The sequence below is a fragment of the Enterobacter asburiae genome (genome assembly GCF_024599655.1).
GTDB lineage: Bacteria > Pseudomonadota > Gammaproteobacteria > Enterobacterales > Enterobacteriaceae > Enterobacter > Enterobacter asburiae_D.
On the sequence record NZ_CP102247.1, the window covers coordinates 2,005,645 to 2,063,084 of the forward strand.

Consider the following 57,440-nt stretch of genomic DNA (forward strand, 5'->3'; position numbering starts at 1 on the left):
GCGATCTTGACCGCTGGCGTAAAGCGCGTAAAGAGGCCGGTTTACCGAAGCCGCCCGCGCTGGGTTATGAAGACTTTATCCACCAGTGGTGGCAACCGGTTGAGCTTACGCAATCTCATGAAGATGGGGTGTGGTGGCTCGGACACGCGAGTGTGTTGCTGCAGCTGGACGGCAATATCATCCTTACCGATCCGGTGTTTTCACGGCGCGCTTCTCCGCTCCCTTTCCTGGGACCACAGCGTAAAACGCCTCCCGCGCTGTCAGTCGATCAACTGCTTCAGCTTGATGCGGTCGTCATCTCCCATAATCATTACGATCATCTTGATGACGCGACCATTCGCCGTATCCTCAAGCGCTTCCCCGACGTCAGTTTTTTTGTTCCGCTGGGCCTGGCCGACTGGTTTCGCCGCCGGGGGGCAAAACGCGTGGTTGAGCTCGACTGGTGGCAGAGTTTCACCTGGCAGGGGATGACGCTGACCGCCGTACCGGCACAGCACTGGAGTATGCGCACGCCATGGAACCGCAATCGCTCATTATGGTGCGGCTGGGTTATGGAAGGTCGACATCATCGTTTCTGGTTCAGCGGCGATACGGGGTATTCGCCCGAGCTGCTGTTGATACCTCAACGCCTGGGCCATATCGATGCTGCCGCGTTACCGATAGGTGCCTATGCCCCACGATGGTTCATGGCTGTCCATCATATGGATCCGCAATCCGCGGTGGCATTGTGGCAGCAGTTGGGTTGTCCGCTGGCGTTTCCCATTCACTGGGGCGTGTTTGAACTGGCAGATGAAGCCCTGGATGAACCTGTGCGGGAGTTAACTGACGCGCTAGATAATTTAGCACCAGTTAATCATTCTTTCAGGATACTGAAAATTGGCGAATATTTATCCTTATAAACGAAGCGATTAATTGTTGCATATATTCTTGATGTAAACGCACTCAGGAATGTTTTATTTTTATCGAAACGTTTTGCTTGCCTTCTTTTGATGCAGGTTCATAAAAATTTCATTATTTTGGTGCATAACACTGTTTATTAGCTGGTGCATTTTAATACAGTTGGGCGTGGGTTATTAACGTTGTTTTTTCTCTGAAACAATTTGGTCGCGTTACAATGATTTAAGCATAAGTTTTCACAAATTGTTCTAACTCAATCAAGACGTAAGATTTCTTTTCCCGGTTGCTGGACGCTTCGTTATGAATGAGCTATGTTAAAAACATCTTAGATTACAGCGGTTGTGAAAGCAACGCCGGGTCTTTGTTACGCAGCAGAGCTGTCTGTACGTGATGCGCATAATTGTGCAAAACCTGACAGGCACTGTTCGAATTTGTGCGGCGGATCGAGACATGTTTAAAAATGGCTTGCCATATTAAACATAGTGTGTGATAACACGTTTTGGGTCAAACGAGGTACAGTTCTGTTTATGTGTGGCATTTTCAGTAAAGAAGTCCTGAGTAAACACGTTGTCGTTGAATACCGCTTCTCTGCCGAACCTTATATTAGTGCCTCATGCAGTAATGTCTCAGTTTTATCTCAGTTAATGCCTGCGGGCTAAGAAAACACTCTAAGGAATTTTGCAAAATGGCAAAGATTAAAGGTCAAGTTAAGTGGTTCAACGAGTCTAAAGGTTTTGGTTTCATTACTCCTGCTGACGGCAGCAAAGACGTGTTCGTACACTTCTCTGCAATCCAGGGTAACGGCTTCAAAACTCTGGCTGAAGGCCAGAACGTTGAGTTCGAAATTCAGGACGGCCAGAAAGGCCCAGCTGCAGTTAACGTAACTGCTATCTGATCGAACCGCTGCTGACTGAAGCGCTTAGCACTTCAATCTCAGACATAAAGCCTCGCATAACGCGGGGCTTTTTTATGCCCCTTATCTTTCAAAATATTACTATTCGCGGTCTTGTTAGTAACTTGTTGCAAAGCTGCGAGGTTAGTAGCACTGTTTTGCCACCCTAAACCCATCTTTTCCCGTTAAATCAGGGCGTTGTTTTACAGTCCCGGGGTTCAGGTGAAGAAGAAATTGATAACGACCGCTGGCAATTTCACGCCGGCGCGTTTTGTGCTGCTCTGTTTAGCTATTTTTTGTAGTCTGGCTTTTTTGCTGGGCCGCGTTGCCTGGCTGCAAATCATCAAGCCTGACAATCTGGTGAAGCAGGAAGATATGCGCTCCCTTCGCCAGCTGGCGATTGACGCGCCGCGCGGCATGATAATGGATCGCGAAGGTCGCCCCCTGGCGGTGAGCGTGCCTGTCCGGGCCGTGTGGGCCGATCCTAAAACGGTGCTGGCAAAAGGGGGCGTTGGCGTTGACGAACGCTGGCAGGCGTTGGCAAACGCGCTGCATCTCTCCCTGGGCACACTTTCGGCGCGAATCAATGCCAACCCGCAGGGCCGTTTTATTTATCTTGCCCGTCAGGTCGATCCTGCACAGGCAAAGTGGATCGATAAGCTCAACCTGCCCGGCATCAATTTACGCGATGAATCCCGCCGTTTTTATCCTGCCGGTCATGTGGCAGCGAACCTGATTGGTTTCACCAATATTGACGGGCAGGGCATTGAAGGCGTGGAAAAAAGCTTCAACGCACAGCTGACCGGCAAGGCGGGTGTGCGACAGGTAAGGGAAGACCGCTACGGACGCGTGGTTGAAAACCTGACGGAAGTGGCACCCGCACCGGCGCATAACATCCAGTTAAGTATCGACGAGCGTCTGCAAACCATCACCGAAGATGCGCTCGATAATGCCGTGGCCTGGAACAAGGCCGAGTCTGGGGCATCGGTGCTAATTAATATCCCAACCGGGGAAATCCTCGCCATGGCGAGCTATCCGGATTTCAACCCCAATAACCGGGAAGGCGCGACGATAAACGATTTTCGCAACCGTGCGATCAGCGATACGTTTGAACCGGGTTCCACGGTCAAGCCGCTGGTGCTGATGACGGCCCTGCAGCAGGGGCTGGTCCAGCCGGACAGCGTGATTGACACGCACCCGTATACCCTTGACGGGCATCGTATCCGCGATGTGGGCTATTATCCTGAACTGACAATGACGGGGATCCTGCAAAAATCGAGCGATACCGGCGTGTCCCGACTGTCCCTGGCAATGCCTGTCCAGCATCTTATTGATACCTATCGAAACTTTGGTTTTGGCACGAATACGGGGCTTGGCTTAACGGGGGAGAGCGCGGGACTGCTGCCCCAGCGTAAATACTGGAGCCAGCTCGACCGCGCGACCTTTGCCTTCGGCTACGGGCTGATGGTGACGCCGCTCCAGCTGGCGCACGTCTACGCCACGATTGGCGGTTTCGGGCTTGAGAGACCTCTCTCGATTACGCGTATCGATCCACCCGTTATCGGGCACCGCGTTATGCCGGAAGAGATTGCGCATGAGGTGGAGCACATGATGGAGAGCGTTGCGCTGCCCGGCGGTGGCGGGGTTAAGGCCGCCGTTCGTGATTACCGGGTGGCGGTGAAAACCGGTACGGCGAAGAAAATTGACGACAGCGGGAAGTACGTCGATAAATACGTCGCCTATACGGCCGGCGTTGCGCCTGCCAGCGATCCACGCTTTGCCCTGGTGGTGGTCATTAACGATCCGCAAAATGGCGCCTACTACGGCGGTGCCGTTTCCGCGCCTGTCTTCAGCGAGATTATGGGCAACGTGCTGCGTCTGGAGAATGTGAAACCTGACGGGTTACCGGCGGGTTCAGATCACCTTATCGTTATGCGTTAACCGGACGTTTATAACCAGGGCGAATAGCGGTACACTTCGCCCTTTGATTATGCTCCGGAGTCACCATGTCCTTCAGCTGTCCCCTTTGCCACGCCCCCCTGACGCACTCAGATAAAAGTTATACCTGTCCGCAGGGGCATCAGTTTGATATGGCAAAAGAAGGCTACGTGAATCTTCTGCCGGTGCAGCATAAGCGCTCCCGCGATCCAGGAGACAGTGCAGAGATGATGCAGGCGCGTCGCGCGTTTCTGGATGCCGCGCACTATCTGCCGCTGCGTGAGACCGTCGCGCAGATGCTTAATGACATTCTGCCGGATTCTGCCACCGCCATGCTCGATATTGGCTGCGGGGAAGGGTACTACACCGCACGGTTTGCCGGGATTGCCCGTGAGAAGGGCGCGCTGACATTCGGTCTGGACGTGTCGAAAGTGGCCATTCGCGCGGCGGCAAAGCGTTACGCGGACGTGACGTTCTGCGTGGCATCCAGTCACCGGCTGCCGTTTGACGATGCCAGCATGGATGCTGTTATCCGCATTTATGCGCCCTGCAAGGTGGAAGAGCTGGCTCGCGTGGTGAAGCCGGGCGGATGGGTGGTCACCGTAACGCCGGGCCCGCGTCATCTGATGGAGCTGAAAGGCCTGATCTACGATGAAGTGCGTCTCCATGCCCCTCATTCTGAACAGCTGGCCGGTTTTAGCCTGAAGCAGGAGCAAAGCGTGGCGTATGAAATGACGTTGAAAGGGGAAGAGGCCACCGCGTTGCTGCAGATGACGCCGTTCGCGTGGCGGGCAAAACCGGAAGTATGGGAAGCGCTAGCTGCACACTCAACATTTCGCTGCCAGACGGATTTCAGTATCCACGTCTGGCAGTGCGAAGATTAACCGGCGAAGTGTGCCCAGAGGATCTGGGCGCCAATGCCAATCAACACAATTCCCCCCAGGATCTCGGCGCGTTTACCCAGCAGCGGGCCGATAAACCGTCCAACCATCATGCCCAGCGTGGACATAATCAGCGTTGCGCAGCCGATGGCCAGCGCGGTGGCGATAATATTGACCTGCAGGAATGCCAGACCGACACCGACGGCCATCGCATCAAGGCTTGTGGCAATCGCTGTGGTGACCAACAGCCAGAACCCGTGGCGGTGCTGCGGCTCCTCGTCTTCTTCATCACCACCGCGAAAACCTTCTATGACCATTCGACCACCGAGAAAGACCAGCAGGACGAACGCAATCCAGTGGTTCCATTCAAGCACGAACTGGCTGGCGAGCATGCCAAGACCCCAGCCGATAAGCGGCGTCAGCGTTTCGATAGCACCGAAAATGAGACCGGTACGCAGGGCTTCTGAGAATTTTGGTTTATGGAGCGTGGCGCCTTTTCCGATAGAAGCAGCAAATGCGTCCATGGACATGCCAAAAGCGAGGAGGATCGTAGCGGAGATATTCATAACAGCGTCCAGACCGGGGATATCCATATGACACATCACTGCCCCCAGTAAACAGCAGTTGATGTATCTATGGTCTCGCCTGATCGCGCCGCACATAAGATGTGCTGTCAGCGAACCGTACGCGCCACGTTTTTCAACGAGTATGTTGACACGTACATTTCCTGCGAGCAGGAAATCGGCTACTCCCCAACGACGGGCGCAACCTTAACATATTTTGAGAAAATAAAACAACAATGAAGAGGCATTATTTAAAATGCTTAGTGATAACGATTTTCATTTGTCTTTAAGCGTGAAGATATCGTTAACAAATAGAGATCAAATTAACGAAGGGGATATAGCTTTGGCTATATTTCTTGCGCACGATAAACGCATTATATAGCCATTGCTATATATCTAACTTATTGAGTTTTAACGAGTAACTTGTATATCTTTTCCAGGTCGTCAATATTCTTCACCCGAACAAGCAGGCGACGTTGTTCTAATTGCATCACCAGCACACCGTCTTCGGATAAATTCATCTCTTTAATACGGTTATATTCTATCCATACATTGGCGAAGAAAAACCCGCGGGATTTAAAAATGATTTTCGGCGTGCGGATCCAGAACAGATAAACAGCCATTAATGCCAGCGCACATAATAACCATGTGGTTAATATTGCACCATGGCCGGTGACGTTATTGTAAATAAGAATAGCGATGAGACCCGCGAAGATAAACGCATCCACGCGCCCGCGTCGCAGAAGGGGAAGGGAGAGCAGCGTCTCGCCGTGACGGCGGGGCATGATGAACTCGTCATAGATCGCGTAAGCCAGAAGGGCAGCAATAAATAAAACCAGTACGATGTCCGTGACAGTCATTCATCCTCCAGATAAAAAAACCGGGGGCAAGCCCCCGGCCTATAGCATTGAAACTTACAGACCCAGCAGGCCGACAGCGTAGCCCGCGATACCGATGACGAAGAAGCCAACGATAATCCACAGCGGGTTCACTTTCTTACGCAGCAGCCACATGCAGGCGAAGGTTAACAGCAGCGGTACCAGGCCAGGCATCAGCTGGTCCAGAATCGTCTGCACGGTGGTGACGCGCGTCTGACCATCCTGCCCGGTGATGGTCGAGACCACCAGCGGGATGTTCACGTGTGTCCACTTGTTAACCAGCGCCCCCATGACAAACAGGCCGAGGATTGACGCCCCCTCAGTCAGTTTCTGCAGGAAGCCGCCGCCCATGTCCTTAACGATATCCACCCCTTTACGGTAGCCGTAGGCCACACCGTAGTAGCGGGTCAGCAGTCGCACGGCGTTGAACAGGATGAAGAACAGCAGCGGGCCAAGCAGGCTGCCGCTCATCGCGATACCGGCACCCAGCGCCGCGAAGACCGGACGTACGGTCCCCCAGAAGATAGGGTCACCGACACCGGCCAGCGGACCCATCAGGCCGACTTTGATACCGTTGATAGCACCATCGTCAATCTCTGCGCCGTTCGCACGCTGTTCTTCCATCGCCAGCGTTACGCCCAGTACGGGGGCCGCAACGTAAGGATGGGTGTTAAAGAATTCCAGGTGACGCTTGATCGCCTGACGGCGCGCTTCGTTGTTTTCCGGGTACAGGCGTTTGATCGCCGGTACCATGGAGAAGCAGAAACCCAGCGCCTGCATACGTTCGAAGTTCCATGAACCCTGAAACAGGTTAGAACGGATGAACACGCCACGAATATCACCCGGAGTGAGTTTTTTCTCGGTGGTAGTTTTTGTCATATCAACCATTTCGCTCACCTGTTAGTCCAGTTCGTTATCGAGATCGTTGTTACCAGCAGCCTGCGCTGGGGCACCCGCGACGCGGTTGTATTTCGGGCTGAGCTGGATGTAGAGGATCGCCATCACCGCACCAATCACGCCCAGTGCAACCAGGTTGAAGTTGGTGAAGGCAGCGGTCACGAAGCCGAGGTAGAAGAACGGCATCAGGTAGCCTGCGCGCATCATGTTGATGACCATCGCATAACCGACGACCACGATCATACCGCCCGCGATGTTCAGACCGCCGGTGACCACTTCTGGAATGGCGTTCAGCATGCTCTGAACTTCACTGGTACCGACGGAGATCGCCACGATAACCGCCGGGATCGCGATGCGCATCGCCTGCAGGAACAGGGATGAAACGTGGATCCACGACAGGGCCGTGAGGTTGCCGTTTTCGGCCGCCTTATCCGCCGCGTGCTGGAAGGCAACGGTGATAGTACGAACGATGATGGTCAGAACCTGGCCTGCGGCTGCCAGCGGGATCGCCAGGGCGATACCGGCACCAATACTCTGGTGACCAGCAATAACCAGAACGGTCGAAATGATAGAGGCCAGCGCGGCATCGGGCGCAACCGCCGCGCCGATGTTCATCCAGCCCAGGGCGATCATTTCCAGGGTACCACCGATGATGATACCGGTTTTCATGTCACCCAGAACGGCCCCAATCAACGTACAGGCCACCAGAGGGCGGTGGAACTGAAATTCATCAAGTACGGATTCCATACCCGCAATACATGCGACGACGAACACCAGCACAATCTGAAGAGTGGTAATCTCCATTGCACTTCTCCTATTACATAAGCTTTATGTGAGAACCGGCGCGGGCTTATTTCCCAACTTTGCCGATCAAATCCATCATTTTCAGTTTTTGATCCGTAGAAACCTTACGGGCTTCCAGCTCAATACCGCGTGCATTCAGCTTGTTGAATGCCTCGATATCTTTCGCATCGACTGAAATGGCGTTGTTGACCTGCGTTTTGCCCTGACGGAATGCCATACCACCAATGTTCACGGAGGTGATTTTCACGCCGCCTTCAACAATGCGCTCAACGTCTGTCGGGTTAGTGAACAGGAGCATCACGCGTTCACCCGCGTATTTCGGGTTGTTGTACACGCGGATCATCTTGGCGACATCCACGACGTGCGCGGTAACGCCAGGAGGAGCAACCTGAGTCAGAAGGGTTTTACGTACGGTATCGGCGGCCACTTCGTCGCTGACCACGATAATGCGTCGAACGTTGGTCTCTTTGGTCCAGCGCGTGGCAACCTGGCCGTGGATTAAGCGGTCATCAATACGCGCAAGGCCGATAACCATGTAATCGTTCGGGCCCATCGGTTTTGCCGGTGCTGCCGCTTTTGGTGCCGCTGCAGGCGCAGGGGCGGGTTTTTCAACCGGCTGCGCTTTCAGGGCTTTTACCCCTTCGCGACCGGTTTCAACGGCCAGTGCCACCAGCTCATCAAACGCCGGATTGTCGTCGCGCGCCATGAAGGTTTCCACCAGCATGGGAATATTCACCCCGGCGACAACTTCATAGTGCTCTTTATCGACGACAATGCGGCTGGCGGCATTGAACGGGCTGCCGCCCCATGTATCAACGAGAAACAGCACGCCTTTGCTGGTATCCAGCTTCGCGAGTTGAGCGTTGTACTTCTCTATCAGCGTCTCGGCGTTTTCACCGGGAACGAAATCGATCCAGCCGACGTTTTCCTGCTCGCCCAACAGCATCTCTGCCGTTTTGAGTAGCTGCTCAGCAGCCCAACCATGTGTGCCTATGACAATAGCAATGGTCACTTGCTACCTCCTTTTATTATCATTAATACGCCTGCCAGGCAGTCGTACTGAGAATCGTATTGGCGAACCGAATCGATTCAGATAAGGGTTAGAGTTCAAAAAAACTAAGACTTCCGCGAATTATTTTAGATAGTGAAAAAATAATTTATGTGATGAAGATCCGTAATTTAGCCACGCGTTACAGATTTATCTGTAGCGTAAAGCCGCTGTGTTACAGAACTTTGCAAAGGAACGTAAATCTTTGCTAAAAACACATTGTCTCTGATATGTTTAGCCTCCGTTTAATAGTTCAGGAGTATAGGGCTACAGCCCACTATATGGACCGTCACCGACGTCAGTCATCTACCAGGCCATTTCGCGCCTTATTCATCGGCGATCCTCGCCACGTATCGACTCTGTTTACCTCTGTTTTGCCCACGTTGAGTGGGGCACCGTTTCGTCATTCCTTTAGCAGGAGCTTGTCATGGAATTCTTAATGGACCCGTCAATCTGGGTGGGATTGCTCACGCTGGTGGTGCTGGAGATTGTTCTCGGCATTGATAACCTGGTGTTTATCGCCATCCTTGCGGACAAACTGCCGCCAAAACAGCGGGATAAAGCGCGCCTGATTGGTCTTTCGCTGGCGCTGGTCATGCGACTGGGGCTGCTCTCCGTCATCTCCTGGATGGTCACGCTGACCAAACCGCTGTTCTCCGTCATGGATTACACCTTCTCCGGGCGCGATTTAATCATGCTGATCGGGGGGATATTCCTGCTTTTCAAAGCGACGACAGAGCTACATGAGCGGCTGGAAAACCGCCAGCACGATGACGGGCACGGTAAAGGCTATGCCAGCTTCTGGGTGGTAGTGCTGCAGATCGTGGTGCTTGATGCGGTCTTCTCGCTGGATGCGGTGATCACGGCGGTCGGCATGGTGAATCATCTGCCGGTAATGATGGCGGCTGTCGTTATTGCGATGGCGGTAATGCTGCTGGCCTCGAAGCCGCTTACGCGCTTCGTCAACCAGCATCCGACGGTGGTCGTGCTGTGTCTGAGCTTCCTGCTGATGATTGGCCTGAGCCTGGTGGCGGAAGGTTTTGGCTTCCATATTCCGAAAGGCTACCTGTACGCCGCGATTGGCTTCTCGATCCTGATTGAGCTGTTCAACCAGATTGCGCGCCGTAACTTTATTAAGCAGCAGTCGAATCAGCCGCTGCGCGCCCGTACCGCAGATGCCATTCTGCGCCTGATGGGCGGTCGTCGTCAGGTGAACGTCCAGTCTGATTCCGAAAACCATAACCCGGTTCCGGTCCCTGAAGGGGCGTTTGTGGAACAAGAGCGCTACATGATCAACGGCGTGCTCTCCCTGGCCTCCCGTTCGCTGCGCGGCATCATGACGCCGCGCGGGGAAATCAGCTGGGTCGATGCTAACCTGAGCGTGGATGAAATTCGCCAGCAGCTGCTCTCTTCACCGCACAGCCTGTTCCCGGTGTGTCGCGGTGAGCTGGATGAGATCATCGGCGTCGTGCGGGCGAAAGAGATGCTGGTGGCCCTGGAAGAGGGCGTCAACGTGGAAGCCGTTGCTGCCGCGTCGCCTGCGATTGTCGTGCCGGAAACGCTGGATCCTATCAACCTGCTCGGGGTGCTGCGTCGCGCTCGCGGTAGCTTTGTTATCGTCACCAACGAGTTTGGCGTGGTGCAGGGGTTGGTTACGCCGCTGGACGTGCTGGAAGCGATTGCCGGTGAATTCCCGGATGCCGACGAAACGCCAGAGATCGTAGCCGACGGTGAAGGCTGGCTGGTTAAAGGTACTACCGACCTGCACGCGCTCTCTCACACGCTGGGGTTGGAAAACGTGATCAACGATGAAGAAGACATCGCGACCGTTGCCGGTCTGGTGATCGCCGTTAACGGGCAAATCCCGCGCGTAGGCGATGTGATAGAGCTTGCGCCGCTGCACATTACGATCGTTGAAGCCAACGACTATCGCGTTGATATGGTTCGTATTGTTAAAGAACAATCAGCCCACGACGAAGACGAGTAAGCCGGCTTAGCGCAGCGGCATTAAGGGCACGATGTGCCCGTTATGATGCGCTGGCGGGGGCGCGCTTCCCGCCAGCCACTTCGGAAAATCCCGTAGCGGCATGGGCCGCGCATAGAAAAAGCCCTGCAGAACAGGTACGCCATGGCGGCGCAAATAGCGCGCCTGCTCCTCTGTCTCGACCCCCTCAGCAACCAGTTCAATATTCAGCCGCTGACCTAGCGCAATAATCATATCCGTCACCGTCGAGTTCACGGCGTCGGTACCGATGGCGGTGGTAAACGACTGGTCAATTTTCAGCACGTCCGGGTGGAGCTTTTCAAGCCAGGAGAGGGAGCTGTTCCCGGTTCCAAAATCGTCGATGGCCAGCTTCACCCCTTTGCGATGCAGCTCGCGTACGATGCGATAATCCGCATCCAGCAGCGCATCCCGTTCCGTGAGTTCAATCACCAGCTGCTGGCGCGGACTTGCGCTGAACCAGAGGCGGTTCAGGTCCTGTATCAACATCGCGTGACGGAAATGGCTGGCGGCAACGTTAATACCGATGTGAAAACCGGCGTTGGAAGGGAAGTAGCCTATCTGGCGCACCGTTTCGGCGATGACATAGCGGGTCAGGGGGACAATCTGGTTATGTTCTTCTGCCAGAGGGATAAACACCTCCGGGGTGATCCAACCCTGACGGGGGTTATTCCAGCGCAGCAGGATCTCCACGCCGGTGCACGCCTGGGTGCGGGCATTCACCAGCGGCTGGCAGAAAAGCTCAAATTCCCGCGCCGCGATGCCCATATCAATCTCCCACGTAAAGCTCATTCGGTTTGCCGTTGCCAGCCAGGCGAGATAGCCCAGCAGCAGGCTGAGCATGAGCCCCAGCGGCAGCTGGGCTGGCAGGCTTTTTAAGGCTAACTCTCCAGGGCCTGGCCCGCTGACCGTAATGGTGAAAGGATTTCGGGTTGATGACTGCCGGAAAAGAGAGCCCTCCTCATCAAAGGTCAGGCTGTCGCTGACGCGTTGTCCATAGCGCAGAAAGCGATCGCCCACGGTTAGCGCCACGTCATTAATAAGCGGGCGCTGGGGCTCAAGGATCATTTTGGCGATCAGATCGATATTGATGATTTCGATAACGCCTGCTTCACCGTCCTGAGAGACGGGATACCACTGGACCAATATCGGGCTATCTTTAAGCAGCCACTGATCGGTCGATAAAATCAGCTTCGCCGTGCTGGCGGGGAGTTCTTTCAGGAAGTCGCGAACGGGCACATTGCGGCTCCCGAAAATACTTGAGCAATACAGGATTCCGTCGTTAATCAGGGCGATGGAGCGTACCGTCTGCAAAATGGCGGCCTGCTTTCGCAGCGCCAGGTGCGCCTGCGGACAGGGCTGCCCCACCAGGGGCTGCAGCACGCTGCGGCGGTTCTCTAAGGAAAGCAGGACGTTATCAAGGGCGCGAACGGTGTGGCTTGTAAAATCGAGGATCCGCTGTTGGTTAACATTGCGCTGTGAAATAAAGCGAATGCCTAACGTCAGGATGAGCGTGAGGAGCGCAACCGTGACGCAGACGATAACGCGTTTTCGGCGATAGTTTTTAATGATCGTTTGTGCAGTTTGCATGAACGGTCGCCTGATAAGCCACCAGCCACAAAAGCCGGACGCAACAGTAAAAGTGTAGTGGGGAAAGCAGAAGGAGACGAGAAAGAAGAGGGAAATTCGCCCATCCGTTGCAGATGGGCGAAAGGCAGTATTAGTCGCACTGCACCTTAATGGCCAGGCCACCGCGGGACGTCTCGCGGTATTTCGCGTTCATGTCCTTGCCGGTTTCGTACATGGTTTCAATCACCTTATCCAGCGATACGCGAGGTTCGCTGGTACGGCGCATCGCCATACGTGAGGCGTTGATGGCTTTCACCGATGCAATCGCGTTACGCTCGATGCACGGCACCTGCACCTGGCCCGCGACCGGGTCACAGGTCAGACCGAGGTTATGTTCCATACCGATTTCCGCCGCCACGCAGACCTGCTCAGGGCTTGCGCCCAGCAGCTCTGCCAGACCGGCCGCCGCCATGGAGCAGGCAACGCCCACTTCACCCTGACAGCCCACTTCCGCACCGGAGATGGAGGCGTTCATTTTGTACAGCGCACCAATGGCACCTGCCGCCAGGAAATAACGGATATAGATGTCCGGCGTCACGGGCTCAATAAAGTGATCGTAGTAGGCCAGCACTGCCGGAACGATGCCGCAGGCACCGTTGGTTGGCGCCGTCACAACGCGGCCACCGGCGGCGTTCTCTTCGTTAACCGCCAGGGCAAACATGTTTACCCAGTCGACCACGTTCATCGGGTCGTTGGAGAACTTGTCCGTGGTCACCAGCATACGGCGCAGGGCGGAGGCACGACGCGGTACGCGCAGTGGACCCGGCAGAACGCCTTCGGTGTTCATCCCGCGATCGATACAGGCGCGCATGGTTTGCCAGACGTTCGCAAAATAGTCTTCAATCTCTTTTTTGCTGTGCAGGGCCAGTTCGTTCTGCATCACCATACCGGACAGGGAAAGACCGGTCTCTTTGCAGTAGCCCAGCATTTCGGTAGCCGATTTGAACGGGTACGGTACGTTGACGTCGCCGACGCTGTCTTTGCCAAAATGCTCTTCATCCACGATGAAGCCACCGCCGATGGAGTAGTACGTTTTGCTGTAAATCTCTTTTTCACCGCTCCAGGCGTGAATGGTCATGCCGTTTTCGTGCAGCGGCAGGTTGTCGCTACGAAAACGCATGCCGTCATCCTGCGGGAAATCGACTTCCTGCTGGCCGTTTGCCAGCAGCAGGCGGCCGCGTGTTTCCACGTCGCGGATGAATGCCGGGATGGCATCAATATCAACGGTATCCGGCATATTGCCTGCCAGACCCATAATAATGGCGATATCGGTGTGGTGGCCTTTACCCGTTAATGACAGCGAGCCGTAAACATCCACGGCGACACGGGTAACGCTTTCCAGTAATCCTTTTTCGACCAGATCATCGACGAACTGTTTACCGGCCTTCATCGGGCCAACAGTATGGGAAGACGAAGGGCCAATTCCCACTTTGAACATGTCGAATATACTAATCACTTTCACACTCCTGACAGGGTTACCGGGGTTCCAGTAACGATGTTATAACTGCGCATAGTGTAAGAGGGAACACCGGCCTCGGCTTAACTATTCACATGAATTAAACTAATGGTTAACGATGGGTTTTGCTAATAGCGCGACGCAGATCGCAAACTTGGCAGAAGAGGGCGGAATGTAAAGTATAGTCAAGGCTTCAGGCCGATTTGCAACGCCAGCTCACGAATAATGCCCGCCGTCATGCCCCAGACAAAATAATGCTGATACCAGGACAACCAGACCCGATGGTCGTGCCCGCGACGCTGAATATCCAGCGGGTGATAACGACTCAGCCGAAGGGCTTCATCCAGCGGCATTTCAAACACCGCAGAGACTTCATCGATGCTGGCGTGATACTGCAGTCCCGGCGGGATAATGCCCACCACCGGCGTGACCTGAAAACCGGTGACGCTGTCGACGGGGGGCAGCACGCCGATGACCTCCACAGCCTCCGGCGGAATGGCAACCTCTTCCTGCGCTTCCCGCAGCGCGGCGGCAATCAGCGAGGCGTCGGAGCTGTCTACTGCGCCACCCGGAAAGGCGACCTGACCCGCGTGCTTACGTAAATGGGGAGAACGCTGGGTGAGCAGCAGGCCCGGCTGCGTGCGACGCACGACCGGGATCAGCACTGCCGCCTGTCGCTGATTCATCGCCTCGCGGTTGACCTGCGGTCGTAATAGCTGAAAGCGAGATAAAAAGTCATCCAGCGTCAGGTTCTCTTTTTCCACCCGTGATTACTCCAGTTGTTTCAGGATACGGTTAACTTTATCAAAGGTTTCCTGATATTCCGCATCGACCTGACTATCGGCAACAATGCCGCCCCCTGCCGAACAGTAAAGGTTTCCGTCGCAGGCAGTCAGCGTGCGAATGGTAATGCTGGTATCCAGCGTGCCGCACAGGCTGATATAGCCGATGCTGCCGCACCAGGCGTTGCGGCGCTGCGGCTCCAGCTCATCAATGATCTCCATCGCCCGCACCTTTGGCGCGCCGGTGATGGAGCCGCCCGGAAACGCCGCGCGCAGAAGATCGCAGGCCGTGCGTGATGCCGGCAGCGTCGCGGTGATAGTACTGACCAGGTGATGCACCGCCGGGAAAGGCTCGACGACAAACAGTTCCGGCACGCGCACGCTGCCCGGAACGGCCACCCGGCCAATGTCGTTACGCATCAGATCGACAATCATCAGGTTCTCGGCGCGGTCTTTCGGCGAGGCGGCCAGCTTTTCCGCCTGCTGGCGATCGGCGTCGGGATCGGCAAGACGCGGCAGGGTGCCTTTAATCGGACGGGTTTGAATCGTGCCCTCGGCCAGATGAATAAAGCGCTCCGGAGACAGGCTAAGTATGGCCCCCTTTTCCAGACGGACAAACGCGCTGAACGGCGCCTTATTGCTGGCATTAAGGTGGGTAAACGCCTGCCACTCATCTCCCCGGTATGTCGCCTGGAAGCGCTGGGCGAGGTTAACCTGGTAGCAGTCACCGCTTTGCAAATACGCCTGAACGCGCGCGAATTTTTCGGCATACTCCGCTGCGCTCATATTTGAGCGCCAGCCGGAGGTCAGCGTGAACGTCTGTGCCGGTGCAGGCTGCTGCGCCTCAAGCCACGCCCGGCGCGCCTGCACGTCACGATGGCTCAGCAGGGAAACCGTTTTTTTCTGGTGATCAACAATTAACGCCCAGTCATACAGCCCCACGGCCATGTCTGGCAGGGAAATATCAGCCTGCGCATGCTCCGGCAGCGTTTCGAAACGGCGGCCCAGGTCATAACCAAACAGGCCCAGCGCGCCCCCCTGAAAAGGGAGGTCCGGGTTCGGCGTGGCAGATAAGCCCAGCGCGTTAATGGCCTGCTGAAGCTGCACCAGCGGATCGTCCGCTAACGACAGGTCATCGGTTGTCAGCGTCTTTAGCGGGTCGGCCACCAGAATATCGAAGCGGCTATAGGGATGGTCCGCATGGCCGGAATGCAGCAGCATCGCAAACGGAAGATGGCTCAGGCGGGCAAACCAGAATTCAGCGGCGTCTGTACGCCAGGGCAAGGTAATAACAGTGGGGAAGCGCATGTTCATGTGTGGCATACTACCGGGCAGCGTGAAATAATTAGCGCGAATAATTTAGCAGGAGTTGACGATGTTTGCAGGTTTACCTTCTCTGAGCCATGAACAGCAGCAGAAAGCGGTTGAGCGAATTCAGGAACTGATGTCCCAGGGGATGAGCAGCGGACAGGCGATTACGGTTGTCGCCGAGGAGATTCGCGCCAGTCATTCCGGCGAGCGGATTGTGGCGCGATTCGAAGATGAAGATGAAGATCCAGAAGAGTAATCGGGCTTACACCGCCGCGATAATCTTGATCTCAACCTTATACTCCGGTTTCATCAGCGTGGCCTGTACGGTGCAGCGTACAGGCGCGTGACCCGCCACTACCCATGCATCCCAGGCTTTGTTCATCGCCGCGAAATCGTCTTTGTTTGCCAGGAAAATCGTCGCATCCAGAATGCGGGATTTGTCGCTGCCCTGTTTTTCCAGCACCGCATCAATCTGCGCCAGGGTGTTAGCCGTCTGCTCGAACGCATCCGCGTCCAGGTTAGCCGGTACGCCGGTGTAGTAGAGCGTCTGGTTATGGATCACTACATCAGACCAGCGGGCTTCGGCATCAATGCGCACAATTGACATAAACGTTTCCTCGTTATTTTTCGTCGTCAGGCGGCAAGACTGCCATATTGTTCTCCTGTCGTCACTATTTGGGGTGGCACAGGAGAGGATGGGCTGACATAATCCCTGTGCAAAAATACAGTGAGAGAGCACCGTGGCAGACGATTTTTCCCCTGAAGGTCAATTAGCGCAGGCTATCCCCGGCTTCAAACCCCGTGAGCCTCAGCGTCAGATGGCGCACGCCGTTGCGCACGCCATCGATAAGGCTCAGCCGCTGGTGGTCGAAGCCGGAACCGGCACGGGTAAAACGTATGCTTACCTTGCTCCGGCGCTGCGCGCGAAGAAGAAGGTGATTATTTCCACCGGATCGAAGGCGCTGCAGGATCAGCTCTACAGCCGCGATTTGCCCACGGTGGCTAAGGCGCTGAAATACAAGGGGCGTCTGGCCTTGCTGAAGGGGCGCTCCAACTATCTCTGCCTGGAACGTCTTGAGCAGCAGGCGCTGGCGGGCGGCGACCTGCCGGTGCAAACCCTCAGCGACGTCATTATCCTTCGGTCGTGGGCGAACCAGACTGAAGAGGGCGATATCAGCACCTGCGCGAGCGTGCCGGAAGATTCCCCGGCCTGGCCGCTGGTGACCAGCACCAACGACAACTGCCTCGGCAGCGACTGTCCGCTGTATAAAGACTGCTTCGTGGTGAAAGCGCGCAAAACGGCGATGGACGCGGACGTGGTGGTGGTGAACCATCACCTGTTTCTCGCGGATATGGTCGTCAAGGACAGCGGTTTCGGCGAGCTGATCCCGGAGGCTGACGTGATGATCTTCGACGAAGCCCACCAGCTTCCTGACATCGCCAGCCAGTATTTCGGCCAGTCGCTATCCAGCCGCCAGTTGCAGGATCTGGCGAAAGATTTCACCATCGCTTACCGGACCGAACTCAAAGATACCCAGCAGCTGCAGAAGTGCGCCGACCGTCTGGCCCAAAGCGCACAGGATTTCCGCTTACAGCTCGGCGAGCCGGGCTATCGCGGCAACCTGCGCGAGCTGCTGGCGGACAAAAACATCCAGCGCGCGCTGCTGCTGCTCGATGATGCCCTGGAACTCTGCTACGACGTGGCAAAACTGTCCCTCGGCCGCTCTGCGCTGCTGGATGCGGCCTTCGAACGCGCCACGCTCTATCGCGGGCGGCTCAAACGGCTGAAAGAAATTAACCAGCCGGGGTTCAGCTACTGGTATGAGTGCACCTCGCGGCACTTCACGCTGGCGCTCACGCCGCTGACGGTGGCGGATAAATTTAAAGAGGTGATGGCGCAAAAACCGGGAAGCTGGATCTTCACCTCGGCAACCCTGTCGGTGAATGACGATCTGCATCACTTCACGGAACGTCTTGGCATTGAGGAGGCGGAATCGCTGCTCCTGCCCAGCCCGTTCGATTACGAAAAACAGGCGCTGCTCTGCGTTCCCCGTAATCTGCCGCTGCCAAACCAGCCGGGTGCGGCGCGCCATCTGGCGGCGATGTTAAAACCGATGATCGAGGCCAACAACGGCCGCTGTTTTATGCTCTGCACCTCTCACGCCATGATGCGCGACCTCGCCGAGCAGTTCCGCGCCACCATGACCTTACCGGTGCTGCTGCAGGGCGAAACCAGCAAAGGCCAGCTGTTACAGCAGTTTGTCAGCGCCGGGAATGCCCTGCTGGTGGCGACCAGCAGCTTCTGGGAAGGGGTCGACGTGCGGGGCGATACGCTCTCGCTGGTGATCATTGATAAGCTGCCGTTTACCTCTCCGGACGATCCGCTGCTGAAGGCGCGCATGGAAGACTGCCGCCTGCGCGGGGGCGATCCGTTTGACGAGGTGCAGCTGCCGGACGCGGTGATTACCCTCAAGCAGGGGGTAGGGCGATTAATCCGCGACGTTACCGATCGCGGGGTGCTGGTCATTTGCGATAACCGGCTGGTGATGCGTCCTTACGGGGCAACCTTCCTCGCCAGCCTGCCGCCCGCGCCCCGGACGCGGGACATAAAACGCGCGGTGCGCTTCCTGGCAAACCCAACGGCGGAGTAATTTACCCCGGAGTGTGCTAAGATGCGCGCCATTTTGTGACTGACCCTTGCGAGAGCGCGACGACTGATGCGAATTCTGGCTATTGATACCGCGACAGAGGCTTGCTCTGTCGCTCTGTTGAACGACGGTACTGTTTCTGCCCATTTCGAAGAGTGCCCACGGGAACACACCCAACGCATTCTGCCCCTGGTAAAAGCCATTTTAACCCAGGGCAACACCTCCTTAACCGACCTCGACGCGCTGGCCTTTGGCCGTGGCCCTGGCAGCTTTACGGGCGTTCGCATCGGGATTGGCATTGCGCAGGGGCTGGCGCTGGGCGCTGAACTGCCGATGATTGGCGTCTCTACCCTCGCCACCATGGCGCAGGGGGCATGGCGCATGACCGGGGCAACGCGCGTCCTGGCCGCAATAGATGCCCGCATGGGCGAAGTTTACTGGGCCGAATACACTCGCGACGAGCAGGGCGTGTGGCACGGTGAAGAGACGGAAGCCGTGCTTAAGCCGGAAGCGGTCACTGAACGACTGCAACAGCTCTCCGGTGAGTGGGCGAGCGTCGGCACCGGCTGGCCTGCGTGGCCGGAGATGGCGAGCGGCACCGGCGTGACGCTGGTGGACGGCAACATGCTGCTGCCGGCTGCGGAAGATATGCTTCCGATTGCCTGCCAGCTGCTCGCAGCAGGAAAAACCGTTGCCGTTGAACACGCGGAGCCGGTTTATTTGCGAAACACCGTTGCGTGGAAGAAACTTCCGGGCCGCGAGTGAATCTCAGTAACAGGAACTGAGAAAAAGGAGTCGCATCATGGCGGTTCAGACTAAAGTAGTACGCCTTATTATGGCAGGCGCGGTTGCCATAGCACTGAGCGGATGCGTTTCCGTTCCTGATGCGATTAAGGGCAGCAGCCCGACGCCACAGGAGGATCTGGTTCGGGTGATGAATGCGCCTGAGCTGTACGTTGGCCAGGAAGCGCGCTTTGGCGGTAAGGTCATCGACGTACAAAACCAGCAGGGGAAAACCCGTCTGGAGATCGCGACCGTTCCGCTGGACAGCGGCGCGCGGCCTGTACTGGGTGAGGCCTCCCGCGGGCGTATCTATGCGGACGTCAGTGGTTTCCTCGATCCGGTCGATTTTCGCGGACAGCTGGTGACCGTCGTCGGGCCGATTACCGGCGCCGTGCAGGGCAAAATCGGCAGCACGCCGTATAAATTTATGACCATGCAGGTCAACGGGTATAAACGCTGGCGGCTGGCACAGCAGGTGATCATGCCGCCTCAGCCGATGGATCCGTGGATGTGGGGTCCACATCCTTATCGTTACGGCTACCCGGGCTGGGGTTGGTACAACCCGGGTCCTGCACAGGTTCAGACGATCGTTACTGAGTAACTTACTGTTATTGTTGGAAAAGAGACAGCGGCTCAGCCGCTGTCTCTGTTTTTTTACGGATAAAACGAAAAAAAAGAGTGACGCGCTTCGCAACCTTAAATCTGAACAATTAATAAACTGGTACGCTGAGTTAATATAATGTTAACAAACTGTTTATTATCGGGGTTGTGATGACGACGAACACTCATTTCAGAGGTGATGCATTGAAGAAGGTTTGGCTTAACCGTTATCCCGCAGATGTTCCTGCTGAGATCAATCCTGACCGTTATCAATCCCTGGTGGAATTATTTGAGCACTCGGTAAGGCGCTACGCGGACCAGCCCGCATTCGTGAATATGGGCGAGGTCATGACGTTCCGTAAGCTTGAGGAGCGTAGCCGGGCGTTTGCGGCGTATCTTCAGGAAGGGCTGGGGCTGCAAAAAGGGGACCGCGTCGCGCTGATGATGCCGAACCTGCTGCAATACCCGGTGGCGTTGTTCGGTATCCTGCGAGCCGGGATGATTGTCGTTAACGTTAACCCGCTGTATACCCCGCGCGAGCTGGAGCATCAGCTGAACGACAGCGGCGCAGCCGCGATTGTCATTGTGTCCAACTTCGCCCATACCCTGGAAAAAGTGGTCGACAAAACCCAGGTTAAACACGTCATCCTGACGCGCATGGGGGATCAGCTCTCCACCGCCAAAGGCACGCTGGTTAACTTTGTCGTCAAATACGTCAAACGTCTGGTGCCAAAATACCACCTGCCGGACGCCATCTCCTTCCGCCGCGCGCTGCATGCGGGCTACCGTATGCAGTATGTGAAACCCGAAGTGGTCGCGGAAGATCTTGCGTTTCTGCAATACACAGGCGGGACCACCGGCGTGGCCAAAGGAGCCATGCTTACCCACCGCAATATGCTGGCAAACCTTGAGCAGGTGAACGCCACCTACGGACCGCTGCTGCATCCGGGCAAAGAGGTGGTGATCACCGCGCTTCCGCTGTATCACATCTTTGCGCTGACCATGAACTGCCTGCTGTTTATTGAGCTGGGTGGTCAGAACATCCTCATCACCAACCCGCGCGATATCCCTGGCCTGGTGAAAGAGCTGGCGAAATACCCGTTCACCGCTATGACAGGGGTAAACACCCTGTTTAACGCGCTGCTTAATAACAAAGAGTTCCAGCAGCTGGATTTCTCCACGCTGCATCTCTCTGCGGGCGGCGGCATGCCGGTTCAGCAGGCGGTCGCCGAGCGCTGGGTGAAGCTTACCGGCCAGTATTTGCTGGAGGGCTACGGACTGACGGAATGTGCTCCGCTGGTCAGCGTTAACCCGCATGATATCGACTATCACAGTGGAAGCATTGGTTTGCCGGTTCCTTCTACCGAGGCCAAACTGGTCGATGATAACGATAACGAAGTCGCGCCGGGCGAGCCGGGTGAGCTGTGCGTCAAAGGTCCGCAGGTGATGCTGGGCTACTGGCAGCGCCCCGACGCGACCGACGAAATCATTAAAGACGGCTGGCTGCACACCGGTGATATCGCGGTGATGGATGACGAGGGCTTCCTGCGCATCGTCGATCGCAAGAAAGATATGATCCTGGTCTCCGGCTTCAACGTCTATCCGAATGAGATCGAAGACGTGGTGATGCAGCACAGCGGCGTGCTCGAAGTGGCGGCAGTCGGCGTCCCCTCCGGCAGCAGCGGTGAAGCGGTCAAGATATTTGTGGTCAAGAAAGACGCTTCACTCACGGAGGAGGAGCTGGTAACGTTCTGCCGTCGTCAGCTGACGGGCTACAAGGTGCCGAAGCTGGTTGAATTCCGCGATGAGCTGCCGAAATCCAACGTCGGAAAGATATTACGACGAGAATTACGTGACGAAGCCCGTGGCAAAGTAGACAATAAGGCCTGAGCTTCACGTTAATCGCCCAGACGCCGGTTAAGCCGGCGTTTTTTATGGGCGCAAACAAAAGAGAATCCGATTTGAATTACCAGATGATCACGACCAACGACGAGCTGGCTTCGCTGTGCGAAGTGACGCGCGACTTTCCTGCCATTGCCCTGGATACCGAGTTTGTCCGTACCCGGACCTATTATCCGCAGCTGGGTTTGATTCAGATGTACGACGGTAAACACGTGTCGCTGATCGACCCTCTCGGCATTACCGACTGGACGCCGATGCGTGACCTGCTGCTCGATACCGCCGTGACGAAATACCTGCACGCAGGCAGTGAAGATCTGGAGGTCTTTCTGAACACTTTTGGCATCATGCCCCAGCCGCTGATTGACACGCAGATCCTCGCGGCATTCAGCAATCGTCCGCTCTCATGGGGCTTTGCTGCCATGGTAGAGGAGTATACGGGCCTGACGCTGGATAAAAGTGAATCCCGTACCGACTGGCTGGCGCGTCCGCTAACCGAGCGCCAGCTGGAGTATGCGGCGGCAGACGTGTTTTATCTGCTGCCGATTGCCGGACAGCTGATGAAAGAGGCAGAAGCTTCCGGATGGCTGTCTGCGGCGCTCGACGAGTGTCGTATGACCCAGCTGCGTCGCCAGGAAGTGGTCGACCCGAAAGAGGCCTGGCGCGATATCAGCAACGCCTGGCAGCTGCGTACGCGTCAGCTGGCATGCCTGCAGCTGCTGGCAGACTGGCGCTTGCGTAAAGCACGCGAGCGCGATCTGGCCGTTAACTTTGTGGTTCGCGAAGAACATCTCTGGGCGGTCGCGCGCTATATGCCGGGCAGCCTGGGCGAGCTGGACAGCATTGGGCTTTCGGGCAGCGAGATCCGCTTCCACGGCAAAACCCTGCTGGCGCTGGTCGCAAAAGCGCAGGAGCTGCCGGAAGATGCGCTGCCGGAACCGCTGCTGAACCTGATGGATATGCCGGGCTATCGCAAAGCGTTTAAGGATATCAAAGCGCTGGTGCAGGACGTTGCAGCGGAAAGCAAGCTGGGCGCGGAACTGCTCGCCTCACGTCGTCAGATTAACCAGCTGCTGAACTGGCACTGGAAGCTGAAGCCGCAGAGTGGGGTGCCGGAAATGATGGCGGGCTGGCGAGGGAAATTGATGGCCGATCGCCTGAATACGCTGCTGCAAGGTTATCAGCGATAAAAAATATGCCGGGCGATATACCCGGCATATTCCCCCGGTGGCGCTGCGCTTACCGGGGCTACGAAATCACAAACCTACGGACGCGACTCTTCCGCTTCCGGGAGCGTAACGTTCAGCTCCAGAATCGAAATATCCCCGTCTTTTTGTTCCAGCTGCACCGTGACCATCTCCGGGTCAATCTGCACATACTTACAGATCACTTCCAGGATGTCCTTGCGCAGCTGTGGCAGGTAGTGAGGCTCGGCGTCGCTACGACGACGCTCCGCAACGATAATTTGCAGACGTTCTTTTGCGATGTTGGCGGTGTTCTTTTTCCGCGAGAGAAAAAAGTCCAGTAATGCCATAACTTATCCTCCGAACAGGCGTTTGAGGAAACCTTTCTTCTCTTCTTCAATGAAGCGGAAAGGACGTTCTTCTCCCAGCAGACGGTCAACGGTATCGGCGTAAGCTTTACCTGCATCTGCCAATGTATCAAGGATCACTGGCTCGCCCTGGTTAGACGCGCGTAACACGGACTGATCTTCCGGGATAACGCCCACCAGCTTAATGCGCAGGATCTCCAGCACGTCTTCCATGCTCAGCATGTCACCTTTGTTCACGCGGCCCGGATTGTAGCGGGTGAGCAGCAGGTGTTCTTTAATCGGGTCTTCGCCATTTTCCGCACGACGGGATTTAGAGGCGAGGATCCCCAGAATGCGGTCAGAGTCACGAACGGATGAAACTTCAGGGTTGGTGGTGATGATCGCTTCATCAGCGAAGTACAGCGCCATCAGGGCACCGGTTTCGATGCCCGCAGGGGAGTCGCAGACAATGAAGTCGAAATCCATTTTTTTCAGATCGTCGAGCACCTTTTCCACCCCTTCACGGGTCAGGGCGTCTTTGTCACGCGTCTGAGAAGCCGGGAGGATGTAGAGGTTCTCGGTGCGCTTGTCTTTAATCATCGCCTGGTTCAGCGTGGCATCGCCCTGAATGACGTTCACGAAGTCATACACGACGCGACGCTCACATCCCATGATGAGGTCGAGGTTACGCAGACCGATATCGAAGTCGATAACGATGGTTTTCTTTCCCTTCTGGGCCAAACCAGTAGCGATGGCCGCGCTGGAGGTGGTCTTGCCAACGCCTCCTTTACCCGAAGTAACAACAATAATGCGTGCCATAGAAATTCCTTGTTAAAAAGGGATCAATTCAACGGTTGAACGGTCAACGCGTCGTCTGCCAGAAGCAGGCGAGCCGCTTTGCCATAAAATTCGGCTGGGATCTTGTCGCTCAGCCAATATTCACCTGCGATGGACACCAGTTCCGCCGTCAGGTGAGTACAAAATATTTGCGCATCTCGATCGCCACTTGCACCTGCGAGCGCACGTCCACGCATCATACCGTATACGTGAATATTGCCATCTGCAATCAGCTCAGCGCCAGCACTGACGTGGCTTGTAACAATCAGATCACAGTTTGGTGCATAAATGCGCTGACCGGAACGAACCGGCACATCAATCATTCGCGTTTTTGTGACGGTAGTAACGTTTTGCACCACAGGAGGGGGCGTTTGCACGGCAACGGGGGCCGCACGCGAGGCTTTTTCTTTGCCCTCATTCAGAAGAGGCAGCCCCGCACGCTCAATTTCCGCTTTCAGCTCAGTATCTTTGCAGCCGCTGATGCCCACGATACGCAGTCCGGTCGAGGAGACGGCCTGCTGGAGAAGTTTCCAGTTAACCGGAGCCTCAAGACCGCTGACGTTGATAACAACAGGGGCGTGCTTCAGAAAGGCGGGAGCCTGGGCGATTTTGTCTTCTAACGCCTGACGAATAACCTCGGGTTTTGCATCATGCAAATGTACCACTGATAAGGTGAAGCTACTGCCTTTAAGCTCGATGGGCGTGTTTGACATCCTGGCCTTACTCAATTTGCTATTAACCGCAACCACTCGCTGCGATATTCCGAAGAGTATCAGGCATGTTATAGTCAGGAGTATATTGAGGCAAGCAACCACCCATTAATTCAGAGTAAAAACATGTTTTGTGTGATCTACAGAAGTACAAGCCGTGACCAGACCTATCTTTATGTCGAAAAGAAAGAGGATTTTTCACGCGTGCCTGACGAATTAATGAAGAACTTTGGCCGACCACAGCTGGCGATGCTGCTGCCGCTTGATGGTCGTAAGAAACTGATTAATGCCGATCTGGATAAAGTGAAAACGGCCTTAGCCGAGCAAGGCTATTATTTACAGCTTCCACCGCCACCCGAGAATTTATTAAAACAGCATCTTGAGGCGAACGGTAAAAAATAGTCTCAACTGTTTTTGGGCACAACACATCAACCGTTTAGGGGTCGACCATGTATCAACATCATAACTGGCAAGGTGCATTACTGGATTATCCCGTCAGCAAAGTGGTTTGCGTGGGCAGCAACTATGCAAAACATATTCAGGAGATGGGCAGCGCGACGCCAGAAGAGCCGGTCCTGTTCATTAAGCCTGAAACGGCGCTTTGTGATATCCGCCAGCCGCTGGCGCTGCCGCAGGGGCTGGGCTCGGTGCATCACGAAGTTGAACTCGCCGTGCTGATCGGCGCGACGCTGCGCCAGGCCTCAGAAGAACATGTTCAGAAAGCGATTGCCGGTTACGGCGTGGCGCTGGATCTCACGCTGCGTGACGTGCAGGGCAAAATGAAGAAAGCAGGGCAGCCGTGGGAAAAGGCCAAAGGGTTTGATAATTCCTGCCCCATCTCGGCGTTTGTGCCGGTGAGCGAATTTACCGGCGATCCTCAGGACACCCCGCTTAGCCTGAAGATTAACGGCGAGATCCGCCAGCAGGGCACCACCGCGGACATGATCCACAAGATTGTGCCGCTGATCGCCTACATGAGCCGCTTCTTTACCCTGAAACCGGGCGATGTGATCCTGACCGGAACCCCAGAAGGTGTTGGCCCGCTGCTCAGCGGTGACGAGCTAGAGGTCGGTTTTAACGGCCTGTCGCTGAAAACCCGCGTGCTGTAACCCCATCTTGCCGCCTGAAGAGGGCGGCAAAACTTGCAACAACGTGCCAGACTCGTTATAAGGTGCGCTTTCTTTTGACGTGTGGACATCCTGATGAACGACATCCCTTTCTGGCAAAGCAAAACTCTCGACGACATGACCGATGCGGAATGGGAATCATTGTGCGACGGCTGCGGGCAGTGCTGCCTGCACAAGCTGATGGATGAAGATACGGATGAAATCTACTTCACCAACGTTGCCTGCAAGCAGTTAAACATTAAAACCTGCCAGTGCCGCAACTATGAGCGCCGGTTTGAATTTGAGCCTGACTGCATCAAGTTAACCCGGGATAATCTGCCAACGTTTGAATGGCTGCCGCATACCTGCGCGTATCGCCTGCTGGCGGAAGGGAAAGGTCTGCCTGACTGGCATCCGCTGTTAACCGGTTCAAAAGCGGCGATGCACGGTGAACGCATTTCTGTGCGCCACATTGCGGTGAAAGAGTCCGAGGTGCGTGACTGGGAAGACCACATCATGAACCATCCGACCCGTTGAGATTAAAAAACCCGCCGAGGCGGGTTTTTTATTGTGTTTGTGCGGCCTGATGCCCTCACCCCAACCCTCTCCCACGGGAGAGGGCGCAAACACTAAAAACGGCAACCAAGGTTGCCGTTTTGCTTTTACCTTCCGAACAGATCGCGTTTCTTCGGTTTGAACGGCTGGGCGATCAGCACCAGCAGTGCCACGACGAAGTAGGCGGCAAAAATACCCACCAGCCACTGCGGCATCTCCAGCGTCAGGAATTCCCACTGACGAACGGAGCAGTCACCGGATGCGACAAACACCTGCGGCAGCCATTTGTCCAGCGGCAGCCAGCTCGGGAAGCGGGCAGCAAAATCACAGGTCATAAACGGTGACGGATGCAGTTGCATCATGGTGTGCTGCCAGGAGAGTTCAATTCCTTTCCAGGCGCTGTAGATCCAGATGGCAATACCGGCATAGCGAAGCGGCGATTTTGGGGCAATCGCGCCGACCAGGCCCGCACCCATAATGCCGAACAGCGCGCAGCGTTCATAAATACAAAGCACGCAAGGTTTCAGTCCCATTACATGCTGGAACCACAGCGCGACCATTTCCAGCGCAAAGGCGGTCAGGGCCATTAACAACCACGCTCCGCGACCGCGGGAGCACTGGTTTAAAAATCTCAACATAATCATTTCCCTGGAACATGCTTAGAAAGCGCAGTGTAAACGAATTCGTTTTTCGCGCCACCTGTACCTGGCGAAATAAAACGTAATTGGATGTTTATCGTGCGAAAAGGCAAACGGGCAGCGAACTGCCCGAGATGCATAGTTTACTGCGCCGCAAGTATACCCGCTTGTATCAACCATTGCGTACAGGGAATGAGGGTAATTTTGACGCAAAGCAATCCCACGATCGTGAGTACCAGCGTGTAGGGCAGCGCCATCCACACCATCCTGCCATAAGAAAGACGTATGAGCGGCGCGAGGGCGGAGGTCAGCAGGAACAGGAAGGCGGCCTGGCCATTTGGCGTCGCTACCGACGGCAGGTTGGTGCCGGTATTGATCGCCACGGCCAGCAGCTCAAACTGTCCTGCGCTGATAACGCCTTGCTCCATGGCCGTTTTGGCCTCGTTGATGTAGACCGTCCCGACGAAGACGTTATCTGAGATCGACGACAGCAGGCCGTTAAACAGGTAAAACAGCGACAGCTGAGCATCCGGTGACGCCTGTAATACAAAGGCAATAATCGGCGCGAAGAGATGCTGGTCGATAATCACGGCCACGACGGCAAAGAACACCGCCAGCAGGGCGGTAAACGGCAGGGCTTCGGTAAACGCCTTGCCGATGGCATGTTCGTCCGTCACGCCGGTAAAGGTGGTGGCGAGAATAATGACTGACAGGCCAATCAGCCCCACTTCGGCAAGATGGAGCGCCAGCGCCGCGATAAGCCAGACGCCGATGATCCCCTGGGCAATCAGTCGTAGCGTCTCCTGGCGCGTCCGCTGGCTTCGGCTCTGCACATCGAATTTATGCAGTTCCTGACGTACCGGCTCCGGCAGCTGCGCCCCGTACCCAAAGAGGCGAAACTTCTCCACCAGCAGACAGGTCGCCAGACCGCAGATCAGCACCGGTACGCTCACCGGCGCCATTCTCAGGAAGAACTCACCGAAGTGCCAGCCCGCCGCTTTGGCAATGATCAGGTTTTGCGGCTCGCCCACCATGGTCATCACGCCGCCCAGGGCGGTACCGACGCCAGCATGCATCATCAGGCTGCGCAGGAAGGCGCGAAACTGCTCCAGCACGTCACGGTTATGCGCCTCGACGTGGCTGTCATCCTGCAAATCTTCACCCGGGCGAGAGGAGGCCACGCGGTGATAAATTCCGTAAAACCCAACCGCAACGCTTATCACCACCGCGACGACCGTCAGCGCATCCAGGAAGGCCGACAGGAAGGCGGCCGCAAGGCAAAACGCCAGCGAGAGGAACATTTTCGACGGAATGCTGAGCAGCAGGCGCGTGAAGATAAACAGCAGCAGCTGTTTCATGAAGTAGATGCCCGCCACCATAAACATCAGCAGCAGCAGCACTTCGAGATTTGACGCCAGCTCTGCTTTGACATGCTCGGCGCTGGTCATACCGATGACGACGGCTTCAAATGCCAGCAATCCGCCCGGCAGCAGGGGATAACATTTCAGCGCCATGGCCAGGGTGAAGATAAATTCCGCCACCAGCAGCCAGCCGGCGATAAAGGGATTCACGCTAAAAATGATGGGATTAACGACCAGGAAAACCAGCAGTGCCAGTTTGTACCAGTCAGGAGACTGACCTAAAAAATTGCGCCACAGCGCGCGCCCAAAAGAAATTTCCACAACAGACGTCCTTCCCGTCAAGTAATACAAAACCTCAGTATACGCAAAAATCGCGGCCTGGAGGCGGATAAGGCTGCATTGTAAATTTCACAAAAATGAAACGGCGATCCCTCTTTTCTCTCTTTGCCGTGCTACCTGCCACTGGCTGCCTCTGGTATGATGAGTCCAATTTGCTAAAGCTGTGTAATGGAAATCTCACTATGGTCATTAAGGCGCAGAGCCCGGCGGGTTTCGCGGAAGAGTACATCATTGAAAGCATCTGGAATAATCGTTTCCCTGCGGGGTCCATTCTTCCGGCTGAACGCGAACTCTCTGAACTGATTGGCGTCACTCGCACCACGCTGCGTGAAGTGCTCCAGCGGCTGGCGCGCGATGGCTGGTTGACGATCCAGCACGGCAAGCCGACGAAAGTAAACAACTTCTGGGAAACGTCCGGGCTGAACATTCTTGAAACGCTGGCGCGTCTCGACCATGAAAGCGTGCCGCAGCTCATTGATAATCTGCTTTCCGTTCGCACCAACATCGCGACGATCTTTATTCGTACCGCTTTCCGTCAGCATCCTGAAGATGCCCTTGCGGTGCTGGCCACAGCGAACGAGGTGGAAGATCATGCCGATGCTTTTGCCACCCTCGATTACAACGTGTTTCGCGGTCTGGCGTTTGCCTCCGGCAACCCGGTGTACGGCCTGATCCTTAACGGTATGAAAGGGCTTTACACCCGCATTGGCCGCCACTACTTTGCCAATCCTGAAGCGCGTAGCCTGGCGCTGGGCTTCTACCATAAGCTGAGCAAGCTCTGTACCGAAGGCCTGCACGATCAGGTTTATGAGACGGTGCGCCGCTACGGTCACGATTCCGGTGAAATCTGGCACCGTATGCAGAAAACGCTGCCGGGTGATTTAGCGATTCAGACCCGCTAAAAGAAAAAACCTCTCGTACGAGAGGTTTTTTTCGTCGGGTGGCGGCTACGCCTTACCCGACCTACGGGTTTTGTAGGCCCGGTAAGCGTAGCGCCACCGGGCAAAAAAACTGCACTACAGCGTATTCAACCGCGCCGGGCAGCGTTCCAGCAGCTCGACGCTCCCGTCTTCATTCTGCTGCTCCAGCTGCACGTCGAAGCCCCACAGGCGATGCACATGCTTCAGCACCTCTTTACGCCCTTTATCCAGCGGCGCGCGATTGTGCGGGATATAGCGCAGCGTCAGGGAGCGGTCACCGCGCAAATCGACGTTCCAGACCTGAATATTCGGTTCAAGGTTGCTCAGGTTATACTGGGAAGAGAGGCGAGAGCGGATCTCACGGTATCCCTCTTCGTTATGGATCGCGGAAATCTCCAGATAGTTGTTGCGGTCGTCGTCCAGCACGGTGAAGAAGCGGAAGTCACGCATGATCTTCGGCGACATAAACTGGCTGATGAAGCTCTCATCCTTAAAGTCGCGCATCGCAAAGTGCAGCGTTTCCAGCCAGTCAGAGCCGGCGATATCCGGGAACCAGTACTTGTCTTCTTCCGTCGGCGACTGGCAGATACGCTTAATATCCTGGAACATGGCGAAACCAAGCGCATACGGGTTTATTCCGCTGTACCACGGGCTGTTGTAGGGCGGCTGGAACACCACGTTGGTATGGCTGTGGAGGAATTCCATCATGAACCGCTCGGTAACTTTCCCCTCGTCGTACAGATGGTTAAGAATGGTGTAGTGCCAGAAGGTCGCCCAGCCTTCGTTCATCACCTGCGTCTGCTTTTGCGGGTAGAAATACTGGCTCACCTTGCGCACGATGCGCAGGATCTCACGCTGCCACGGCTCCAGCAGCGGGGCGTTCTTCTCCATAAAGTAGAGCAGGTTTTCCTGCGGCTCGGACGGATAGCGACGCGCTTCGGCGATCGTTTTTTCCTCCTCACGCTTCGGCAGGGTACGCCACAGCATGTTCACCTGGCTTTGCAGGTACTCTTCGCGGCTTTTCTGTCGGGCCTTCTCCTCCTGCAGGGAGATTTTCTGCGGACGCTTGTAGCGGTCCACGCCGTAGTTCATCAGCGCGTGGCAGGAGTCGAGCAGTTTTTCCACTTCGTCCACGCCGTAACGCTCTTCGCAGTCGGTAATGTATTTACGGGCGAAGATCAGGTAATCGACGATGGAGCTGGCATCCGTCCAGCTGCGGAACAGGTAGTTATTCTTGAAAAATGAGTTGTGCCCGTAGCAGGCGTGCGCCATCACCAGCGCCTGCATGGTAATGGTGTTCTCTTCCATCAAATAGGCGATGCACGGATTGGAGTTAATCACAATCTCATACGCCAGCCCCTGCTGGCCGTGCTTATACAGCCGCTCGGTTTCAATAAATTTTTTACCAAACGACCAGTGCGGATAGTTAATCGGCATCCCGACGCTGGAGTAGGCGTCCATCATCTGTTCGGACGTAATGACTTCAATCTGATGGGGATAGGTATCCAGACGATACAGCTTTGCGACCCGGTCGATTTCGGCGAGGTAAACATCCAGCAGCTCGAAGGTCCAGTCGGGTCCATCGCTCAGACGTGTGTTGTCCTTGTTCAGGGAATCAATAGTAGCCATTAGCGCGCCCTCGTTGTGGGTGCTCTCTCTGTCTGGAGAGCCTCCTTTCAAGCATAGATCAACGTGTTAAAAAGCGTGCTGGGGCAGAAATTTTTTCTTTGCGATTTCGCGTTTTTGATACGGCAAAAAAACGGTATGTCTCAGCATATTATGCTGGTTAAAAATAACGCGCAGCAGGAGATCCCAAATTAACACTATCCCCTGATGCTGGGGGATGTGTGAGGTAAGTCACCATAAAAAAGTCGTATGTTGAATAATATTTTCAACTAGGTTATCAATCTGTAATTAGAAGATTGTTCTTTTGCACATAATGGAGTGGCTATGCGTGTTGTCATACTGGGAAGTGGTGTCGTTGGGGTAACCAGCGCCTGGTATTTAAGTCAGGCGGGACATGACGTAACCGTTATCGATCGTGAATCCGGTCCCGCGCTTGAAACCAGCGCGGCGAATGCCGGGCAAATCTCTCCGGGGTATGCGGCGCCGTGGGCTGCGCCGGGCGTTCCGCTGAAAGCGATTAAATGGATGTTCCAGCGCCATGCGCCGCTGGCCATCAGCCTTGACGGCACGCAGTTCCAGCTGAAGTGGATGTGGCAGATGCTGCGCAACTGCGACACCCGCCACTACATGGAGAACAAAGGGCGCATGGTGCGTCTGGCGGAGTACAGCCGCGACTGTCTGAAAGCCTTACGCGCCTCGACGGGCATTGAGTACGAAGGCCGTCAGGGCGGTACGCTGCAGCTGTTCCGCACTGAACAACAGTATGAAAACGCCACCCGCGACATCGCCGTGCTGGAAGATGCTGGCGTACCGTATCAGCTGCTGGAAGCCAGCCAGCTTGGTCAGGTTGAACCGGCGCTGGCGGAAGTGGCGCATAAGCTGACCGGCGGCCTGCGCCTGCCGAATGACGAAACCGGCGACTGCCAGCTCTTTACGCAACGTCTGGCGCAAATGTGCGAGCAGGCGGGAGTGAAGTTCCGCTTTAATACCTCCGTCGACAAGCTGCTGTCGGAAGGGGAAAAAATTTACGGCGTGAAGTGCGGCGACGAGGTGATCAAAGCCGATGCCTACGTGATGGCGTTTGGTTCGTACTCCACCGCCATGCTGAAAGGTATTCTCGACATTCCGGTCTACCCGCTGAAGGGCTACTCGCTGACGATCCCGGTCAAAGAAGAGAGCGGCGCGCCGGTGTCGACCATTCTGGATGAAACCTACAAAATCGCCATTACCCGCTTCGACAACCGCATTCGCGTAGGCGGCATGGCGGAGATTGTGGGCTTCAACACCGAACTGCTGCAGCCGCGTCGTGAAACGCTGGAGATGGTGGTGGGCGATCTCTTCCCGCGCGGAGGTTTTGTCGAGCAGGCGACGTTCTGGACCGGCCTGCGTCCGATGACCCCGGACGGCACGCCGATCGTGGGCCGCACGCCGTATAAAAATCTGTGGACCAATACCGGACACGGCACGCTCGGCTGGACGATGGCCTGCGGATCGGGCCAGCTGCTGAGCGACCTGATTTCCGGGCGCACGCCGGCAATTCCGTTTGACGATTTAAGCGCCGCACGCTATCAATCGGGGTTTACGCCTTCGCGTCCACAGCATCTGCACGGCGCGCATAACTAAGGAGCTGTCATGTCCCGTCCTGTTCTGGCCCAGCTGAACCTGCAGGCCCTGAAGGATAATCTGCAAATTGTTCGTCGGGCGGCACCCGGTTCGCGCGTCTGGTCGGTGGTGAAAGCGAACGCCTACGGCCACGGTATCGATCGTATCTGGAGCGCGCTGAGCGCGACCGACGGCTTTGCGCTCCTGAATCTGGAAGAGGCCATTCTGCTGCGCGAGCGCGGCTGGAAAGGGCCCATACTGCTGCTGGAGGGCTTCTTCCACGCGGACGATCTGCCGCTGCTGGACAAGTACCGTCTGACCACCAGCGTTCATAGCAACTGGCAGATTAAGGCGATCCAGGATGCGAAGCTCCACGCGCCGCTGGATATCTATCTCAAGGTGAACAGCGGCATGAACCGCCTGGGCTTCCAGCCTGAGCGGGTGCATACGGTCTGGCAGCAGCTGCGCGCCATGAAGAACGTGGGTGAAATGACGCTAATGGCGCATTTTGCCGACGCGGAACAACCTGACGGAATTGCCGATGCCATGGTGCGCATTGAGCAGGCGGCAGAGGGGCTGGACTGCCCACGCTCGCTGTCGAACTCGGCGGCCACGCTCTGGCATCCCGAGGCGCACTACAACTGGGTGCGTCCTGGGATCGTTCTGTACGGCGCGTCTCCTTCAGGCCAGTGGCAGGACATCGCCAACAGCGGCCTGAAACCGGTCATGACCCTGCGCAGTGAAATCATTGGCGTGCAGACGCTGAAGGCCGGTGACACGGTGGGCTACGGCAGCCGCTACCGGGCACAGGGCGAGCAGCGGATTGGCATCGTGGCGGGCGGCTATGCCGACGGCTACCCGCGCATCGCGCCGACCGGCACGCCGGTCTGGGTCGATGGGGTTCGCACCGGAACGGTGGGCACCATATCAATGGATATGCTGGCCGTTGACCTGACGCCATGCCCGCAGGCGGGCATCGGTTCACCGGTGGAGCTGTGGGGTAACGAAATCAAGATTGATGACGTCGCTGCCGCGGCGGGCACGGTGGGGTACGAATTGATGTGCGCGCTGGCACAGAGAGTGCCGGTTGTGACGGTGTAACGGATGGTTGTGTCGGGTGGCGGCTTCGCCTTACCCGACCTACAAAAACTTCGAACGTAGGCCGGGTAAGCGTTAGCGCCACCCGGCAAAAAAACGCTACTCGGTTTCCTCTTCCATCGGCCTGACGCCGACTTTTCTCACTGCGTTATCTTCTTTTTCCGCAACCGTCCAGATCATCCCTGCGAATTCTACCTGGTCGCCGACGACGGGGGCCGCCCCCAGCAGTTGCTGAATGATTTCCCCTAACGTTTGCTGCTTGTCGCGGTACTCCAGCCCTTCATCCAGGCCGTAAATCAGCGCCACATCGGCAAACTTGGCGCTGGCTTCCAGAATAAAATCGCCGAAGAAACGCTGATCCAGCGCCACCGGAGGCGACTGGCTGAACAGCTTGCCCAGCGCGGGCAGGTCGCGCTCGCGGCCAATGACGCAGAGAATATCCCCTTCGCGCAGGCGGGTGCTGCCGGTAGGGTGCAGCAGGACATTATCGCGGAACAGGGCGGCAATGCGCGTTTCGGCCGGCATGTGTAAATCGCGCAGCGAGGCCCCCACGCACCATTTGTCGGCGCTCAGCTGATAGACGAACTGTTCCCACGGGTTCTCCGGGTGAATGTCGAGCCCCACGCGGGAGACCGGCCAGCCCACGGGAGGGACCACCACTTTGGCTTTTTTCGCCGCCCACCCGAGCGAGGTTCCCTGGAACAGCAGTGAAATCAGCACCACGAAGAACGCCACGTTAAAGAACAGCCGTGCGTTATCCAGACCGGCCATCATCGGGAACACCGCAAGGATAATCGGCACCGCGCCGCGCAGGCCCACCCAACTGATGAATACCCGCTCGCGCAGGTTGAAGCCGCGAAACGGCAGCAAACCTGCAAATACCGACAGCGGACGGGCGAAAAAGATCATCCACGCGGACAGCAGTAGCGCCGGAACGGCGATCGGCAGCAGATCGGATGGCGTGACCAGAAGACCGAGCACCAGGAACATGCCGATCTGCGCCAGCCAGGCCAGACCGTCAAAGTTCTGCAAAATGGCATGCCGGTTACGGATAGGGCGGTTGCCCATCAGGAACCCGCAGAGGTAGACGGCGAGAATGCCGCTGCCGTCCAGAGCGGTGGTGACGGCAAAAATGAGAATACCGCCGCTCAGCGCCAGCAGGGGGTAAAGCCCCGCGGGCAGCGAGATGCGGTTGATCATCTGCTGTAACAGGTATCCCCCCGCCAGGCCGATAACAATCCCCAGCCCGAACTGCTGCAGGATATGCCAGACGAACATCCAGCTCAGGCCCGTCTCGTGCTGCTGGATCATCTCAATCAGGGTGATGGTGAGAAACACCGCCATCGGATCGTTACTGCCGGATTCAATCTCCAGCGTGGAGCCGACACGTTCGTTAAGCCCTTTTCCGCCGAGCAGGGAAAACACCGCAGCCGCATCGGTTGAGCCCACGATGGCGCCAATCAGCAAACCTTCCATGATGTTGAGATGGAAAAGCCACGCGGCCATCATTCCGGTGAGGCCAGAGGTAATCAACACGCCGACCGTGGCGAGCGACAGCGCAGGCCCTAAGGCCACGCGGAAGGAGCTCGCCTGGGTGCGCATTCCGCCGTCCAGCAGGATCACCGCCAGCGCGAGGTTACTCACCATGTAGGCGAAGGGATAATTATCGAATGGGATACCGCCAATGCCATCAATGCCGGCGAGCATGCCGATGGCGAGGAAAATGACAAGAATAGGTATGCCGAGACGCGATGAAAATGAACTTAATAAAATACTGCTGGTTACAAGGACGGAACCCAAAATGAAAAGACTGATTATCGCTGCGGCATCCAATGTTCTCTTACTCCCACCTCAATGTTAACGCTGTTACTAAAACCCTAACATATTAACAACGGCAACAGCGTTTTATTAAGGGGGTATAACGGCTTTTTTATGCCTTTATGACAGGATGGCCACTGATGGTCAGCCGACTGCCGGAATCGTTGTGGATCAGGGAGGCATGCGCCCCCAGCGCCAGGGTCACGGTTTGCTGCTCATGGCCGAAATCCAGACCGGTGATGACCGGAATATCCAGCCGCGAGCGAACGAAGTCGACCATGGTCTCCAGGGAGTAACCCGCGTCATAGTCATTCGGTGCAGAACCGCTGAAGCTGCCCAGCACAATCGCGGACTGGCGTTCAAGAATACCGGCATGATAAAGCTGCAACAGCATGCGTTCGACGCGGAACGGATGTTCGTTGATATCTTCCAGCACCAGAATGCCGTCCTCGATGTGCGGCATCCACGGCGTGCCGATAAGCGAGACCAGCATCGCCAGGTTACCGCCCCAGAGCTGGCCTTCACACTCCCAGTGCGGTCCATTGCCTTGCCACTCCACGCTGTAGGTAGGGTTACGCAGCGCGCGCCAGAAGTGTTCCACGGTAAACGCATCCAGCTCCGGCGCGCCGAAGTTACCGGCCAGCATCGGACCGCTGAAGGTGATCACGTTATGCAGGGCCAGCAGCCCGAGCTGGATGACGGTGAAATCGCTGTGGCCGCAAATCAGCAGCGGATCGTGCTGCTGGCGCAGCGCCAGCCCCTGCCAGTCAATGCTCTCCAGCAGCCGGCTCGCACCGTATCCGCCGCGCACCGCAAGCACAATCCGGTTTTCGCCCGTCAGGTTCACCAGGCTATTGATATCATTCAGCCTCTGCGCTTCAGTACCGGCAAAACGCTGCTGGCGGCGGGGGATAATCGTCTGATTTTCTACCTGATGACCCGACTCCAGCAAACGCTGAACGCCCCGCTGCGCCGCGTCCTGGTTAATGCAGTAGCCCGACGGCGCGATGAGATGAAACTGAGACATGGCAATTCCTTGCTGAATGAGAAACTAATTGTCTATATCATGCCGCTTATACGCCGCCTGCTTCAAGAGGCGGCGCACCGCGATGACCGGCTATAAGGATAGATGACGTGAAATTGAGATGGTTTGCTTTTTTGATTGTGTTGCTTGCTGGCTGTAGTTCAAAACATGATTATCAAAACCCACCCTGGAACCCGGAAGTGCCGGTGAAACGGGCCATGCAGTGGATGCCGATCAGTGAACAAGCCGGGAAGGCCTGGGGCGTCAGCCCGCGTCTCATCACGGCGATCATTGCGGTGGAGTCCGGCGGAAATCCTGCGCTTGTCAGCAAATCCAACGCGGTGGGCCTGATGCAGCTTAAAGCGTCAACGGCGGGGAAAGAAGTTTACCGCTATATGGGCTGGAGCGGCCAGCCGTCGACCAGCGAGCTGAAAAACCCGGAACGCAACATATCAATGGGCACCGCTTATCTGAGCATAATGGAGCATGGCGTGCTGAAGGGCATTAAGGATCCGGAGGTGATGCAGTACGCGCTGGTGGTGTCTTACGTTAACGGTGCTGGCGCGTTGCTCAGAACCTTCTCCTCTGACCGCAAAGAGGCGATAGAAGAGATTAACGGCATGGACAAAGACGAATTCTTTGAACATGTGGCGAAAAATCACCCGGCACCACAGGCGCCTCGTTATATCTGGAAAGTACAGAAAGCGATGGATGCCATGTAATGCCGCAGACGGGCGGCGGTCACGCTGCCCGATTTTCCTTACAGGACTTTATTTGCGCGTTCCCGCGCCTCCCGCTCCAGCGAATAAATAATGCGCTGAAGCTCGCGCTCTGCGCCGGGCCCGACGTTCAGGAAACGGAAGCTCAGGCGCGGCGTGGTGATGGTTTCATTTTTGCTGTCCACAACGGTACGGTCGCTGATGGCAATCAACTGTGCATCGAAATAAAAGCGACCCCAGCCCCCCATATCCAGCTCAATTTGCGAAAACCGCATGCCCTCTACCAGACCGTCGGGTTTCGGCGTATCCATCAGCGCGCCCATGCCGCCCAGCGACAGGTCGAAGAGGCGGAAGCGGAGCTCTTTTTTGTCCGGCATTTTGGCCTTACAAAAATAGGCGGGGTGAAGCGGGGCGCTGATGCGGAAATATTCACGACGCTGAACAAACCAGAGATTGGTGGGAAGCGGGGTAGCAAAAGCAGGGAGTCCCTGGTATTCACTCATTTCCAGCCGCGACAGGACAAACTCCACTTTGGCGCCCTGCGTTTCGGCCATCACCGCGACATTTTCCGCTTTCAGCGCCGCGCGGTTTTCATACTCCTGACTGCCTAGATCAATCACCAGCCGCTCCTGCGAGGCGTCAAGGATCTTGCTGATGAACTGATTATTCGACCAGCTGATGCGCAGCGGCACTTCACCTTTTTGCAGGTCGCGTAATACCCCTAATACAGCCAGCGGATTTTGCTTGAGGAATTGCTCACTGTAATGACTCACGCCGGATGGCTCCTTGATTGATGACAGACTGTCTTAGCGTTATCGGCAATCTGCAATGAAACTTAATACAAACCGGTGAGTTTTTTTTGCCTGTTTAAGCAAAGATAAGTCGGTGAGATGAAAATGGTTTTCCGGCGATGACCTATACTTACGTTAGCTGTGCAGAAGGTTTTCTGCGCACGCGTTAAACCTGCAAGAGGGCATCGCTATGGGTATCATCGCCTGGATTATCTTTGGTCTTATTGCTGGCGCTATCGCTAAACTGATCATGCCGGGAAACGATGGCGGCGGCTTTATTTTGACCTGTGTACTCGGGGTCGTTGGTGCGGTTGTGGGCGGCTGGCTGGCGACGATGTTTGGTTTTGGAGGCAACATAAGTGGTTTCGACCTGCACAGTTTTCTGGTCGCTGTCGTGGGTGCCATTGTGGTGCTGGGCATATTCAGGTTACTGCGACGAGCATAAATTGACGTAAACGGCTCTCTGCGGAGGGCCGTTTTTTTGCCTGAGTATTGATTTGTTAATCTAAATGATAATAATTGTCGTTCCGTATTGCATCTAACAACAAGACGACATTATGAATACCTCACGCTTTACGCTTTGCGCCCTGGCAGGCGCCGTTACGCTGGCATTGCAGGTCCCGGCGTTCGCCGAAGAATCCACCATCGTCGTCACGGGCTCAGAGCAGGGCAGCGCGCTGCCGGCCTGGACGAACAGCGCCACGAAATCGGCCGTGGCCGAAAGTAAAACGCCGCAGGTCATCACGACCCTCTCTGCGCCGGAAATTGAAAAGCGTCACGCGAATTCCGTGAACGAAATCCTGCGCTATGCCCCGGGCGTCTCTACGGAGGTGCGGGGAAATACCTCCTACATGAGCGAATATAAAATTCGCGGCTTTACCGTCGACCAGGAGTTCTACAACGGGCTGCAGCTGCCCTATAACGTCACCGGCAATACCAAAGCGCGCATCGATCCGCTGCTGATTGACAGCGTTGATATCCTGAAAGGCCCCTCATCGGTCCTTTACGGCGGCGGTTCGCCGGGTGGGCTGGTGAATATTCAAAGTAAAAAACCGCAGCGGGAAGCCCGAACGGAGATCGGCGTTAACACCGGAAACCGTAATCTGAAAGAGGGCTATCTCGATTCAACCGGACAGATTGCCGACAGCGACTGGAACTACCGTCTGCTGGGCAAAGCCACGGAAAACGACGATCAGCCGCACACTACCCGGTATGAAAACTACCTGGTTGCGCCGTCCGTCACCTGGCAACCGGACAGCAAAACCCGCCTCACCCTGGACGCGCTGGCGCAAAACACCCCGAGCCTGACGCCGTCTAACCCGCTGCCGCTCGCCTACCTGCGCTCAAAATACGCGGGCAAGCGCGATTACGCCGGAGACGAATGGAGCGGGTTTAAGCAGCGTCAGTGGATGCTGGGCTACAGCTTTGAACATGAATTTGACAGCGGCTGGGGCTTTAACCAGAAGGCGCGCTATTTCGACGTCGATACCCACCAGCGCAGCGTCTACGCGACAGGGACGGGAAGCGAGGTGTATCAGCTCAACCGCTTTGCTTACACCACCGATGAAGACCTTAAGAGCTTCAACATCGACAACCAGGTCACCAAAACCGTTGCGCTGGGCGACTGGAAACACCATCTGCTGGCCGGGTTTGACTATCAGAAGCTGAACTCCCATTTCCACTATCGCTACGCGTCGGCCACGCCGGGTATCGATATGCGTCATCCTGACTATTCGCAGATCGGTGAAAGCACGCTGGGGCTGTATACCGCCCAGAAAAACCGCCTCAGCTATCAGCAGAACGGCTATTACTTACAGGATCAGGTAGAGTTTGGCGGCCTCAACCTGCTGGGCAGCCTGCGCTACGACGATTACCGCTCCGTCACCACCAACTACCTGCAAAACGGTGATAAAGCCTGGGTGTCGCAGGATCGCGTCACCAAACGCCTGGGCGCGCTTTACGCCTTCGATAACGGGATTTCACCATTTATCAGCTATTCAGAAGGTTTTGCGCCGGTGTCACCGCAGGGAACGCTCGTGGCGAAAGACGTCAAGCCAACCACCAGCAAGCAGGTGGAGGGCGGGGTGAAATATCTTCTGGCCGACTACGCCACCACCTTTACCGCCTCGGTGTTTAACATTCGTCAGAAAAATGTCGTTACCTCCGACCCGGGCTTCCTGAACTATCGTCAGACCGGGGAAGTGGAATCCAAAGGGGCAGAGCTGTCCGCCATCAGCCGTCCGACGGACAGCCTGACGCTGGTTGCCAACTATGCGTACACCCACGCGATCAACCGGGAAGATGACAAGTACAAAGGTAAACGTCCAACGCAGGTCCCGGAGAATGCCTTCAACCTCTGGGGGGATTACACCTTTGACAACACGCCGCTGAAAGGACTGATGCTGGGAGCGGGCGCACGCTACACCGGGCCGATGGAAATCTCTCCGGCAAACGATGCGGGAAAACTGGGCGGCACTACGCAGTACGATCTGGCGGCTTCCTACCGGATGGGCGAAATCCTGCCTTCGCTGGCAGGGCTGACGCTTAAGGCCAGCGCGCAGAACATCACCAATAAAGAGACGTTGACCTGCTACGACACGACCAACTGCTGGATCGGGCGTGACAGGACGTATCAGCTAGGGGCGAGTTACAGTTTCTAAGTAACTCCCTGTGAGTTCAAAATGTAGGCCGGGTAAGGCGTAGCCGCTACCCGGCAATACACCTTTACTGCGCCGCAGCTTTCACCGGCGCAGCCTCATCATTCGCCGCAGGCTGATTCTCCGGCACGCTGTCGCACGGTTTTTCTTTCGGGCAGACCCGATCCAGCATTTTCAGCGTCACGCCGTTGCTCCAGCCGAAGCCGTCCTGCAGCGGATATTCCCCGCCGCCGCCGCCCGTACCGGTTGTCGACACGTCATACTTCTCGACCAGTTTCTTTTCCCTGTCGTAAGTATGCTGAACGTTCTTCAGGAAGCGCCAGGTCACGTCCATCGAGACCTTCTCCTGGCCGTAGTTCTGCAGCCCTTCCGCGGCAACCCACTGCAGCGGGGCCCAGCCGTTTGGCGCATCCCACTGCTGGCCACTGTTGACGGTTGTGGTCGCAATACCGCCCGGTTTCAACAGGCGCGACGAGGTTGCCGCGGCGACTTTATCGGCCCGCTCCTGCGCCGCCGCCTTCACGTAAAGCGGGAACAGGGCTGCCGCCGTGAGCTGATTACGTACCTTCTTGCTCTTCAGATCGTAATCCGCGTACCAGCCCTCTTTATCATTCCACAGGTGGCTTTCGATGGCTTTCTGACGGGCTGTTGCCAGCGCCTCGTATTTGCTTGCGCTGGCGGCGTCGCCACTCTCCTGGCCTGCCCGCGCCAGCAGTTTTTCCATTTTGAACATCAGGGCATTCAGGTCCACGGGGACAATGCTGGTGGTCCGAATGGTGCCGAGCTTTTGCGGGTCGTCCATCCAGCGGGAGCTAAAGTCCCAGCCCGAGGCCGCAGCGGAACGCAGATCGCGGTAGATCTCTGTCGCAGGTCGGTTAGGGTTACTTTTGGCGGTATTCACATCGTCAAGCCAGGACTCCGGGCGCGGGGTATCGCGGTCGTCCCAGTAGCGGTTGAGGATAGCGCCGTCATCCAGCTTCACCACGCGTTTGTTAGCCTGCCCCGGCTGAAGGGCGTCGACGCCGTCCATCCAGTAGGCATACTCTTTCTCCATCTGCGGACGATACTTCTTCAGCGCATCGCTGTCGTGCGTTGCCAGCAGTTCCACCATCAGCGAGAAGAACGGCGGCTGGGATCGGCTCAGGTAATAGCTGCGGTTGCCGTTGGGAATGTGGCCGAAGGTGTCAATCTCATACGCAAAGTTATCCACCATGTCGCTGATTTTGTCCCAATGAGCGCTCTCTGCCAGGCCCAGCATGGTGAAATAGCTGTCCCAGTAGTAGACCTCGCGGAAACGTCCGCCGGGCACAACGTAAGGTTTGGGTAACGGCAGCAGGGAATCCCATTTGTTGCTGGCTTTATCCGTGGTGCGCGTCAGTACGGGCCAGAGATCGTCGATGTGCTCACGTAAACTTTGTCCAGCAGGCGGAACATATTTTTCCCCTTCCGCAGGGAGCGTAAAGTTCATCTCGACAAAGTGGCGTAAGTCAAAGCTGGACTGCGTGTGCTGCATCCGATAGTCCGCCAGAATCATCAGCGGGTCGCTTTTGGGGACGGCATCAGCGAAGGTTTTCTGATCGGGAAACAGTTTGGCGCTTTGCACATCATTAAACAGCGGGCCCAGCAAAATATCGGGTGAGACTGTCTGGGCTGCGGGTCTATCGTCGGCATAACCGAATGTCGTTACGCCGAGCAGCGCGCCTCCTAACGCAAGGGGCAAGAACGCGGGGCGTAGTGTACGAGGTCTTATCATTAGTTCGTCTCCTGTCTTCACTAAACAGCGTGACCGCTGTTGTCAATCACCTGAAAACCTTAGACGAATATTGCCCGCTTCGCGTTAAATATTGCTGGTCAGTCAAACCTCTTCCGGCGTCTGGCTGGCTTCCCGCAGCGTGCCCGGCGCATGTCCAATAATGCGCTTAAATGCCCGGCTAAATGCCGCCAGAGAGCCGTACCCCAGCCGCAGCGCGACGGTTTCAATCGGCTGATTTTCGTGGCGAATGTACTGAATGGCCAGCCGCATCCTCAGCTCGCTGAGATATTTTGCCGGGGTGGTTCCCGTCGCGGCCAGAAACCGTTCGGCGAACACGGAACGGGACGTGCCCGCTTCTTTTGCCAGATCCGCCACGCTCCAGTTCAGGCCGGGCTGCTGGTGCATGGCGTAAATGGCCCGGCTCAGGCGCGGGTCGCGCAGAACCTGCACCCAGCCGGTGGCTTTACCACAGCCGCCTTCAACCCAGCCGCGCACGATTAACGCCGCCACCACGTCGGCCAGGCGCGCGAGGATCCCGGCGTACCCGGCCTGACGCGCCACGGATTCCCGCTCCATAGCCGCCAGCAGCGGGTGGATCTCCGGCCAGGTGGACATCAGCCGGCTGACCATCATCACTTCCGGCATCGCCTTGATCAGCGGCTGCATCCCGCCCAGCTCAAAATCCATGCACCCGCTAAAGATGATGGTGTTCTCGCTTTCCGGGCAGGGCTCGCAGGTGATGGCACAGACCGAGCTGCAGATAGGCTCGCTGGGAAAGTCGCTGACCGGGGTAATGGTGGCCCGCTCGTCGGAGAGCAGGGCATGGGAATTGCCGCCAGGAATAAACAGGGCATCGCCGCTGCTCAGCTGAAAGGCCGCACCGCTCTCCATTCGCAGCAGGGCGCTGCCGTGGCTCACGAAATGAAACTGCGCTTTGCCGGGGGCGTGGTGGAACGCGACGCCAAACGGCGAGCTGGCTTCAATCCGCCGGTATTTCACCCCTGACAGGCGCATGCCGCGTAAAAGTTCGCTGATCAGATCGGGTGACTGTACGGTCATGGCGCAACTCCGGACGAATAATCAATAAGTGGAGATTATATGTCATAGATCGTCCAGGGTGAACCTTCTATGCTTTTGCGACAGTTGTCACATTTTTATAACGGGAGAAAAACAGATGAATTCATGTGTCGCGGCGAGCGAGGCGGTAGCGCCTGCAAAACCCGCCTGGCGGGCCGTCTATTCACTGGGGCTGGGGGTGTTTGGGTTGATTACGGCAGAATTTCTGCCCGCCAGTCTGTTAACGCCGATGGCCGCGAGCCTGGGCGTAAGTGAGGGAATGGCCGGACAGGCCGTCACCGCCACCGCGCTGGTGGCGCTGGTGACCGGGCTGCTGATTACGCCAGCCACCAAAAGTATCGACCGCCGCTGGGTGCTAATGTTTTTCTCGGTACTGCAAATTATTTCCAGCCTGCTGGTGGCCTTTGCGCCGACTCTGCACGTATTGCTGATGGGACGCCTGCTGCTGGGGGTAGCCATCGGGGGATTCTGGGCGATGTCGACGGCTACGACGATGCGTCTGGTTCCGGCGGATAAAGTGCCTAAGGCGCTGGCGGTGATCTTCTCCAGCGTATCGATTGCCACGGTGGTCGCGGCGCCGCTCGGTAGCTATCTGGGCAGCCTGATCGGCTGGCGCAACGTCTTTGTTCTCTGCATCCTGCCGAGCATGCTGGCGCTGCTGTGGCAGCTCTGGGTACTGCCGTCCATGAAGCCGGAGAGCAGCGGCAGCCTGAGTACGCTGTTCCGCGTGCTGCGTCGTCCGGGGATGATCGGCGGCATGCTGGCGACCATCCTTATCTTCAGCGGTCATTTCGCCTTCTTTACCTACCTGCGTCCGTTCCTGGAAACGGTAGGTCAGGCGAGCGTTGAGACCATTTCGCTGATCCTGCTCGGCTTTGGGCTCGCCAACTTTGTCGGCACCTCCGTTGCCGGGCATCTGCTGGCGCGTAATCTGCGCCTGACGCTGGCGCTGGTGCCGTTCGCAATGGGCGTTCTCGCGCTCACGATGGTGGCGTTTGGTCATCTGGCGATGCTGGACGGGTTCCTGGTCGCGCTGTGGGGCTTTGCATTTGGTCTGGTTCCGGTGGGCTGGTCAACCTGGCTTGCTACCACCGTTCCGGATGAAGCCGAAAGTGCAGGAGGACTGCTGGTGGCCTCAATTCAACTGGCAATCAGTGCCGGTGCGGCCGGGGGAGGGGCGGTATTTGACCTCAACGGCGCCAGCGGCGTATTCGCCGGAAGCGGTTTCCTGCTGGTGATGGCGATGGTGATTGTGTTTATGGGTGTGAAAGTTAAAGCGGAGTGAATTATTTGCCGGGTGAACGCATGCGCCACCCGGCTTTAGGCTTACAGCCCTTTCTTATCCATCAGCACCGCCAAATCCACCAGGCGGTTAGAGAAGCCCCACTCGTTGTCGTACCACGCCAGGATCTTCACCATGTTCCCGCCAATCACCAGCGTGGAAAGCCCGTCGATAATTGAGGAGCGCGGGTCGCCCTGGTAATCGCTGGAGACCAGCGGTTCATCGCTATAGCCCAGAATGCCTTTCAGGGGCCCGCTGGCGGCAGCATTGCGGAACGCGTTGTTCACCTCCTCGGCGGTCACGTTCCGGCTCAGCGTTACCGTCAAATCCACAATCGACACCACCGGTACCGGCACGCGCAGGGAGTACCCGGTCAGTTTGCCGTCAAGAGAGGGGATCACTTTCCCCAGCGCTTTCGCCGCGCCGCTGGAGTAAGGCACAATCGACAGCGCCGCCGCGCGTGCGCCGCGCAGATCTTTCTCCGGCTGGTCGTGCAGCGCCTGGCTGTTGGTGTAGGCATGGGTGGTATTCATCAGGCCATGCTCAATCCCGAACTGCTGATGCAGCACCTGAGCGGCCGGTGCCAGGCCGTTCGTGGTGCAGCTCCCGTTACTCACCACAGCGTGTCGGGCGGGATCGTACTGCTCATGATTCACCCCCATCACAATCGTCAGGTCGTCGTTCTTCCCGGGAGCGGAAATGATGACACGCTTAGCGCCGCCGTGGGTAATATGCACCGCCGCTTTTTCCCGCTCGGTAAAGAAGCCGGTGGCCTCAATCACCACGTCAGCGCCAACATCGCGCCACGGGATATTCGCCGGATCGCGTTCGCTAAATACGGCGATCCGCTGCCCGTCTACCTGCAGCGCACCGTCCGCCGCTTCAACGGGCGCGGGCAGCTTGCCCAGAAGGGAATCGTGCTTCAGCAGGTGGGCGAGAGTTTTACTGTCCGTCAGATCGTTAATGGCCACAATCTGCAGATCCGGGTTACCCAGCGCCGCGCGCAGGAAATTACGTCCGATACGGCCGAAACCGTTAATACCGACCTTAACCATGGTGCACTCCTTATCTCTGTTGTCTGGAGTCACTGTAGGCGTCGGGCCGGTTGGCGTAAACGACAAAAAAGGATCAGATTACGCCATCTTGCGGCAGTGGAATCGCTGGCGGTACTCGCCGGGCGTGAGGTGAAGCTGTTTCTCAAAGATGCGGCGCAAATTAATGCTGGTGCCAAACCCGCTTTGCTCGGCAACGCGTTCAAGAGAATCCTGGGTCTGCTCAAGCAGCTGACGGGCCGCGGCCAGACGCGCCTCGGTCACGTAGCGGGCCGGAGAGACGCCCGCGTCGCGGGTAAACACGCGGGTGAAATTACGCGGGCTCATCGCCGCTTTCTCGGCCAGGTTTTCCACGCACAGGTCGGCGGTGAGGTTCTGCAGGATCCAGGCCTGCAGTTCGCTTATCGGGCCCGATGCGCCGGGCGGCTGCAGGCTGTAACGACTGAACTGCAGCTGGCCACCGGGACGGCGCAGATACATCACCATATCCTGCGCCACGTCGCGGGCGAGGGTAAATCCGTAGTCGTCTTCCACCAGCGCCAGGGTCAGATCGAACCCGGAGCTCACGCCGCCGGAGGTCCAGATGGGGCCATCCTGAATATACAGTGGACCGCCTTCGACGTGGATAGCCGGATACTGCGTTTGCATCGTCTCCAGCAGCCGCCAGTGGGTGGTCGCGCGCCGACCGTCCAGCAAGCCGGTCTGGGCCAGCAGCATTGCGCCGCCGCAGATAGAGGCGACCCGCCGGGCATGCGGCGCAGCGAGGTGCAGCCAGTCCACCACCGCCGTGCTCTCCAGCTCGTTCATGCCGCGTCCGGTAATGATAATGGTATCCAGCGGTTCACGCGGATCCAGCTCCGGCAGACGATAGTCCGCCAGCAGATTCAGGCCGGACTGGCCGTGGATCACCTGGTGAGGCTGCGTGGTGGCGATGATAATCCGGTAGCGGGGGTGGGAAAGCCCTTCCGGATGCAGCCGGTTGGCCTGCATCAGAATGTCGGCGATACCGGCGGCTTCAAACAGCATGCCGCCGTCAGGAACGATAATCAGGATCTTCTTCATGTCCTGAAAAGTACCTTTATCACAGAATAAGTCAAGCGACGTGTGCGCCCCACGTTTCTGGCAAAGCAAAGCGATTTAAGTTCTTTGTTATTTCAGGCGTTATCCCCGATCGTCAGAGAATTATCTCTGGCGAAACGGCGTCTGAAGGAATGAGTCAACGAAGCTCCCTCTATTTACATCCGCAACAACGCGAACAAATCCGTCACCTTGCATCGGGTTTTTTATGGCGAAGCGAACTGCCCACGTGGCTGTTGATCGTCACTATTTATGCCGGCTGGTTTGCCACGCTGACCTTCTGGCAAACGCTCGGCCTGCTGCCCGCCACGCTGCTGCTGATCGGGTTTACCGCCTGGTACATGTCCCTGCAGCATGAGCTGATCCACGGACACCCCACGCGTTTTGCCTGGCTCAATCAGCTGTTTGGCACGCTCCCGCTGGCGGTCTGGTATCCGTATGGCCTGTACCGGGACTCCCATCTTGCCCATCATCGACACCATAGCCTGACCCATCCGGTGGATGACCCGGAGTCGTACTATTTTACCGACGAGAGCTGGGCGCGCTTTTCGCCGTGGCAGAAACGCGCGATCCGCGCCCGGAATACCTTCGCCGGGCGGCTGATGCTGGCGCCGCTGCTGGATATCCTTCAGACGCTGGGCAGCGCCGCGGCGGCGTTTCGTCACCTTCAGCTGCGGGCAATGACGATGTGGCTGGTTCACGTTTTGCTGCTGGTGGCGCTCTTCGCCTGGATGACGCATACCGGTTTTTCACCGGTCTGGTTCGTGCTGGCGGTCAGCTATCCGGCGCTGGCGCTGACCAAGATCCGGTCGTTTTTCGAACATCGCGCGGCGGACGACCCGCTGGCGCGCTCCGTTATTAACGAGGCCGGGTTATTCTGGCGGGTGCTGTTTTTGAATCTCAACTACCATTCAGTCCATCACGATCTGCCGGGCGTTCCCTGGTACGGGCTGAAGGCGATCTACCAGCAAAACCGGGAGGCGTACCAGCAGAGAAACCACGGTTTTCTCGTCAGGGGCTATGGTGAATGGCTGCGACAGTTCTGGGTCAGACCAGTCGACGTCACCGTTCACCCCGGAAAACAACAGGGGGAAGGGTATGAGTAACCTGCTGGCGTTTCCTATGTATGCCGTGGATCGCGCCGACACCCGCGCCCTCTGGCTGGCGGTAAAGGGGCTGCTGGCCGCGCGCGGTGTGTCCGTCGATCGCGACCCCGGCTGGCCGGAGTCCGATCTGCTGACCCACTGGCAACAGCCTGGGCTTATCCTCAGCCAGGCCTGCGGCTATCCGCTGGTCACGCAGCTCCCGGACGTGCAGGTGGTCGGCTGTTTTCACTATACGGCACCGGGCTGCGACGGGATCCAGTACCGCAGTTTTCTGGCGGTGCGCGAGGAGGATCGGCACCTGACGCTGGCGGATTTTCGCGGACGTCGTGCGGTCTGTAACTCCCCGGATTCCCAGTCCGGCTACAATGCGCTGCGAAAAAAAGTGGCTCCCCTGACCGCTGACGGTCCGTTTTTCGCGCAAACGTCCTTTAGCGGCAGCCATCGCCAGTCGCTGATTGATGTGAAACGCGGAGCAGGGGATATCGCGGCCATCGACTGCGTAACCTGGGCACTGCTGCAGCGCCATGAGCCGGAACGGCTTGCGGGGCTGGCAGTCATTGACCGTACCCCGCTTACGCCGGGACTGCCCCTGATAACGTCGCATAACACTTCACCTGAAACGCTTAACGCCATCTGCGATGCGCTCCACGAGTTGGTCAGTTCACCGGAACATCGGGAGATTTGCGACGCGGTGCTGATCGGCGGTTTTAGCGTGGTGACGCGCGAGGCCTACGCCTCATTGTCCGCGTGATAAATCTCCTGCGCGTCGGTAAAACAGCGCAGCGCCAGCGAGGAGATGGGCTTCTGCCTGCGCATAATCAGGCCGACAGGAGCCTCAATGTTCGCATCTGCGATGGGGACAATCCTGAAATTGCCGTTCAGTGCTTCCAGCCCGTTGTTCAGCGGCATGACGGCGCAGCACACGCCGCTCTGAACCGCCTGAATGATCTGGAACGTGGAGTCACTCTCGAAAACGGACGTCGGTTCGATGCCGGCAGATTTAAAGCTGGCCTCCATATGCGCCCGGTAATGCATCCCTTTGGTCAGGAACCCCAGCGGAAAATCCGTCAGATCGTGCCAGGTCAGCGTTGCCTGGTCGAGCTGAAAATGGCGGACGTCGTGCAGCAGGCCCATCTTCGTTTTCGGCAGCTGGATAACGTCAAACAGACTGGTGTCGATGTTGTTGAGGTAGCAAATTCCCAGCTCAAGCTGGTTGCGGCTGACGCCGTCGGCAATCTGCGCTGAGGACATGGAATAGAGGCTATAGGTCAGCTCCGGGTATTTTTGCGTCAGCAGGCGAATAAAAATCATCGGATCCACGCTCGCCAGCGGCACCATCCCCAGACGTAATTCCCCCACCACCAGGCCTTTGCACAGCGCGGCTTCCGCCTGTAACCCGTCGTGCGCGGCCAGCAGGGTGCGGGCCCACGCGAGGATGCGTTCACCCTCCGGGGTAAACCCTTCAAAGCGCTGTCCTCGCGCAATCAGCACCAGCCCCAGCTCCTCTTCCAGGCTGCGGATGCGCATGGAGAGGGTCGGCTGGGTGACGTTGCACTGCGAGGCCGCTTTACCAAAGTGCCGGGTCTCGTCGAGTGCGATTAAATATTTTAACTGTTTAATATCCATCATATTCTCTGCGCGAGCAGCCTTACAGCATGCGGATCTCTTTTGAGCGCAGGGTGATGCGAACCGGAACGGATTTATACGACGGCGTACCGCTGTCCTTATCCAGATAATCAAGCGGCACCAGCACGTTGGCCTCCGGGTAATAGGCGCCGACGGTGCCCGGCGCGATGTTGTACGCCACCACGGTAATGTCTTTTAGACGCTGTACGCTGCCGGGGAGGGCGGTTTCGATATCCACGCGGTCGCCGTGTTCCAGACCTGACTGCGCCATATCGTCTTCGTTCATAAACAGCACGTCGCGGCGGCCAAACACGCCGCGGTAGCGGTCGTCCAGGGCGTAAATGGTGGTGTTGTACTGGTCGTGGCTGCGCAGCGTGATGAGCCGCAGAACGTGCTCACCTTCACCGCTGGCGTTCTCGTGAACGCCGTCGAATACCGAGAACATCGCTTTCCCCGTCGCCGTTGGCCAGATACGCTGCGTCGGCGGCAGCGGCATACGGAAGCCGCCGGGAACGCGGATCCGCGCGTTGTAGTTCTCAAAGCCCGGAATGGTCTGCTCGATCAGATCGCGGATCCGGTCGTAATCCTCAACCAGCGTCAGCCAGTCCACGCGGGTTTCCGGCAGCGTGGCTTTCGCCATGCCCGCGACGATAGCGGGTTCTGACCGAAGCAGCGGTGAGGCGGGCTTCAGCTTGCCGGATGAGGCATGCACCATCGACATGGAGTCTTCGACGGTAATGGACTGACGACCAGTGGCCTGGATATCCAGTTCGGTACGGCCGAGACACGGAAAGATAAAGGTCTCTTTACCCACCAGCAGATGGGTGCGGTTGAGTTTGGTGCCGACGTGCACGCTCAAATCCAGGTTACCCATCGCCGGAAAGCCCCGCTCGTGATCGGGCATCGCGACGGCAAAATTACCGCCGAGGCAGATGAGCGCTTTCGCACGACCGTCGATCATCGCCTGCGTGGCCTGCACCGCATCGTGTCCGTGGTGAGACGGCGGCTCAAAGCCGAAAACGTCCTTCAGACGGTTCAGGAAGGCCGGCGTGGGCTTCTCGCTGATCCCGACGGTCCGGTTCCCCTGAACGTTTGAGTGGCCGCGCAGGGGGCAGATTCCCGCGCCGGGCTTGCCGATATTCCCGCGCAGCAGCAGCAGATCGGCGATCAGGCGGACGTTTGCAGTACCTTTATTGTGCTGGGTAATACCCATCCCGTAGGTAATAATGGTGGCATTTGATTTCGCATAGGCTTCGGCCACCTTTTGGAGCGCTGCCTGGCTCAGGCCTGACTCGCGCTCGATCTCGTCCCAGCGGGTTTGCGCGATATCGGCGGTGAAGTCCTCAATGCCCTGGGTGTGTTCGGCAATAAACGCATGGTCGAGCACGTCACCGCGTTCGGCCTCCATTTCCAGCAGATGTTTGGCAATGCCTTTCAGCGCGGCGGCATCGCCCCCGGCCTTCACCTGGAAATAGGTCGAGGCGATATCCGTTGAGCCGTAGGTCGCCATTTCAATCACGCTTTGCGGGTCGGCGAAGCGTTCGAGGGCGCGTTCGCGCAGCGGGTTAAAGACGATAATCGGCACGTTGCGACGGGCCAGCTCATGGAGAGTCCCCATCATTCGCGGATGGTTGGTGCCGGGGTTGTGGCCGATGGAGATCACCAGCTCGGTCTTATCGAAGTCGTCCAGCGAGACGGTGCCTTTCCCGATGCCAATCGAACGCGGCAAACCGACGCTGGTGGCCTCGTGGCACATATTCGAGCAGTCGGGGAAGTTATTGGTGCCGTATTCGCGAGCGAACAGCTGGAACAGATACGCCGCTTCGTTGGAGGCTCGCCCGGAGGTATAGAACTCGACCTGATCCGGTTCGAGCCCGCGCAATACTTCGCCGATGCGTTGAAACGCCTCTTCCCAGTCGACGGGCCGGAAGGTATCGCTTGCCCGGTCATAGCGCAGGGGATGCGTCAGTCGACCGTAGCCTTCCAGTTCAAAGTCCGATTTTGCCAGCAGCGAGGAGACGCTGTTTTCGGCCAGAAACGCGGGGGTAACGCGTTTGCTGGTCGCTTCCCAGGTCACCGCTTTGGCACCGTTCTCGCAGAACTGGAACGTCGATTTGTGTTCTTTATCGGGCCACGCGCAGCCCGGGCAGTCAAAACCGTCAGGCTGGTTAGTACGCAGCAGCGTGGCGGGGGCATCAAGGGTATCCATTTGGGTACGTACCGCGATGGCCGTCGCTTTTAATGCCCCCCAGCCACCGGCAGGACCGTCATAGTGTCGGATACCTGGCACTGAGCGTCTTTTCTTATTCATACCCACTCCTGATTTGTTCGGTCACGCACGTCTAAACCCATAAAAGCCCTGCACGGGACAATAAGCGAAAGCAATGACGACCGGATGACGACGCGCATGCGGTGCGGAAAAGTGCTTAATCTTAAATTCTTTTATTACAGCTGCTTATCGGCATGATGTGTAAATATTTAAAGAAATTATAACGAATTTTTAGCATTTTAATAATAAATATTATCTATTGCCCGGTAGGCGAGATAGATGGGGGTGCGTAAGGAAGGATGTAGTACCAGTAAAACTTCGAATGAAGTCTATGAGCGATAGAAATAGACAGTGCTCGCAGCTGGCGGGGGATTGTGTGCATTTTTTGCTTGCGACAATGACGGGAAGGTTAACTCAGGCTTAATGATTAATGGTTATATTTTATGCCTGACAGGGTAATTATCACATCGTGAAATATAAAGTTATTTTGAGCCGTAAAATTAACGCCGCGCTGCATAAGTGAAATAGGGACATTCATGGTGTAATGTGCATTAAATATTAAAGATGCCCTGTTAGTGCAACAAATAATTCATCGTCAATTTATTCTGCTGACATCACCAATACGCCAATTCTACTAATTATGGTAGTGGCGATAATAGTGGTATTGCGTTAATGAAAGTGGTTCTTCTTTGTATTTTTACTTTGTAAAACAGTATGTTATGTAGTTTTACGATGAAATGATAACGCCATTTAGGCTATGTAGGATTTTTTATTAGGATTAATCCTATAATCTACCGGCTGCTTCATTTACCAACAGTTACGTAACGGTAAATATTGAATTGATGCGAAGCTCATGTAAACTTGTTTACCGTTTGTCAAAATATGTCAGGAAGACGCTGGGCCTTATTCTGAAGGGCTCGTGCGGTAGCTATGCCCTTAAAATAGTAACGCCCCGAAAATATCCTGGCTATTTTAACAATAGCACTTAAGTCAAACTTCACTCCCTTATCTTCATCATCGAAATATCGCTACGGAAAAGCATATGAAAATGCGCGTACTGTTTTCACTTCTGTTTGTAATGGCGGTGGCGGGCTGTAAAGCGCCGCAGAAACCTGTGATCAACGACGATACGATCGAGACCAGCCAGGTCAACGGCGTAACCTTAACCCACCGTCACGCCGTAACGCCGCCAGCGGAATTCACGCCGGTTAACGAGCCGTATCGTGCCATGTATCCGGCCTCCCTGATGAGCCGTCCTGACTTCGGCGGTAAAGTTATCCGCAATCTTGAGACCGGAAAAACGTACGTGGTGCTGGGGCAGGTTGAACACTACTGGATGGCGCTTGCCGATGAAGGTAACGATCAGCTGATTGGTTACGTCCCGATGCGTGCCGTGATCAAGGCAGATCAGTACGACGCCGCCGTGCGCAAGCAGGCCATTCGTCCGAAGGCGCGTAAAAAAGCGACCTGTGTCGATGTCGATGGCAACAGCAAAGCCTGCAAAGACAGCGCTAACGGTACCTGGATCCTGAACTAAACGGCTTTCATGAGCGCATTTTTATGAATAATAAAAATTTTCATAAGCTGTGGTTATTCTTTTACGCGGTGATTTTCGCCCTGGTCAGTGGTTGTACGTCGTCTTCACACAGCGACCCCTCCCGCTACAATCTGCAGTTTCAGGCTCATCCACAAATCAATGAATCTGCGCCGCTTAAGGTCCGGGTGCTGCTGCTGAAATCCGATGCGGATTTCATGTCCAGCGACTTCTACTCCCTGCAGAACAACGCGTCAGCCACGCTTGGCGCGAATCTGCTGAACAGCGACGTGTTCTTCCTGATGCCGGGACAGCTGTCCAAAACCCTCAGCGGGCAAAGCTCTCCGGAGGCCCGCTACATCGGCGTGATGGCGGAATATCAGGCGCTGGATGGCAAAAAATGGCGCGTTTCACTCCCTCTGCCTGTGCCTGGCGAAAATCATATCTACCAGTTCTGGAAATGGTCCGCTGATGAACTTCAGGCCAACGTTTTTCTCGACGTGAACGGCATTCGGGTCATCAGCCAGTAACGTGCTTCAAAACAGGAAACACATCATCATGACGAAAGCAGAAAAGGTCGTCTGGACCGAAGGCATGTTCCTGCGTCCACACCATTTTCAGCGGACTGAAAGTTATCTGCTCAACCATGTTCGTGAATGGGGTGCGCTACAGCGGTCATATCTCTGGGGCTTTCTTGACGTTGAACTGGATGAAGCGATGCTTCGTCAGGGATGCATTGCCCTGAGCTACTGCAGCGGCCTGCTGCCGGACGGCACCTTTTTCCAGGTGCGTAACGGGCGCAACGGCCCTGCGCCGCTGAAAATTCCTGACAATCTCACCAACGAAAAGGTGGTGCTCGCGCTGCCGGTTCGTCGTGGCGAGAGAGAAGAGGTGATTTTTAGCGAAGAGCCGGCCTCGCTGGCGCGCTTCATCGCTTTCGAGCAAGAGGTGGAAGACGACAACGCCATGTCGGTGGGGGATGCCACCGTCCAGTTTGGTCGTCTGCGTCTGACCCTGATGCTGGAAAAAGACCTCACGGCAGAATGGACCGCCATCGGCGTGGCGTTTGTGACAGAGAAACGTAACGACAATCACGTGCGGCTCGACAACAGCTACATCCCGCCGATGCTCAACGCCAACAACAGCCCGCAGATCTACAGCATGATCAACGATCTGCACGGTCTGCTGGTGCAGCGCAGCCAGCAGATTGGCGGTCGTTTACGCCAGCCCGGCCGCTTTAATACCTCCGAACTGATTGAGTTCACGCTGCTGTCGCTGGTTAACCGTCATCTGGGCGAGGTTTCACATTTAAAAATCCTCCCGCTGCTGCATCCGGAAACGCTCTGGCGCAGTTGGCTGCCGTTTGCGACCGAGCTCGCCACCTGGACGTCCCAGCGTACCGCCGAAAGCGTGCTGCCGATTTACGATCATGACGATCTGGCAAACTGCTTCAGCAAGCTGATGCTGATGCTGCGTCAGGGGCTGTCGCTGGTGATGGAAGACCACGCGATCCAGCTGCCGCTTAACGAACGCTCCCACGGCCTGAACATCGCCACGGTGCCTGAAACCAGCATGGTGCGTGAGTTCGGCTTCGTGCTGGCGGTTAAAGCCAACGTGCCAGGCGAACACCTGCAAACCCATTTCCCGGCGCAGATGAAGGTCGCGCCGGTCTCGAAAATCCGCGATCTGGTTCAGCTTCAGCTGCCGGGCATTATGCTGCGCGCCATGCCGGTCGCGCCGCCGCAGATCCCGTGGCATGCAGGCTACAGCTACTTTGAACTGGAGAAGGGAAGCGAGCTGTGGCACGAGATGGATAAGTCCGGCGCATTTGCCCTGCATCTTGCAGGGGAATTCCCGGGGCTGGATATGGAGTTTTGGGCCATCCGTAGCCCGACAGAATAATAAAGCGAGCGCTTAATATGCAGGAACGACAGGACACCGGCAGTGATGCCGCGTTTACCGGAGCCAGTAGCAACAATCAGCTGGTGGCGGCCGCCAATCCGCTGCTCAATGCGATTCCGCAGATCCGTCATTCGGTCTCCCATGACGATCAGGTGGCGTTACGCCAGCGTCTGATCGATGAGATTCGCCGTTTCGAAGTCCGCTGCCAGCAGGCGGGGCTGCCCTACGAAGTGATCGTTGGGGCACGTTACTGCCTGTGTACGGCGCTCGATGAGGCCGCCGCGCTCACCCCCTGGGGCAGCAGCGGCGTCTGGTCAAGCAACGGTCTGCTGGTGACGTTCCACAACGAAACCTGGGGCGGCGAGAAGTTCTTCCAGCTGCTGGCGCGCCTGTCTCAGAACCCGCGCGAGCATATTCTGCTGCTGGAGATGATCAACTACTGCCTGCTGCTTGGCTTCGAAGGACGCTATCGGGTGCTGGATAATGGCCGCACCCAGCTTGAAACCATCAAGCAGCGCCTGTGGCAGATGATCCGCGGCGTGCGCGGCAGCTATCCGCCGCCGCTTTCTCCCCATCCGGAAGATCGTCCGGTGCTGCGCAAGCTCTGGCGGCCGATGGTTCCCCTGTGGGCCTGCGTGGCGCTGGCCGGGTTTATCGCCTGCCTGTTTTATATCGTGCTTAACTGGCGGCTTGGCGATAACACCAACCCGGTGCTGGCGAAGATTTATCAGTCCCAGCTGCCGGAAACCACTATTCAGCAACCGGCCCGTCAGCTACCGGCGGTGCTGAACCTGCGCGGCTTCCTGAAGCCTGAAATCGAGGCTGGCCTGGTCGCGGTGAAAGACGAAGCGGACCGCAGCGTCGTTATCCTGAAGGGCGACGGGCTGTTTGCCTCTGCCTCTACCGTCGTGCGTGACCGCTATGAGCCGGTCATCAACCGCATCGCGCAGGCGATGAATAACGTCAGCGGCAAAATTCTGGTGGTGGGCTACAGCGACAACGTGCCGATCCGCAGCGCGCGCTTTGCCTCTAACTATGAACTCTCTCTGGAACGCGCCCGCTCGGTACAGAAAATGCTGCAGGGAAACCTCTCTCAGCCTGGCCGCGTGAAAGCGGAAGGGCGGGGCGAGATCAACCCGGTGGCGCCGAACACGACGCCTGAAAATCGCGCCCGTAACCGCCGTGTGGAAATTACTCTGCTGGTGTCGCCTGAAAACACTCAGGCTGAGCTGAACGGATTGCCGCAAGGAAACTAAGGATGCTGACTACACTTCTTTCCATTTTGACCAACCGCATTCTGTGGAGCTTCCTCGGCGTAACGGCGCTTGCGGCGGTGATCTGGATGATTGGTCCTCTGTTGTCCATCGTGGACACCCGACCGCTTGAGTCTGAACAGAACCGTATTATCAGCATTGCCGTGGTCTATCTGCTCTGGGCGCAGGGCCACATTCTGCCGCGCCTGTACAATGCCTGGCTGAACCGCAAGCTGATGGACAAGCTCAAAGAGAATACCGCCAGCCCG

Annotated in this window: 53 protein-coding genes and 2 pseudogenes (2 of these 55 only partly in view); 30 read left to right on the forward strand and 25 right to left on the reverse strand. The window is 56.7% G+C overall.

Annotated elements, in window-relative coordinates; translation table 11 throughout:
• The 5 genes and pseudogenes from NQ230_RS09475 to rlmA form a co-directional block, all read left to right on the forward strand.
• Positions 1–899: the 3' portion of an MBL fold metallo-hydrolase gene (locus tag NQ230_RS09475; RefSeq protein ID WP_257260903.1), read on the forward strand. 91 nt of this gene lie to the left of the window's left edge; 899 of the gene's 990 nt are visible here — the last part of the coding sequence; its start codon lies off the left edge, out of view; it ends in the stop codon at positions 897–899.
• 525 nt (positions 900–1,424) lie between these two features.
• Positions 1,425–1,569, forward strand: a pseudogene (locus tag NQ230_RS09480) (DUF2627 domain-containing protein).
• A 13-nt stretch (positions 1,570–1,582) separates the two neighbouring features.
• Positions 1,583–1,792, forward strand: coding sequence for a transcription antiterminator/RNA stability regulator CspE (gene cspE, locus NQ230_RS09485; RefSeq protein WP_001062678.1), 210 nt, complete (start codon positions 1,583–1,585; stop codon positions 1,790–1,792).
• Positions 1,793–2,011: 219 nt separating this feature from the next.
• Positions 2,012–3,730, forward strand: coding sequence for a peptidoglycan DD-transpeptidase FtsI2/PBP3(PARA) (gene ftsI2, locus NQ230_RS09490; RefSeq protein ID WP_257260905.1), 1,719 nt, complete (start codon positions 2,012–2,014; stop codon positions 3,728–3,730).
• 65 nt (positions 3,731–3,795) lie between these two features.
• Positions 3,796–4,611, forward strand: a complete 816-nt coding sequence (rlmA, locus tag NQ230_RS09495; RefSeq protein ID WP_257260906.1) for a 23S rRNA (guanine(745)-N(1))-methyltransferase — start codon at positions 3,796–3,798, stop codon at positions 4,609–4,611.
• Here rlmA and mntP read toward each other — a convergent pair.
• The 5 genes from mntP to manX form a co-directional block, all read right to left on the reverse strand.
• Entirely contained in the window at positions 4,608–5,174 is a 567-nt protein-coding gene (gene mntP / locus NQ230_RS09500) for a manganese efflux pump MntP (protein WP_032642447.1), read from the reverse strand. The two genes, rlmA and mntP, sit on opposite strands and share 4 nt — an antisense overlap.
• Before the next feature lie 398 nt (positions 5,175–5,572).
• Positions 5,573–6,031 carry a DUF986 family protein gene (locus NQ230_RS09505; protein ID WP_213822420.1) on the reverse strand — a complete coding sequence of 153 codons (459 nt, stop codon included), beginning with the start codon at positions 6,029–6,031 and terminating at the stop codon, positions 5,573–5,575.
• Between the two features lie 54 nt (positions 6,032–6,085).
• Positions 6,086–6,937, reverse strand: a complete 852-nt coding sequence (locus tag NQ230_RS09510; RefSeq protein ID WP_006810994.1) for a PTS mannose transporter subunit IID — start codon at positions 6,935–6,937, stop codon at positions 6,086–6,088.
• 12 nt (positions 6,938–6,949) lie between these two features.
• Entirely contained in the window at positions 6,950–7,750 is an 801-nt protein-coding gene (gene manY / locus NQ230_RS09515; RefSeq protein ID WP_008500490.1) for a PTS mannose transporter subunit IIC, read from the reverse strand.
• Between the two features lie 46 nt (positions 7,751–7,796).
• Complete coding sequence (gene manX, locus NQ230_RS09520) at positions 7,797–8,762, reverse strand: PTS mannose transporter subunit IIAB (protein ID WP_032658500.1); 966 nt, start codon at positions 8,760–8,762, stop codon at positions 7,797–7,799.
• 317 nt (positions 8,763–9,079) lie between these two features.
• Between manX and NQ230_RS22955 the strand changes: the two genes are divergently transcribed.
• Together NQ230_RS22955 and yoaE are read left to right on the forward strand one after the other, a co-directional pair.
• Positions 9,080–9,238, forward strand: coding sequence for a protein YoaL (locus tag NQ230_RS22955; protein WP_371745447.1), 159 nt, complete (start codon positions 9,080–9,082; stop codon positions 9,236–9,238).
• Positions 9,226–10,785: a CNNM family cation transport protein YoaE gene (gene yoaE / locus NQ230_RS09525; RefSeq protein ID WP_033145827.1), complete on the forward strand. Its 1,560-nt coding sequence runs from the start codon at positions 9,226–9,228 to the stop codon at positions 10,783–10,785. Before NQ230_RS22955 ends, yoaE begins: the two co-directional genes overlap by 13 nt.
• A 6-nt stretch (positions 10,786–10,791) precedes the next feature.
• On the opposite strand, the gene pdeD is transcribed toward yoaE, so the two are convergent.
• The 4 genes from pdeD to pabB form a co-directional block, all read right to left on the reverse strand.
• The gene (gene pdeD / locus NQ230_RS09530) at positions 10,792–12,390 is read right to left on the reverse strand and encodes a cyclic di-3',5'-guanosine monophosphate phosphodiesterase PdeD (protein WP_257260909.1); all 1,599 of its coding nucleotides are present in this window, start codon (positions 12,388–12,390) and stop codon (positions 10,792–10,794) included.
• A gap of 130 nt (positions 12,391–12,520) precedes the next feature.
• Positions 12,521–13,885, reverse strand: a complete 1,365-nt coding sequence (gene sdaA / locus NQ230_RS09535) for an L-serine ammonia-lyase (RefSeq protein WP_024909859.1) — start codon at positions 13,883–13,885, stop codon at positions 12,521–12,523.
• A gap of 185 nt (positions 13,886–14,070) precedes the next feature.
• Positions 14,071–14,649, reverse strand: coding sequence for a CoA pyrophosphatase (locus NQ230_RS09540; protein ID WP_257260914.1), 579 nt, complete (start codon positions 14,647–14,649; stop codon positions 14,071–14,073).
• 6 nt (positions 14,650–14,655) lie between these two features.
• Entirely contained in the window at positions 14,656–15,981 is a 1,326-nt protein-coding gene (pabB, locus tag NQ230_RS09545; RefSeq protein ID WP_257261330.1) for an aminodeoxychorismate synthase component 1, read from the reverse strand.
• A gap of 61 nt (positions 15,982–16,042) precedes the next feature.
• Between pabB and NQ230_RS09550 the strand changes: the two genes are divergently transcribed.
• Complete coding sequence (locus NQ230_RS09550; protein WP_033145823.1) at positions 16,043–16,234, forward strand: YoaH family protein; 192 nt, start codon at positions 16,043–16,045, stop codon at positions 16,232–16,234.
• A gap of 6 nt (positions 16,235–16,240) precedes the next feature.
• Here NQ230_RS09550 and NQ230_RS09555 read toward each other — a convergent pair whose 3' ends face one another.
• On the reverse strand, positions 16,241–16,585 hold the full coding sequence (locus tag NQ230_RS09555; protein WP_257260915.1) for a RidA family protein: 345 nt from the start codon (positions 16,583–16,585) through the stop codon (positions 16,241–16,243).
• A 133-nt stretch (positions 16,586–16,718) separates the two neighbouring features.
• Here NQ230_RS09555 and yoaA point away from each other — a divergent pair, with 133 nt between their 5' ends.
• The 5 genes from yoaA to rnd all read left to right on the forward strand — a co-directional run bounded on the left by yoaA (position 16,719) and on the right by rnd (position 23,098).
• Positions 16,719–18,629, forward strand: a complete 1,911-nt coding sequence (yoaA, locus tag NQ230_RS09560) for a DNA repair helicase YoaA (protein WP_100166045.1) — start codon at positions 16,719–16,721, stop codon at positions 18,627–18,629.
• A 66-nt stretch (positions 18,630–18,695) separates the two neighbouring features.
• Positions 18,696–19,391, forward strand: a complete 696-nt coding sequence (gene tsaB / locus NQ230_RS09565) for a tRNA (adenosine(37)-N6)-threonylcarbamoyltransferase complex dimerization subunit type 1 TsaB (protein WP_257260916.1) — start codon at positions 18,696–18,698, stop codon at positions 19,389–19,391.
• 37 nt (positions 19,392–19,428) lie between these two features.
• The gene (locus tag NQ230_RS09570) at positions 19,429–20,010 is read left to right on the forward strand and encodes a Slp family lipoprotein (RefSeq protein ID WP_121424134.1); all 582 of its coding nucleotides are present in this window, start codon (positions 19,429–19,431) and stop codon (positions 20,008–20,010) included.
• Positions 20,011–20,213: 203 nt separating this feature from the next.
• Positions 20,214–21,899, forward strand: coding sequence for a long-chain-fatty-acid--CoA ligase FadD (gene fadD, locus NQ230_RS09575; protein WP_147430001.1), 1,686 nt, complete (start codon positions 20,214–20,216; stop codon positions 21,897–21,899).
• Between the two features lie 71 nt (positions 21,900–21,970).
• On the forward strand, positions 21,971–23,098 hold the full coding sequence (gene rnd, locus NQ230_RS09580; RefSeq protein ID WP_257261331.1) for a ribonuclease D: 1,128 nt from the start codon (positions 21,971–21,973) through the stop codon (positions 23,096–23,098).
• A gap of 74 nt (positions 23,099–23,172) precedes the next feature.
• Here the strand turns inward: rnd and minE are convergent, their stop codons facing one another.
• From minE to minC, 3 genes are read right to left on the reverse strand one after another with little or no spacing between them, the layout of a single operon-like run.
• On the reverse strand, positions 23,173–23,442 hold the full coding sequence (minE, locus tag NQ230_RS09585) for a cell division topological specificity factor MinE (RefSeq protein WP_008500504.1): 270 nt from the start codon (positions 23,440–23,442) through the stop codon (positions 23,173–23,175).
• 3 nt (positions 23,443–23,445) lie between these two features.
• Positions 23,446–24,258, reverse strand: a complete 813-nt coding sequence (gene minD / locus NQ230_RS09590; RefSeq protein ID WP_029742160.1) for a septum site-determining protein MinD — start codon at positions 24,256–24,258, stop codon at positions 23,446–23,448.
• 23 nt (positions 24,259–24,281) lie between these two features.
• Positions 24,282–24,989: a septum site-determining protein MinC gene (gene minC, locus NQ230_RS09595; protein ID WP_032658477.1), complete on the reverse strand. Its 708-nt coding sequence runs from the start codon at positions 24,987–24,989 to the stop codon at positions 24,282–24,284.
• 123 nt (positions 24,990–25,112) lie between these two features.
• Between minC and NQ230_RS09600 the strand changes: the two genes are divergently transcribed.
• The 3 genes from NQ230_RS09600 (at position 25,113) to ycgN (ending at position 26,629) form a co-directional block, all read left to right on the forward strand.
• Complete coding sequence (locus NQ230_RS09600) at positions 25,113–25,388, forward strand: YcgL domain-containing protein (RefSeq protein WP_257260918.1); 276 nt, start codon at positions 25,113–25,115, stop codon at positions 25,386–25,388.
• 47 nt (positions 25,389–25,435) lie between these two features.
• Positions 25,436–26,095: a fumarylacetoacetate hydrolase family protein gene (locus NQ230_RS09605; protein WP_032658472.1), complete on the forward strand. Its 660-nt coding sequence runs from the start codon at positions 25,436–25,438 to the stop codon at positions 26,093–26,095.
• Between the two features lie 93 nt (positions 26,096–26,188).
• On the forward strand, positions 26,189–26,629 hold the full coding sequence (gene ycgN / locus NQ230_RS09610) for a cysteine cluster protein YcgN (protein ID WP_024909872.1): 441 nt from the start codon (positions 26,189–26,191) through the stop codon (positions 26,627–26,629).
• 125 nt (positions 26,630–26,754) lie between these two features.
• On the opposite strand, the gene dsbB is transcribed toward ycgN, so the two are convergent.
• Both dsbB and nhaB read right to left on the reverse strand, forming a co-directional pair.
• Positions 26,755–27,285 carry a disulfide bond formation protein DsbB gene (dsbB, locus tag NQ230_RS09615; protein WP_024909807.1) on the reverse strand — a complete coding sequence of 177 codons (531 nt, stop codon included), beginning with the start codon at positions 27,283–27,285 and terminating at the stop codon, positions 26,755–26,757.
• A 143-nt stretch (positions 27,286–27,428) separates the two neighbouring features.
• On the reverse strand, positions 27,429–28,967 hold the full coding sequence (nhaB, locus tag NQ230_RS09620; RefSeq protein ID WP_257260921.1) for a Na(+)/H(+) antiporter NhaB: 1,539 nt from the start codon (positions 28,965–28,967) through the stop codon (positions 27,429–27,431).
• A gap of 200 nt (positions 28,968–29,167) precedes the next feature.
• Here nhaB and fadR point away from each other — a divergent pair, with 200 nt between their 5' ends.
• Entirely contained in the window at positions 29,168–29,887 is a 720-nt protein-coding gene (gene fadR, locus NQ230_RS09625) for a fatty acid metabolism transcriptional regulator FadR (protein ID WP_023312180.1), read from the forward strand.
• A gap of 114 nt (positions 29,888–30,001) precedes the next feature.
• On the opposite strand, the gene NQ230_RS09630 is transcribed toward fadR, so the two are convergent.
• Positions 30,002–31,534 (reverse strand): SpoVR family protein, encoded by a 1,533-nt coding sequence (locus tag NQ230_RS09630; protein ID WP_023293929.1) that lies wholly within the window; start codon positions 31,532–31,534, stop codon positions 30,002–30,004.
• 321 nt (positions 31,535–31,855) lie between these two features.
• Here NQ230_RS09630 and NQ230_RS09635 point away from each other — a divergent pair, with 321 nt between their 5' ends.
• Together NQ230_RS09635 and dadX are read left to right on the forward strand one after the other, a co-directional pair.
• A complete protein-coding gene (locus tag NQ230_RS09635; protein ID WP_063143835.1) occupies positions 31,856–33,154 on the forward strand; it encodes a D-amino acid dehydrogenase in 1,299 nt (432 codons plus the stop codon).
• A 9-nt stretch (positions 33,155–33,163) separates the two neighbouring features.
• A complete protein-coding gene (dadX, locus tag NQ230_RS09640; protein ID WP_257260926.1) occupies positions 33,164–34,234 on the forward strand; it encodes a catabolic alanine racemase DadX in 1,071 nt (356 codons plus the stop codon).
• A 162-nt stretch (positions 34,235–34,396) separates the two neighbouring features.
• On the opposite strand, the pseudogene NQ230_RS09645 reads toward dadX, so the two are convergent.
• Together NQ230_RS09645 and ldcA are read right to left on the reverse strand one after the other, a co-directional pair.
• Positions 34,397–36,064, reverse strand: a pseudogene (locus NQ230_RS09645) (potassium/proton antiporter); the annotation flags it as partial.
• A 97-nt stretch (positions 36,065–36,161) separates the two neighbouring features.
• Positions 36,162–37,076, reverse strand: a complete 915-nt coding sequence (ldcA, locus tag NQ230_RS09650; RefSeq protein ID WP_159514408.1) for a muramoyltetrapeptide carboxypeptidase — start codon at positions 37,074–37,076, stop codon at positions 36,162–36,164.
• Between the two features lie 107 nt (positions 37,077–37,183).
• On the opposite strand from ldcA, the gene emtA reads away from it, so the two are divergent.
• Positions 37,184–37,795, forward strand: coding sequence for a membrane-bound lytic murein transglycosylase EmtA (gene emtA / locus NQ230_RS09655; RefSeq protein WP_063143839.1), 612 nt, complete (start codon positions 37,184–37,186; stop codon positions 37,793–37,795).
• 38 nt (positions 37,796–37,833) lie between these two features.
• Here emtA and ycgR read toward each other — a convergent pair whose 3' ends face one another.
• Positions 37,834–38,565 carry a flagellar brake protein YcgR gene (gene ycgR / locus NQ230_RS09660; RefSeq protein ID WP_121424120.1) on the reverse strand — a complete coding sequence of 244 codons (732 nt, stop codon included), beginning with the start codon at positions 38,563–38,565 and terminating at the stop codon, positions 37,834–37,836.
• 208 nt (positions 38,566–38,773) lie between these two features.
• Here ycgR and NQ230_RS09665 point away from each other — a divergent pair, with 208 nt between their 5' ends.
• Together NQ230_RS09665 and NQ230_RS09670 are read left to right on the forward strand one after the other, a co-directional pair.
• Positions 38,774–39,028, forward strand: coding sequence for a GlsB/YeaQ/YmgE family stress response membrane protein (locus NQ230_RS09665; RefSeq protein ID WP_008502662.1), 255 nt, complete (start codon positions 38,774–38,776; stop codon positions 39,026–39,028).
• A 112-nt stretch (positions 39,029–39,140) separates the two neighbouring features.
• Entirely contained in the window at positions 39,141–41,243 is a 2,103-nt protein-coding gene (locus tag NQ230_RS09670) for a TonB-dependent siderophore receptor (RefSeq protein WP_257260930.1), read from the forward strand.
• A gap of 64 nt (positions 41,244–41,307) precedes the next feature.
• Here NQ230_RS09670 and NQ230_RS09675 read toward each other — a convergent pair whose 3' ends face one another.
• Positions 41,308–42,993: an alpha,alpha-trehalase gene (locus NQ230_RS09675; RefSeq protein ID WP_257260931.1), complete on the reverse strand. Its 1,686-nt coding sequence runs from the start codon at positions 42,991–42,993 to the stop codon at positions 41,308–41,310.
• Positions 42,994–43,095: 102 nt separating this feature from the next.
• Entirely contained in the window at positions 43,096–44,052 is a 957-nt protein-coding gene (locus NQ230_RS09680) for an AraC family transcriptional regulator (RefSeq protein WP_029740088.1), read from the reverse strand.
• 115 nt (positions 44,053–44,167) lie between these two features.
• Here NQ230_RS09680 and NQ230_RS09685 point away from each other — a divergent pair, with 115 nt between their 5' ends.
• Positions 44,168–45,355 (forward strand): MFS transporter, encoded by a 1,188-nt coding sequence (locus NQ230_RS09685; RefSeq protein WP_023336046.1) that lies wholly within the window; start codon positions 44,168–44,170, stop codon positions 45,353–45,355.
• A 41-nt stretch (positions 45,356–45,396) separates the two neighbouring features.
• Here NQ230_RS09685 and gap read toward each other — a convergent pair whose 3' ends face one another.
• On the reverse strand, positions 45,397–46,407 hold the full coding sequence (gap, locus tag NQ230_RS09690) for a type I glyceraldehyde-3-phosphate dehydrogenase (protein ID WP_257260936.1): 1,011 nt from the start codon (positions 46,405–46,407) through the stop codon (positions 45,397–45,399).
• 78 nt (positions 46,408–46,485) lie between these two features.
• The gene (locus NQ230_RS09695) at positions 46,486–47,466 is read right to left on the reverse strand and encodes a GlxA family transcriptional regulator (RefSeq protein ID WP_257260937.1); all 981 of its coding nucleotides are present in this window, start codon (positions 47,464–47,466) and stop codon (positions 46,486–46,488) included.
• Between the two features lie 149 nt (positions 47,467–47,615).
• Between NQ230_RS09695 and NQ230_RS09700 the strand changes: the two genes are divergently transcribed.
• Together NQ230_RS09700 and NQ230_RS09705 are read left to right on the forward strand one after the other, a co-directional pair.
• A complete protein-coding gene (locus NQ230_RS09700; protein WP_257260938.1) occupies positions 47,616–48,587 on the forward strand; it encodes a fatty acid desaturase in 972 nt (323 codons plus the stop codon).
• Positions 48,580–49,338 carry a phosphate/phosphite/phosphonate ABC transporter substrate-binding protein gene (locus tag NQ230_RS09705; protein WP_257260939.1) on the forward strand — a complete coding sequence of 253 codons (759 nt, stop codon included), beginning with the start codon at positions 48,580–48,582 and terminating at the stop codon, positions 49,336–49,338. Before NQ230_RS09700 ends, NQ230_RS09705 begins: the two co-directional genes overlap by 8 nt.
• Here the strand turns inward: NQ230_RS09705 and NQ230_RS09710 are convergent.
• Together NQ230_RS09710 and NQ230_RS09715 are read right to left on the reverse strand one after the other, a co-directional pair.
• Complete coding sequence (locus tag NQ230_RS09710) at positions 49,317–50,213, reverse strand: LysR family transcriptional regulator (RefSeq protein ID WP_257261332.1); 897 nt, start codon at positions 50,211–50,213, stop codon at positions 49,317–49,319. The two genes, NQ230_RS09705 and NQ230_RS09710, sit on opposite strands and share 22 nt — an antisense overlap.
• Positions 50,214–50,235: 22 nt before the next feature.
• On the reverse strand, positions 50,236–52,524 hold the full coding sequence (locus NQ230_RS09715; protein WP_257260941.1) for an FdhF/YdeP family oxidoreductase: 2,289 nt from the start codon (positions 52,522–52,524) through the stop codon (positions 50,236–50,238).
• 1,000 nt (positions 52,525–53,524) lie between these two features.
• Here NQ230_RS09715 and NQ230_RS09720 point away from each other — a divergent pair.
• The 5 genes in view from NQ230_RS09720 to tssM are tightly spaced (at most 28 nt apart) and all read left to right on the forward strand, a layout consistent with a single transcriptional unit that may run on beyond the window.
• A complete protein-coding gene (locus NQ230_RS09720) occupies positions 53,525–54,019 on the forward strand; it encodes a hypothetical protein (protein WP_063143853.1) in 495 nt (164 codons plus the stop codon).
• Between the two features lie 23 nt (positions 54,020–54,042).
• Positions 54,043–54,546: a type VI secretion system lipoprotein TssJ gene (tssJ, locus tag NQ230_RS09725; RefSeq protein ID WP_257260942.1), complete on the forward strand. Its 504-nt coding sequence runs from the start codon at positions 54,043–54,045 to the stop codon at positions 54,544–54,546.
• Positions 54,547–54,574: 28 nt separating this feature from the next.
• Positions 54,575–55,918, forward strand: a complete 1,344-nt coding sequence (gene tssK, locus NQ230_RS09730) for a type VI secretion system baseplate subunit TssK (protein ID WP_257260944.1) — start codon at positions 54,575–54,577, stop codon at positions 55,916–55,918.
• A gap of 17 nt (positions 55,919–55,935) precedes the next feature.
• Positions 55,936–57,174 (forward strand): DotU family type VI secretion system protein, encoded by a 1,239-nt coding sequence (locus NQ230_RS09735; protein ID WP_257260946.1) that lies wholly within the window; start codon positions 55,936–55,938, stop codon positions 57,172–57,174.
• A 2-nt stretch (positions 57,175–57,176) separates the two neighbouring features.
• Positions 57,177–57,440, forward strand: partial view of a type VI secretion system membrane subunit TssM gene (tssM, locus tag NQ230_RS09740; protein WP_257260947.1) — the 5' end (the start) only. 3,357 nt of this gene lie beyond the right edge of the window; 264 of the gene's 3,621 nt are visible here — the first part of the coding sequence; the start codon lies at positions 57,177–57,179; its stop codon lies beyond the right edge, outside the window.

What these genes read in the sequence shown, in the direction of transcription:
- cspE (WP_001062678.1), top strand. Translation starts at nt 1,583, where the DNA reads ATGGCAAAGATTAAAGGTCAAGTTAAGTGGTTCAACGAGTCTAAAGGT.
- rlmA (WP_257260906.1), top strand. Translation starts at nt 3,796, where the DNA reads ATGTCCTTCAGCTGTCCCCTTTGCCACGCCCCCCTGACGCACTCAGAT.
- mntP (WP_032642447.1), bottom strand. Translation starts at nt 5,174, where the DNA reads ATGAATATCTCCGCTACGATCCTCCTCGCTTTTGGCATGTCCATGGAC.
- NQ230_RS09505 (WP_213822420.1), bottom strand. Translation starts at nt 6,031, where the DNA reads ATGACTGTCACGGACATCGTACTGGTTTTATTTATTGCTGCCCTTCTG.
- NQ230_RS09510 (WP_006810994.1), bottom strand. Translation starts at nt 6,937, where the DNA reads ATGGTTGATATGACAAAAACTACCACCGAGAAAAAACTCACTCCGGGT.
- manY (WP_008500490.1), bottom strand. Translation starts at nt 7,750, where the DNA reads ATGGAGATTACCACTCTTCAGATTGTGCTGGTGTTCGTCGTCGCATGT.
- NQ230_RS22955 (WP_371745447.1), top strand. Translation starts at nt 9,080, where the DNA reads ATGGACCGTCACCGACGTCAGTCATCTACCAGGCCATTTCGCGCCTTA.
- yoaE (WP_033145827.1), top strand. Translation starts at nt 9,226, where the DNA reads ATGGAATTCTTAATGGACCCGTCAATCTGGGTGGGATTGCTCACGCTG.
- pdeD (WP_257260909.1), bottom strand. Translation starts at nt 12,390, where the DNA reads ATGCAAACTGCACAAACGATCATTAAAAACTATCGCCGAAAACGCGTT.
- pabB (WP_257261330.1), bottom strand. Translation starts at nt 15,981, where the DNA reads ATGAACATGCGCTTCCCCACTGTTATTACCTTGCCCTGGCGTACAGAC.
- NQ230_RS09550 (WP_033145823.1), top strand. Translation starts at nt 16,043, where the DNA reads ATGTTTGCAGGTTTACCTTCTCTGAGCCATGAACAGCAGCAGAAAGCG.
- NQ230_RS09555 (WP_257260915.1), bottom strand. Translation starts at nt 16,585, where the DNA reads ATGTCAATTGTGCGCATTGATGCCGAAGCCCGCTGGTCTGATGTAGTG.
- tsaB (WP_257260916.1), top strand. Translation starts at nt 18,696, where the DNA reads ATGCGAATTCTGGCTATTGATACCGCGACAGAGGCTTGCTCTGTCGCT.
- NQ230_RS09570 (WP_121424134.1), top strand. Translation starts at nt 19,429, where the DNA reads ATGGCGGTTCAGACTAAAGTAGTACGCCTTATTATGGCAGGCGCGGTT.
- minE (WP_008500504.1), bottom strand. Translation starts at nt 23,442, where the DNA reads ATGGCATTACTGGACTTTTTTCTCTCGCGGAAAAAGAACACCGCCAAC.
- minD (WP_029742160.1), bottom strand. Translation starts at nt 24,258, where the DNA reads ATGGCACGCATTATTGTTGTTACTTCGGGTAAAGGAGGCGTTGGCAAG.
- minC (WP_032658477.1), bottom strand. Translation starts at nt 24,989, where the DNA reads ATGTCAAACACGCCCATCGAGCTTAAAGGCAGTAGCTTCACCTTATCA.
- NQ230_RS09600 (WP_257260918.1), top strand. Translation starts at nt 25,113, where the DNA reads ATGTTTTGTGTGATCTACAGAAGTACAAGCCGTGACCAGACCTATCTT.
- NQ230_RS09605 (WP_032658472.1), top strand. Translation starts at nt 25,436, where the DNA reads ATGTATCAACATCATAACTGGCAAGGTGCATTACTGGATTATCCCGTC.
- ycgN (WP_024909872.1), top strand. Translation starts at nt 26,189, where the DNA reads ATGAACGACATCCCTTTCTGGCAAAGCAAAACTCTCGACGACATGACC.
- dsbB (WP_024909807.1), bottom strand. Translation starts at nt 27,285, where the DNA reads ATGTTGAGATTTTTAAACCAGTGCTCCCGCGGTCGCGGAGCGTGGTTG.
- fadR (WP_023312180.1), top strand. Translation starts at nt 29,168, where the DNA reads ATGGTCATTAAGGCGCAGAGCCCGGCGGGTTTCGCGGAAGAGTACATC.
- NQ230_RS09630 (WP_023293929.1), bottom strand. Translation starts at nt 31,534, where the DNA reads ATGGCTACTATTGATTCCCTGAACAAGGACAACACACGTCTGAGCGAT.
- NQ230_RS09635 (WP_063143835.1), top strand. Translation starts at nt 31,856, where the DNA reads ATGCGTGTTGTCATACTGGGAAGTGGTGTCGTTGGGGTAACCAGCGCC.
- dadX (WP_257260926.1), top strand. Translation starts at nt 33,164, where the DNA reads ATGTCCCGTCCTGTTCTGGCCCAGCTGAACCTGCAGGCCCTGAAGGAT.
- ldcA (WP_159514408.1), bottom strand. Translation starts at nt 37,076, where the DNA reads ATGTCTCAGTTTCATCTCATCGCGCCGTCGGGCTACTGCATTAACCAG.
- NQ230_RS09665 (WP_008502662.1), top strand. Translation starts at nt 38,774, where the DNA reads ATGGGTATCATCGCCTGGATTATCTTTGGTCTTATTGCTGGCGCTATC.
- NQ230_RS09670 (WP_257260930.1), top strand. Translation starts at nt 39,141, where the DNA reads ATGAATACCTCACGCTTTACGCTTTGCGCCCTGGCAGGCGCCGTTACG.
- NQ230_RS09675 (WP_257260931.1), bottom strand. Translation starts at nt 42,993, where the DNA reads ATGATAAGACCTCGTACACTACGCCCCGCGTTCTTGCCCCTTGCGTTA.
- NQ230_RS09680 (WP_029740088.1), bottom strand. Translation starts at nt 44,052, where the DNA reads ATGACCGTACAGTCACCCGATCTGATCAGCGAACTTTTACGCGGCATG.
- NQ230_RS09685 (WP_023336046.1), top strand. Translation starts at nt 44,168, where the DNA reads ATGAATTCATGTGTCGCGGCGAGCGAGGCGGTAGCGCCTGCAAAACCC.
- gap (WP_257260936.1), bottom strand. Translation starts at nt 46,407, where the DNA reads ATGGTTAAGGTCGGTATTAACGGTTTCGGCCGTATCGGACGTAATTTC.
- NQ230_RS09695 (WP_257260937.1), bottom strand. Translation starts at nt 47,466, where the DNA reads ATGAAGAAGATCCTGATTATCGTTCCTGACGGCGGCATGCTGTTTGAA.
- NQ230_RS09700 (WP_257260938.1), top strand. Translation starts at nt 47,616, where the DNA reads ATGAGTCAACGAAGCTCCCTCTATTTACATCCGCAACAACGCGAACAA.
- NQ230_RS09705 (WP_257260939.1), top strand. Translation starts at nt 48,580, where the DNA reads ATGAGTAACCTGCTGGCGTTTCCTATGTATGCCGTGGATCGCGCCGAC.
- NQ230_RS09710 (WP_257261332.1), bottom strand. Translation starts at nt 50,213, where the DNA reads ATGGATATTAAACAGTTAAAATATTTAATCGCACTCGACGAGACCCGG.
- NQ230_RS09715 (WP_257260941.1), bottom strand. Translation starts at nt 52,524, where the DNA reads ATGAATAAGAAAAGACGCTCAGTGCCAGGTATCCGACACTATGACGGT.
- NQ230_RS09720 (WP_063143853.1), top strand. Translation starts at nt 53,525, where the DNA reads ATGAAAATGCGCGTACTGTTTTCACTTCTGTTTGTAATGGCGGTGGCG.
- tssJ (WP_257260942.1), top strand. Translation starts at nt 54,043, where the DNA reads ATGAATAATAAAAATTTTCATAAGCTGTGGTTATTCTTTTACGCGGTG.
- tssK (WP_257260944.1), top strand. Translation starts at nt 54,575, where the DNA reads ATGACGAAAGCAGAAAAGGTCGTCTGGACCGAAGGCATGTTCCTGCGT.
- NQ230_RS09735 (WP_257260946.1), top strand. Translation starts at nt 55,936, where the DNA reads ATGCAGGAACGACAGGACACCGGCAGTGATGCCGCGTTTACCGGAGCC.